This window comes from Micromonospora sp. NPDC049230, from assembly GCF_040647875.1.
Classification (GTDB): domain Bacteria; phylum Actinomycetota; class Actinomycetes; order Mycobacteriales; family Micromonosporaceae; genus Micromonospora.
In genome coordinates, this window is sequence record NZ_JBEZCZ010000047.1 from 1 (window position 1) to 52,560 (window position 52,560).

The following is a 52,560-nucleotide window of genomic DNA, read 5'->3' on the forward strand; positions in this document are numbered from 1 at the left end:
AGGTCCGCCGGGTAGCCGGGCCCCTCGCGCAGAGCGAGCAGGAGCCGGGCGCGGACCGGGTCGGACAGGGCGTGACCGAAGCGGGCCAGGACCTGCCCGTGCGTCAGAGTCTCCACCAGCCGACAGTACATCATCTGGTGAATAAACAAGATGCTGAACTATTTGGTCTTGAGTCTTGACGCGGCGCGGATCAATCATCTTAGTATGCGCATGTGAGCATGATTTCCGATCTGATCGGCCAGCGCGACGATGCCGGCACCGTGAGGGAGACCCGCTGATGGGCCACGACCACGGCCACAGCCACCAGGTGACGGCGACCGGGCGGCACCGCCGAGCCCTGGCCGGCGTACTCATGGTGTCAGTGGTGATCTTCGGGGTTGAGGTCGTCGGTGCGGTCCTCACCGACAGCCTCGCGCTCCTGGCCGACGCGGGGCATGTGCTTGCCGACGCCGGCGGTGTCGCCCTCGCGCTCGGCGCGGCCATGCTCGCCGCCCGCCCGGCGACCGGGCGGCGCACCTTCGGCTGGGCGCGGGCGGAGATCCTCGCCGCCGCCGTCAACGGCCTGATCCTCGCCGGGATGGGCGTCTACGTCTTCGTCGAGGGCGCCCGGCGTCTGTTCGAACCGGTCGACGTGCGACCCGGCGGCATGGCCGTCTTCGCCGCGATCGGTCTGGTCGGCAACCTCGTCGGGGTGGCGTTGCTCTACCGGGCCCGCGACGCGAGCCTCAACATGCGCGGCGCGTTCCTCGAGGTTGCCACCGACACCGCCACCTCCGTCGGCGTCCTCGCCGCCGCCGCGGTCATCGCGGTGACCGGCTTCACCCGCGCCGACGCGATGGTGTCCCTGCTCATCGGCCTCGTCATCGCCCCCCGTGCGCTGCGGCTGCTGCGCGACGCGGTCAACATCCTGCTCGAAGCCGCCCCCGCCGAGGCCGACCTGGAACAGATCCGCCAGCACATCACCGACGTCGACCACGTCCTTGGCGTGCACGACCTGCACGTACACACAGTGACCTCGGGACTGCCCGTCCTCACCGCGCACGTCGTCGTCGACGACTCCTGCTTCCACGACGGCCACGCCCCACAACTGCTCGACGCCCTCCAGACCTGCCTGGCCGGGCACTTCGACGTCGAACACTCCACGTTCCAACTCGAACCGGCGGGCCACGCCGAGCACGAACACCCCACCCATCCCTGAACAGGGGAATCGAGGCCCCCCGGCCTGACCGGCACGCAAGCCGCTGCCACGCAACGGAGGCTCATGCGGCTCGTGGCAGGATGCGCCGGTGCGTCCTCGGCTGTTCCTCCTGTCCGCCGTGGCGGTGTGCGCCGCCGTCCATGTCGCAGGCGTCCTGACGGCCCGTCCGATCTGGCGTTACGCTCGAATCCGGTCTCTCCCTGAGTTGGCCTTCGTTGACCGTGGTGGTGGTGCTGCTCGTCGCGTGGCGCCACGGTGGCTGGCGTTGGCGGACGGCGGTGCCGGCCGTCGTGGGGGCAGTGCTGATCATCGGGTACGCGGCCGCTCGTGTCGTCGCCACCTGGCGTACCGCTGCCGCTGGACCTCCGCGAGCGAGCGCCACCGACGTGGCCGATCTGACGATGGCCGTGAGCATGGCGGTGGCCGAACTGACCGCATGCCTGCTGCTCGTCGTGGGCCTCGACGACTCATCCCGTCCGATGGGTGCCTCGCCGGCCAGCGCGTGAGAGGCGCTGCCGGGACGACGAGGTGCTGCACGAGATCGGCGATCGAGTCGGGTGGCGATGGGTGAACCTGTGGCGCGACACCGACTGGGTTGGCGGCTGGATATTCTCCGCCCACCGGACAGGCGCACCGGTCACCGTCGCCCACCACCCGGCGGCAACTGTGGACCACCGGCTACGAGATCCCGCCGTCGAACCAGAGCGGCTGCGGCCCTGTCCGCTTCCGGCGGGTGCACCAGTGACAGCGGACCGGTCACAGGGTGGCGAATCCGTCTCGCCAGGAGGGATAGGCCGGGACCCAGCCACGGTCCGTGCGGGCGAACTGACTGCTCGCTCCCCGCGCCCAGCCGTGCCGCTCGCCCACCGTCGACGCGGGTGCCGGGACCTGGGCCGCCGCGCAGAACGCGGGCACCCACTCCGAGGCGGCCGAGGGCTCGTCGTCGCAGACGTTGACCGCGCCGGTCGGCCACCGCAGAGCCGCGACCGCGGCGGCGACGGCGTCGTCGATATGCAGCAGGCTGCTCACGTCCGCGTCGGCGGGGACCCTCCCGGCGGCGGCGAACTGAGCCATCAGGCCGTCGCGGGCGTACCAGGTGCCCGGGCCGTAGAGCGTGCCGTACCGCAGCACGACCCACTCGGGCGCTTCCTGTACGGCGGATTCGAGCGCGGCGACACCTGCCACAGTGGTCTGTCGCGGCTCGGCGGCGTCGAGGTCGAGCGGGGTCTCTTCGGTCGCAGGAACGCCGGTCGAGGTACAGGTTGCGCTTGCGGAAGCCGGGCGCGTCGGCGGCGGGGCGGCCGTCGTGGACCACTGCGGGTGGCAGGACAGCGACATAGTCGGTGCCGCTCACCCCACACCGTATCGGTTGTCGAGGTCGTACCCCCGGCAACCGGGCGGTCGGGTGCCGTCGGCGTCAAGAACGTCCAAGACCGGCGCGGCGGCCCCGGGGGATGCTCGGTCCATGTCGATTACTCCCGCTCACCTGGCCGTCGTGAATCTGTCCGAGGCGCTGGCGTCGTTCGACGACGTCTACAGCCCGCGAATCGTGACTCGGACAAACGATTATGACGTGCGGATCGCCCACACCCGAGGCGAGCACGTCTGGCACGTCCACGAGGACACCGACGAGTTCTTCCTGGTCCTGGACGGCCAGTTCAATGTCGCCTACCGCGACGCGGCCGGGCAGGAACACACTGTCGTCCTGCGTCAGGGCGACACCTTCGTGGTTCCCAAGGGCACCGAGCACAAGCCGTCCTCGCCGGGCGGGTCGATTCTGATGTTCGAGCCGACCGGGACCTCCACCACCGGCGATCGCCACGAGGGTGCGGTTCCCGACCACGTGGACAGCACGGCGGGGAAGGCTCTGGCGACCCCGGGAAGGGGGCCCACCCCCCACGGCCCTGACGGTGTCCGCTACGACCGCTGGGTATCCACGCTGATGACGGCCCGTCTGCTCCTGCGGCCCTACCGGGAGTCAGAACTGCCGGCATTTCTCCTTCTGGCCCTTGATCCGGAGGTGACGCATCTTGTGGGCGACGGCGCCCCGTGGAGCCAGCAGCGCGCGGCTGACCGGTTTCACCGGGGCCGGGCCGCTCACGAACAGGGCAGCGGAGTGTGGCTCCAGGTGGCGGATCGCCACACCGACGAGCAGGTCGGCGTGGTGGCCGTCGAGCGTCGGGCGGACGACCTCGAGATCGGGGTCTGGATCACCCCCGCGCGGTGGTCGAACGGCTACGCCCGCGAAGCGCTCAGTGCCGTGCTCGGCCAGCTCCGGATCACCCGCGGCCTCGCGGGTCTTCCGATCGTTGCCGAGATCGACAGTCAGCACGTCCGGTCCTCGCAGCTCTTCCAATCCCTGGGCTTCCGGTTGGGAGGGCCGGGCATCGGCCGGTACGGCAATCGCGTCGATAGGTACGTCCTGGACGGTCATCGACTCCGCTGAGCAGGAACGGACGAGACGCCGACCAGTCGAGGCGCCGGGCCCGCTGCCTGTTGTCGGACGACCGACTGGCGGTGGGCCCGGCACCGTCGCCGTCAGCGGCCCTGTAGGCGCTTCACGTTGTCACCGAAGGTCCAGCCCTTCGACCCGTCCCAGTTCGCCGACCAGGTCATCAGGCCCTTGAGGCCGGGCACGGAGTTCCAGGCCTGTGTGACAAGCGACGTCGACAGGTGGCCGCCGCCCGCCCCGATCTGCGCGGGCAGGCCCGGGACCTGCTTGTCGTACGGCACGCGGATGGTGGTGCCCTGGATGGTGAGGCCGTTGTTCAGGCACTGCGTCTGCACAGTGAAGCCCTGCACGGTGCCCGCCGGGTACGAGTCGCCGGCGCAGCCGTACATGCTGCCGTTGTAGTACTGCATGTTCAGCCACCAGAGGCGGCCGTTGTCCACGTACCTCTTGATGATCGGCAGGTACGAGCCCCAGATCGAACCGTAGACCACACTGCCGCCGGTGACGTACGCCGTCTCCGGTGCCATGGTCAGGCCGAAGTTCGACGGCATCCGGGCCAGCACGCCGTCGATGATCCGGATCAGGTTGGCCTGCGACGTGGACAGGGTGTTGATGTTGCCGCTGCCGGTCAGGCCGGTCTCGATGTCGATGTCGATGCCGTCGAAGTGGTAGGCGGTCAGGATCGGCACGATCGTCGCGACGAACCGGTCGGCGACCGCGGTGGAGCTCAGGTCGATGCCCGCGGCGGCCCCGCCGATCGACATCAGGATGGTGGCGCCGGCCGCCTTCGCCTGGCACATCTCGGCCGGGGTGGCCACCTTCACGCCGGCGTCCATGCCGTTCTCCCAGAGGACCGTGCCGTCCGAGCGGATCACCGGGAACGCCGCGTTGATCACGTTGTAGCCGTGCTGGTTGAGCCGGCTGTCGGTGATCGGGATCCAGCCGAGGCCGGGGTGTACGCCGTTGGAGGCCCCGTCCCAGTTCTCCCAGTAGCCCTGCAACACCTTGCCGGTCGGTCGCGACTTCACCGCGCAGGTCCCACCGGTTGGCGGTGGCGTGGTGGGGGGAGCGGTGGTCGGTGGTGGCGTGGTGGGTGGCGGGGTCGTCGGTGGTGCCGTGGTGGGCGGTGGTGCCGTGGTGGGCGGCGGCGTGCTTCCCGAGCACGCGCCGAGGTCACGCCAGAGCGACGGGGTCGCGGCGGGGTTCCAGCCGGCGCCGGGGTGCGCGGTGTGGGTGACGAGCGCCTGGTAGAGCCGGCCGCCGTAGGTGACCTGGGCGCCCGCCTGGTAGGTGGGGCCTTCGGCCCAGGTCGGGGCGGTGCAGGCGACCATCGGGACGGCGTTGGCCGAGGGCACGGCCGCCATGCTGCTGGGGACGAAGGCGACGGCGGTCGCGACGGTCATCGCCGCCCCGGCTACCACTGCGAAAATCCGACGGCTTCTCATGGCTCACTCCCCAGGCATCGACGACCCGTGACCTCCACATATTGACGTCAGTGAGACTTAATAGCAAGGGTTGTTTACAGATCTCGGCTGATGGCCGCCCGCCGTGCCGTCAGCCCGGGCGGGTGACGATGGTCAGCGTCTTGCGGACGAACTCCAGTGCCTCGTCGCGCAGCGCCGGGGTCTCCGCCGAGACGATGAGGTAGCCGGCGCGTTCGGCACTCCAGGTCGCCGCCGGCACGACGTCACCGGGGTGCTTCCACCAACCGCACGCGACGAAGGCCGGGTGTGCCTCGATCTCGGCCATGCCCCGCATCTCGACGAGGATGCCGGCCGGCGCGACGGGGAGATAGCTCGCCGCGTACGCGACGGGGCCCGTCGGTGGCTCGGGTAGGGGCATCGCCATGGCGAGCCGGACGACCATCTCGAACCAGTCCAGGCCGTAGGTGAGGCTGAGCAGATCCATCAGGTAGTCGCCAGGGGTCCGGACGGCGACCTCCATCAGGGTCGGCCCGTCGGCGGCGAGCCGGAACTCAAGGTGCACGATGCCGGTACGCATGCCGAGGGCGGCCACCACCGCTGTGCAGAATTCCGTCACCTCGGCGGCGGCCTCGTGGTCGAGCTGGATGCCGGTGCGGTGCGCGATCTCGACGAAGTGGGGCGGCTCGGCGGTCTCCTTGGCAGTGAGGTTGGCCAGCCACACCCTGCCGTCGCTGAGCAGGGCTTCCCAGCTGTATTCGGGGCCGTCGACCGCCGTCTCCACCAGGAGCGGACCCTCGTGGTTTCGGCGTGCCACAGCGTCCTGGAAGGCGTCCAGGTCTTCGACGAGCTCCACGCCCTCGCTCCCCGCGGAGGACAGTGGCTTCACCACAACCGGCAGGCGGGCGGTGGCCCAGTCGCGCGCCGACTCCAGATCGTCGGTCATCAGATACTCGGGTTGGCGGATGCCCGCCGCCGCGAACAGGCCCCTCTGTAGAGCCTTGTTGCGGGAGAGGGTCGCGGCGTGCAGGGACGGGCCGGGGATGCCGAGCCGGTCCTGGAGCAGGGCCGCGCCGAGCACGTTGTTCTCGGTGAACGCCACCACTCCGGCCGGCCTGCGGTCCGCCGCGGCGGCCCAGGCTCCTTCGGCCCACTGCTCGTCGTGGTTGCCGGGGGCCACCCGGATGTGGTCGACGAGCCCGGTCGTGTCCGCGGCTCGCAACGCGCCCTCCACGGCCGCGACCCGCAGACCCAGCCGTCGCGCGGCGGCGAGGTAGGGCCTGCCCATGAAACCGACACCGACCAGCAACAGCTCAGACATGGCTGCCCGCCTCGGAGGCGGCCGTGACCTTGATCGAGGCGAACATGTCCCGCAGGAACTGGTCGAGCACGGCCGTGGGTGCCGGGCCGACGATACCGGCGATGGGCACGTCGTACTCGGCGTAGCTGAGGACCTGACTGACCGGCTCGTCCTCGGTGCGCTGCACCCAGCGCCAGGTCAGCGGGTTGTGCCGGAACTCGTCCGAGCCCTGGATCGCGCAGAACCTCCCGCCGAGGGTGTGGCCGGGGAAGATGAACCAGCCGTACCGGGCGTCCGGGCCGGCGTCACGGGCCTCGGGGGTGGGGACGCCGGGCGTCGAGAGAGCCCGCAGTTGCACCGACGGCATGTGTACGCCGGTCGCCAGCTCGAACGTGTCGGCCACGCCGGCCCCGCCGAACCTGCTGGCCACCTCCAGGAAGACCAGACCGTCGGGTGTCTCGATGCCTTCCAGGTGGAACAGGCTCGTGGTGATGCCGACGGCCCGTAGGCAGGCGGTGGTCCACTCCACGACGGCAGGCGGAGTGTCCGTCTGCACTGAGCCGAGCGGGCTGCCCTCGGCGTACCCGAGACAGCTGCCGACGTACCGGCTGGCCTGGAGCGTGACGGGTGTGCCGTCGACGGCCAGCCCGTCGACGTGGATGATCGGGCCGCCGACGAACTCCTCGATCTCGAAGCCGTTCGGGTCCGCGGCAGCGGGCAGGCCGTCCCGGCGTACGGCCGCAAGGGCTGCCTCGGCGGTGTCGAAGACGCGGACGTCCTGGCTGGAGGCGCCGTCGAGCGGCTTGAGGACTGTCCTGCCCGACCATGGGACGGCGGCTCCGGCGAGGGCCGAGGCCAGCGGGAGATAGCGCGGCACACGCAGACCCGCCCGGGACGCGGCGGCCTTCATCAGGACCTTGTCCCGGACGGGAAGCACGTCGGCCTCGCGCGGACCGGGCACGCCCAGCGCCTCCCGGATGCGGGCCGCCGCGATCAGGTCGAACTCGGACTGGGCGATCACCAGGTCGGGTCGCGGCTGGCCGGCGAGCGCCGCCACCACCTCGGCCTCCGTGGCGCCGGTGCCGGGCCGTTCGATCCGTGTGCCGGGCAGCCGCGCGGGCAGTGTGGCCATGCGCTCGGCCGTACCGATGAACGTCACCTCGTGAGCTTCGAAGTCGAGGCCATTCGCGTAGCGGATGATGTCATCGGTGATTCGGTGCAGGACCAGGATGCGCATGGGGATACCTCAGTTGAAGGACCAGCGGGAGCAACAGAACGGCGATGAGGACGGACCCGAGCACCGAGCCGAGCAGCACGGCCTGTGGGCCGTGCGCGGTGGCGAAGACGGCGACGACGAAACCCGAGACGGGCAGGGAGACCTGGTTCAGCAGGACGATGAGGCCGATCGTCTTGCCGAGGTGTTCGCGGGGGATGCGGCGAATTCGTTCGGCGCGGATGAAGACGTTGAGGATGCCGACAGTGCCGATCAGCAACGTGTAGCCGATGGCGAACTGCGTGAACGAGGTCGCCTGGCTGATCGCGAGCCCGCCCAGGCAGATGATCACGAACGTGCCCAGGATCGCGACCAGCGGGCTGATCCGCCGGGACAGTCGCGGGATGAAGAAGAAGATCAACAAGGAGAGCACGCCTTCGGCGAAGGACAGCACCCCGAAGTAGCGGTCGGGCTTGCCGAACGTGCCGGTGGTGATGGCGGCGCTGGTCGCCATGCCGACGCCGACCATGAGGTTCACCATCATCGTCAGCCCGACCAGGCCCACCATCGCGGGGAGCTTGAACAGGGTCCGCCCGCCCTCGGCCACCGAGGCCAGCACACCGCGTACCGTCGTGGGCTCCGCGTTGGTGACCGCACTGCTCAGGCTGCCGCGCAGCGTCAGGACGTTGAGTGCGGTGAGCGCGAACAGCACCCCGGTCACCAGCAGGAGGTCTGTCGTTCCCAGCAGTGTGGCCAGCACGACCGCGATGGCCGGGCCGAGCACAGTGCTCGCCTGCTCGGTGCCCTGGATGACGGACTGGGCCCGCACCATGTGCTCGGCGGGCACGAACCGGGGGAGCGTGGTCTCCATCGCGATGTACGCCTGGGCGCTGGCCAGCGACATGGACGCGGCGAGAACGCTCAGCGTCACCACCGTCGCGCCCGGCCACGTCAGGACGGCGGCGAAGGCGGCCGCGGCGAGCAACGCCCGGACCGTGTCGGCGACCAGATAGAGCCGGTAGCCGTCGACCCGGTCGGCGAGCACCCCGGCAACGGGGACGAAGATGACCCGTGGAAGCCACTCGACCAGGAAGACGAGCCCGCTCGCGGCGACACTGCCCGTGGTCTTGAAGACCAGCAGCGGAATGGCGAACAGCAGAAACTGGTCGGCGAGCGCGGCGACCCCCCGGCCGCCGACGAAGCGCACGATCTGGTGCGGCCGGATGTCGGTGGTCTGGGATTCTCTGCCGGTGACACGCAATGGCCCAGTCACCCAGAGATCCCCCGTCCGTCCATCGAGGAGAGTAACAGCGGCCCTTCGGCAGCGACAACCCCGTGCGAGGGGTACGCGGTGAGCAGACCGTGGCCGGTGGCGGGGTTCGGGCTCGCCCCGTCGCACTCGTCCCCGGTGATGGAACGGCCCCGCGTAACCGGCACACAGTCGGCCGTCAACGACTCCACCGTGGTCGGCCGGCCCTGCTGGATCGCCAGTGCCACCACGCCGGCGGCGTACGCCGTGGCACCTGACGTGCCGCTGGACACCAGCCAGCCGTCCTCCGCACCCGTACCGTCGTAGGCGCTGTTGCGGCGGTCGAACAGGCAGCCGGGCTGGGTCGGGAAGAGGATGTAGTTGCCGTTGGGCAACATGCCGCACGGGCCGGACACGTCCGGCACGGCCCGTCCGGGAAAGACCGCCGACCGGTAGCTGGAGGCGAGGTCGGCGGCCCGTAGCGCGCCGTCGGGGCCGATGTGCACCCCGCCGACGGTGATGACGCCGGGGGTGGCGACGGACTGGAACATCGCTGTCGGCCGGTCGGTCGAGCCGTTGCCCGCGGCGAACAGCACAGTGCAGCCCCGCCGGATCGCGTTGGCGACCTCGAGATGCAGATGGGGCTCCGAGCGCAGGGTGCCCCAGCTACAGGAGATGAGGTCGGGCTCCAACTGCACCGCCCGCTGGAACGCGGCGACGGGAAACGAGAAGCCCTCGGTGGCCATCTTGACCATCGTGAGGGACACGCCGGGCGCCACCGCCAGCAGCAACGCCGACATCGCGGTGCCGTGACCGCGTTCGTCGACCGCGGGATCGAGCTGCGGCAGTGCGGCGACGACGGAGGTCCGGTAACCGTGCCGCCGGTGGTGCGGGTGGTCGTAGAGACCGGTGTCCACCATGACGACCCGGACGCCCTGGCCGCGGACGCCGGCGGCGTGCAGCGCCTCGGCTCCGGCCACCCGGACCGCGTCGCCGGGAAGGCGGAGGTGGTGCCCGCTCCCGCGCACCGCCGGCGGCGACGCGGCCACCGTCAGCTCGAAGCCGGAACGCGGCGCCGAGACCGCGCTGATCAGGTCGGTGCACACCCGGGAGCGGAGCGGACCCTCGGCGACGAGTTCGTAGCGCGGGGAGTCGCGGATGTACTTGTTGCGCACCACTGTGACGGCGCTGCCGAAGACGTCCCGGAGCAGGGCCTGCGCACCGCTGACCGTCAGGCCCACGTCGGTGCGCGCCTCGATCGCGAGGCCCTCCCGGGTGAGCGCCTCGGCGACCCGGTCGACGGTGGCCGGCGCGGGAAGGAACTCCTCGACCGGGTGGCGGAGCAACTCGGCGGGATCGTCGGCGAGGACGCGCCCGGACGCCGCCCGGGGGACCACTGTCAGCACACCCCGCCGGGTGAACGCGGCGATCTCGTCATCGATCATCGGACGCCACCAGCTCGCGCAGGCGGCCCCTGTCGAGTTTGCCGGTCGGCGTCAGGCCGACGTCCCTCTCGTCGATCATGACGATCTCGGACGGGACCATGTACGGCGGCAACACCCGCGCCAGCTCGGCCGTCAGGTCCGTCTCGGCTCCGGGCCGGTCGGCGCCGAGGACGAAGAGGGTGATCGCCCGGCCGGCGACCCGGTGCCGGGTCACCACCGCGCAGCAGTCGACCACCCAGTCCACGGCGAGCGCGGCGGCCTCGACCTCGGAGGTGTGCACGAGGTTTCCGGCGATCTTCACGGCGTCGTCGCGGCGGCCGACGAAGACGAGCTGACCGTCGCCGGTACGCCGAACGAAGTCGCCGGACCGGTAGTACCGGATCTCCGGGGAGCCGCGCGTGATCAGCACCTGCTCGGTCTTCGCCGGCTCCGCGCAGTAGCCCAGCATGACCTGCGGGCCGCCGATGAGCAGCTCACCCGTGTCGCCGTCGGGCACCGGTCGCAGGTCGTCGTCGACGATCAGGACGTCGACGGCGGGCAGCGGGGTCCCGATCGGCAGGTACTCGTCGTCGTGGCTGGCGATGTCGTCGGTCACGTAGAGGGTGGCGCTGTGCGTGGTCTCGGTCGGGCCGTAGCCGTGCACATAGGTCAGACCCGGAAGCTTCTTGTCCATCTCCCGCAGCAGCGAGGTCGGACACGACTCGCCACCGAACCACAGACGCCGCAGCGAGCTCAGGTCGCGACGGCCGATGTCGCTGAACCGCCCGAGGAGCATCCGGATGACCGAGGGCACCAGCAACACGTCGGTGATGCGCCACCGTTCGCACGCCTGCGTGACCTGGCCGGCCATCGTCAGCCGGGGCAGCAGGTGCACGCTGCCGCCGACCAGGAAGGTGGAGTACAGATCGACAACCGACGCGTCGAAGAACAGCGGCGCCACGTTCAGGTACCGCATCCGTTCCTCGAAGCCGACCACCTCCTGGACGCCTTCGAGGAGGGCGCACACACTGCGGTGGCTGATCATGACGCCCTTCGGGCCGCCGGTCGACCCCGACGTGAAGATGACGTACGCCTGGTCGTCAGGCGTCCTGTCCCCGTACGCCGAGGGCCGGTAGTCGGCCTCGGCCCGCGTGTCCCAGGACTCACCGGCGACCACCACCCGGCCGGCCTCCGCCTCGGCGACCAGCCCGAGATGCCCCGGATGCGCCACCGTCACCGTCGGGCGGCACCTGGCGAACAGCAGGGCCGTCCGGGCCGGCGGCAACGACTCGTCGACGGGGACGTACCGCGCGCCGAGCCGAAGCGCCGCCAGCATGCAGACCACCGAGTCGATGGACTTGTCCAGCACCATCGCGACGGTGTCGTGCCGCCCGACGAGGGGAGTCAGCAGGTCGGTGAGCGCCTGGGTGCGCCGGGCCAGTGTCCGATAGGACACCTGCACGTTCGTGGCCAGGTCGACCACCGCCACGGCGTCGTCGTCGTGGCGGCGGTCGAGGACCTCGTCGACGAAGCGGAGCGGGTCGCCGGTCACCGGTCGGCCGTCTCGAGTTGCTGGCACACCGCCTCCAGCAGTTCCGGGAACGTGTCCAACTTCTGGTCGTAGGACCCGAAGTGGCCCATCCCCTCCATCAGGGTCAGGCGGCTGCCGGTCAGCCGGTGCAGCTCCCGGGCCACCTCGACGGGGACCCACGGATCGTCGGTCGAGTGGAACTGGACGATGAAGCGCTGGTTGCGCCTGATCGCCGCCCAGTCCCACGGCCTGTCGAAGAACCCACTGCGCCGTTCGAGTTCGAAGCCGCAGTCGGTGTGGTGCCCGGCCACCACGAAGGTGCCCAGCAGCGGCGCCGACTCCGCGTACCGCAGCGCGGTCAGGGCTCCCGACGAGTGCCCGACGATGACCGTCCGGTCGTCCGGCCGGATGACGTCGGTCAGGTAGGGCAGCCAGTACCGCATCCGACCCTTGATCGGGTCGGGAAAGGTCTGTGCCACCACGTTGTGGCCCCGAAGCTCGAGCTCCCGTTTGAGGTACGGGAACCAGATGCCGTCGATTGTCGCTCCGGCGTTGCCGTGCACCAGGACGACGCGGACCGCATCAGACATAGGAGTCGTCGTTGAGCTGGTCCTCGAGCATCGTCGCGAGCGAGCCGAGGGTGGCGAAGTGCTCCACCGTCAGCAGTTCCGGTTCGAGTTCGATGTCGTAGTACGACTCGAAGGCCAGCGTCAGCTCGATCATCTGGGTGGAGTTGAGGGAGAGCCCGCCGTTGAACAGGGGCGTGGTCGAGGTCAGCTCGACGTCGTGGTTCGGAAAGACCTCGGCCGCGATCTTCCGCAGGTCGTCCTCGATGTCCGCGTGGGTCTTCCGGTCGGCGGTCGTCACGTCAGCCCGCCTTCGGCGCGGCGCTGGCGTCGGCTGGCCGCGTAGCCAGCTTGGACTGGAGGAAGACCGGTGTCCGGGGGATGTTCATCTCGTCCTGGTGGAACGGGTTGCGCTTGTTCTTCAGGGAGAGGTACATGGTGCGGCGGGCCCGCGCTTTCTCCTCGTCGGAGTAGAAGAGGAAGGCGATGTTGCCGGCGTTCTCCCGGCCGACCTCGGTGAGGGTGATCGCCTCGTCGGTCTCGACCGCGTACCCGCTGGCCACCATCCAGTCGATCTCCCGGCGGTACTTCTCCAGGTTGGCGACGTCGGCCTTGCGGACGGTGCCGAAGACCGGGAAGAACACCATGACCCGGTTCTCCACCTCGTCCTCACTGCAGATCCGGCCCTGCTCGATGGGGATGATGCCGTCCTCGACATCCTTGATCCAGCGGTCCACGTTCGTGTGGTTGCGGTAGCTGCGCTCACCCATGTAGTTCTCGGCGGCCGGGCCGATGCCCAGTGTGTAACTCGCCCGGTAGCCGTTGCCTCCGCAGGCGTGGTCCAGCCCGATCGGGCCGGTCTCGTCCAGGTGGGTGAAGAAGTTGATCAGAAGCTGCCTGTCGTACCCGTAGTCGGCCAGGCTGTCCTTGATCAGGCGGTACTGGACCCGCTCGATGCTGCCGGACGGCAGCACGTCACTCACCTTGCCGGCCCGGATCTGCTTGTCGAGCCGGGTGCCCTCCCACTGGTTGAACCGGTACGTCTGGACGAAGCTGGGGCGCAGCTCGGCGCAGATGCCGTGGATGTCGGAGGCGAGGATCTCGTCGGTCTGGCCGGCGAGGTTGTACATGAGGTCCAGGGCGAAGGTCCGGATCCCGGCTTTGCGGATGTTCTCCGCGGTCTGGTAGACCTGCTCGACGGTGGCCTTGATGGTCAGCTTGCGCCGGATGTCCTCGTTGAGCGTCTGCACGCCGAACGAGATGCGGGTGATACCCAGCGACTTGAGCATCTCGATGTAGCCGTCCGTGGACAGGCCGAGCGGGCTGCCCTCCAGCGAGATCCCGTCGACCTCGCTCAGGTCGAACTCGCGGTGCACGGCCTGGATGATCGTCGCCATCGACTCCTGGTCGAGCGCCGACGGCGTACCCCCGCCGAACTGGACGTACTTGATCTTCGTGCCCTGGAAGTACGCCGAACGGGCGTTGCGCTCGATCTCCTTCACCATGGCCTTGACGAACCGCACCCGCTGCTCGCCCTGGTACTTCGCCGAGGACTCCTTGAAGCAGGCACAGAAGTTGCAGAACGCCTCGCAGAAGGGGATGTGGAAGTACAGCAGGATGTCCGTCTGCTGCGGGTGCGTCTGGCGGTCGAGGAAGGAGAAGTACTCCGCCTTCTCCTGCTCGGTGCGCAGCGCGTCCTGGAAGCCGCAGATCTTCGGGTAGAACCAGGTGACGTTCGTCCGCTTCTCCGGGCTCTCGAAGTCGTCCTTGAGGTAGAAGTTCGAGTCGAGACCGAGCATGAACGAGTTTTCGATGGTGGTGGTCATGTCTGTCGATCCCATCCCTTATGAGGCGGACTTCTTGCTGACGGAATTGGCGTCGCTCTGGTAGATGACCGGGTACTGCTGGCTCAGTTCGCCGTTGATCTGGATCCACTCGAACTTGTCCTCGGGCAGTTCGACGTCGGCCCAGATCGCCTCCGGCGGGCATTCGGCAACGCAGGCGTTGCAGTCGATGCACTCCTCCGGATTGATGTAGAGCATCTCCGGGCCCTCGTGGAAGCAGTTGACCGGGCAGACGTCCACGCAGTCGGTGTACTTGCAGCCGATGCAAGCATCGGTGACGACGTAGGCCATGATCTGGATCTCCTGATGGGTTGCGCCGCCGTGGTCAGGCGTTGACTGTGGAAACCTCGGTGAGTCGCCGCATCCAGCCGAACCGGTCGATCAGGTCGCCGCGGTGGACACCCTCGACCACCTCGCGGAGGTGCGACGCCACGGCGACGGTGCCGGGCAGTCGGTATTCCTCCCCGCGGTAGCCGAGGCCGTTGACGGACACGACACCCTCGATCGTCCCGGTGCCGAAACACTCGGTGATCCGGCCGTCGCTGATGCCCCGCAGCACCTCGGCCAACGGAACCGGCCGTTCGACGACAGTGGTCCCGGCATCACGCGCCAGCTTGATGATCGAGTCGCGGGTGATCCCCGGCCGCACGGTGCCGTCCAGGGACGGCGTGGTCAGGACGCCGTCGATGACGAAGAACGCGTTCATCGCGCCGACCTGCTGGACCCTGCGCTCCGGGTCGCCGCCGACCCACAGCACGTGGTGGTAGTCGTAGTTGGCGGCGATCTCCCGGGGGACCAGCCCCGGCCCGTTGTTGCCGACGGCGTTGATGTCGCCGGTGCCGCCCGGCCACGCCCGGACGTAGTTGTCGACAACCATCGCCCGCACCGGCAGCTCGGCCGGAGCCTGCCGTGTCAGCGGGCTGGCGACGATCGTGAACAGGCACTCCTCGGCGGGGGCGAGTTCGAGCGTCGAGCCGTTGCCGGCCAGCACGGAGTGCAGCAGCAGCGCCGACCCGGCCTCCGCCGGGACCCACGCCGCGTCCAGGTCCACAAGCCGGCGGATCGCGAGCCAGACGCGGTCGAAGTCCAGTTGCGGAAGGGCCATCCGCCGGGCTCCGTTGTTGAGCCGCTTGATGTGGCTGTCCGGGCGGTACACCGCGACGGACCCGTCGGTCATCCGGTAGGCCGCGAGGTCGTCGAACACCGCCTGCCCGTAGTTGAGGGCCGAGGACGTGGGCCGCACGGACGGCAGTCGGTCGCGGTCGGCGATGGTCGGGGCCTGCCACGACCGCCGCTTGCTCCACCGCATCGAGTACGCGTGGTCGGTGAGTGCGCTGCCCGGGCGCGTCGGCACGTCGGCCTCCGGCTTCGAGCGAGGTGCGGTCGTCGTCTCGACGACCAGATCGTTGTCCTTGCTCACGCTCAGTTGCCTTCCTTGTCGGATATATCGACCCGCACGTCGCGCAGCACGGTGCCGACCAGGTCCTCGACCCGGCCTGGAGCGCCGACGAAATACACCTGGGCGACCCGGTTGTGGAAGATGTCGTCGGGATCGAGCGCCGCACCGCGCTCGGCCTCGAAGACGATCCGTTCGAACTCGTCGGCGTCGAGGAACGGCTCGAGGCCGGACAGGGTGCCGGCGAAGGCGCCCGGCCGATCGGTGGTGACGAAGGCCAGCCCGGCACTCACCGACGAGACGGGCTCGTCTTCGTAACTGCCGCCGCGGGCCGCCGCAGCCGCCGCCAGGTAGAGGTCCACCCCCGGCCCCGCCATGACCAGTTCGGGGATGCAGTCGCCGGCCAGCCGGGCACCCACCTCGATCAGCACCGGCCGGCCGTCCGCGGCGATGCGGGTCTCGATGTGGAACGGCCCGACGGCGATGTCGAAGGCGGCGACCACCTGCGCGGCGAACTCGCGCAGCAGCCGTCCGTGCGGTGAGCTGTGCGGCGGTGTGGCGACGTGGCCCATCTCGAAGAACTGCGGCGGTGCGCTGACCAGCTTCGTGGTGATGCTGGCCAGATGCAGCCCGGCCGAGTCCACCCAACCCTCCAGGGAGAACTCGGGGCCGTCGACGTACTCCTCGACCAGGGCGACCCGCCGCGGATCGTTGTGGAACTTGACCTCGCCGTACCCGTGGATCTCCGCGCAGGCGCGTCGGTATTCGTCGGCGTCCCGGACGAGGCGCACCATCAGGCTGCCGCCCCAGTCGACGGGCTTGACGACCGCCGGGAACGCGAAGGGGCATTCGCCCACCTCGTCGGCCCGGATCGTGATCGATGCGGGGACGGCGATGCCGTGCTTGACGCAGCGCTCCCGCATGACGTCCTTCTGCCGGACGGCCTCGGCCGTGTCCTGGCTCAGCGCCGGCAGCCCGAGGGTGCGGGCCAGCTCGGCCGCCGCGCCGACGGCGTACTCGAAGCCCGCGATGACGCCGGTCGGCGTCACCCCCAGCCGGTCGACGACGTCGAGCAGAGCGGGCACGCCGTGATCCGGATGCCAGTCGACGACGCGCGCACCGGAGTGGACCTCCGCCGGCAGCAGGTCGGGGAACTGCGTCGGGATCAGGCACGGGACGCCGGCCGCCACCAGTCGGCTCGATAGCTGGATTCCGGCCGACAGCGGCTGGACGATGATCAACACGCCGGACCGGCCTTTCCCACGTGCAGGGTGAACACCATCGGCACCGGACCGAAGTTCTCCAGCGTGCGCAGCCCTTCGGCCCGTGCCGCCCGGTCGGTGGTCACGCAGGCGTCGAATTCCCCGGCCGCGCAGACGGCGGCGGCCACGGAGTTGCTGCTCGCGTACGAGATCGTGCCCCGATTCGTGACCAGGCAGCTGGGGGCGGGATGGGTGACGATGGTGCGGACGGACTCCTGGCCCGGACGCGCGGCGAGCACCATCTCGTACGTGTCCAGGATGAAGCTGTCGGCCATGGTGAGCCGATGCAGGTTGCCGAACACCAGGTCGTGCAGACGCGGGTAGACGGCACAGGCGAGGATCGCCTCGGTGCCGTCGAACGTCATGACGTCGAGCCCATCCTCGACCTCGGCGTGCAGGACCACCCGACCCGGGCGCTGTCGGTCGGCGAACCAGCGGTGCGCGGCCTTCTCCAGGTTCGTCCCCGTCGGCCCGAGGGTGTGGATGGTGGTGACGTGCGGCAGTGTGGTCGAGCCGGAACCCGCTGTGGAACGGCCGTTGGCGTCAGGCATCCGCCATCTCCCTTACTGTCGGTCGGTCGAGCTGTGCACGGATGCGAGGTCTTTGCGTACGCTCCGCAGCCATCCGTGGGTGTCCGGACGGATGCCGTGTTGGATCTCCATGAGCGTGTGCCGCACCCGGGCGGTCACCGCGCCTTCCTGGCCGCCGCCGATCAGCGCGTCGCCGTCTCCGTCGGCGATCCGGCCGACCGCCACGACCACCGCGGCCGTTCCGCAGGCGAACATCTCGACGAGTTGTCCGGAGCGGGCACCGGTCAGGACGGCGTCGATCGGGGTCGGCTCCTCCGCGACCGGAATGCCGAGATCGTCGGCCAGGGTGATGACGCAGTCGCGGGTCACGCCCCGCATGATCGTCCCCTGGCACGGCGGGGTGGTCAGTCGCACGCCGTGCGGCTCGTCGTCAGCGCGCCAGACGAAGAAGACGTTCATGCCGCTGAGCTCCTCGACCCAGCGAAACTCCAGGCCGTCGAGCCACAGCACTTCGTCGTACCCGCGCGCGTTGGCCTGCTTGCGGGTCAGCAGGCTGGCGGCGTAGTTGCCGGAACACTTCGCCTCGCCCACGCCGCCGCGTACCGCACGGACGGTGTCCGTCGAGGTCAGCACGGAGATCGGCGCGAAGGCCCGCCCGAAACACGGGTCGGCCGGATAGGCCAGGAAGGTGCACCGGTAGCGCCGGGAGTCACGCAGGCCGAGCGCGGACTCGGTCGCGATCATCAGCGGGCGCAGATAGAGGCCCTGCCCCGGCTCCCCGGGAAGCCACCTGTCGTCGGCGCGGACGAGGTCGGCGCAGGCGGCCAGGAACACAGAGGCCGGCATCTCGGCCATCGCCAGCCGCCGTGCCGATCGGGCCAAGCGGTGGGCATGGTCCGCGGGGCGGAACAGCGCGGCGGATCCGTCGGGCTGACGGAAAGCCTTCAGACCCTCGAAGACGCTCTGTCCATAGTGCAGCACGAGGGTGCCGGGATCCATGGTGATCGGGGCGTACGGTTCGAGGGAATGGTCGGACCAGCCGTGGTCGGACGACCAGTGGACGACGGCGGTGTGGTCGGTGTGGAAACGGCAGAAACCGGGATCGCGGAGGGCGGCGGCACTGTCGGTGGTGGTCACGGCCCCGTCAGACATGGACCTCACTGCCCCAGAGGCTCAGGGATGCCCGGGGGCCGCCGCACCTGTCCGTCTTGCTCGTCGGCTCCAGAAGCAGTCTCTCGTACAGGAAACTGGTGATCTTCTCGCGATAGGTCTCGTCGTCGGTGATCGCCTCGACGTCCTCGATCGTCCGGACGAGCTCCTTGGCCGAGGCGACGATCTCCGCCTTGCCGGCCAGCCTGCGCCGGCCGTCGTCGCCGACAGTGAACAGGCCGTGCTCGGCAAGCCAGGTGCCGAGGGCGAAGCCGGTGCCGGAGTCGAAGTTGCGCAACGGGCGCGGCTCGGCCGGGTAGCGGAAGAGCCGTTCCAGAATGATGTACTCGAAGATGACGTCGCCGTACGGCACCGACTCCTCGTGGCAGGCGATCGCCGATTTCAGATCGACCTTGAGCTCCTCGGCGAGACCGGTGCGCCACTTGGTCTTCAACGCCAGGTGCTGATCGAGGGGACGGGGGCCGGTGTGGTGGTAGTAGTCGTGCAGGTAGCCCCAGACGCAGCGAGCCTGATAGACGTCCTCCGGGTCGACGTCGGCCGACGTCAGCACCTTGGAATCGGCGAACGGGGAGTCGGCGCCACAGAGCCGGGCCACAATTTCCAACGTGCGGGCGTAGATGGTCGTGTGTCGGTTGAAGAAAAACCACGCGAACGACTGGTCCACTGTCGGCGTGGCCGTCGGAATGTTTTCCGGGAAGAAGACGACGCAGTTTCCGTCGCGCAGCCCAGGAGAAGCGGAAAGGAGTCGAGTCGACTGGAAAACCGCTTTGTCGTGCGGATAGCGGGATTGCAGCTCGGCGGTGCAGTCCGGGTCCTGGCGAACGACGGTGAATGCCTCGAGGAAGGCGCCGCGGGAGCCGTCGCCGTTCGGGAGGGTGACCGGCCCGACGAAGGCGGCGGCCTCCCCGTCGCGGGGTGCGGGAACGGTGTCACGTGTCGCATCGAAGGCCGGCTTCTCCAGGAAACCGGAGTCTGACCAGGCCCGCAGGTCGTGGACGGTGGCTTCGATCTGGCTCGCCGGCATCAGCGGGTCGAGCTGCTCGACGTCGCGGCAGAGCTGGTCGAGCTGCGCGGTCGCCTGGTCGCCGTCGCCGCGGATCTGGGCTGCGCGGATCAGGCCGACCACCGGCACTATGCGACGCTCGAATTCCAGGATCTGAGAGAGCGTGCGTGGCTCCACATTATCCTCTCGGTAGCATCGATGCCGTCTCGGCACCCACCCGTGATGCACCCCGAAGTTTGTGCGAAAGTAGCCCATCCCCCCGAGGAACCGCTTGATCAGAATCTTCCGGCGCGGCCCCGGCTCGGTCAAACGGCTCTCGCTATCTGGGATATAGATGGCAATGTCTCGCCAGAATTGCTGATCTTGACTGCCTCTTGTTTTGCCCGATTGTGCTGCAATTATCTGTTCATGGTCACGATCGAACCTTCGTGCCGATTAGCCAAAAGTCATTAATGCGGCATCGGCCGTCAATCAAATGATATGAGGCCGTATGTCCAACTTGGACGGGCAGATAAATGGAGGCGGCTCAGGACGGACGGCCGACACCCGCGACGAAGGCATAGGCCAAATGCCGGCTGTGCGTCAGGGTGATCAGCCAGGAATGGACACCTGCCGCTTCGGCGAGCGTCGCCGCACGCCCGGCCAGGGCCAGTGCCGGCTGCCCGGACTGACGGCGGACCACCTCGATCTCCCGCAGGCCCGCCCCGCTGAGGCCGGTCCCGAAGGCCTTCAACACCGCCTCCTTGGCGGCGAAACGGACGGCGAAACGTTCCGCCGGGTCGCGCACGAGCAGGCAGTAGGCGCGTTCTGCCGGGGTGAAGTGCCGCTCCGCGAAGCGGGGCTGCCGGGCCAGCAGCGCCCGGACGTCGTCGACGTCGACGAGGTCGGTGCCCGCACACACGACCACCCGGCCCAGCACCTGACGGGCGGCGTCGGCGGCGGCCGCGGCGATCCGCTCGTCACCCTGGCTCACTGCCGCGCCGCCCCTCCGGGTCGCTGAGGTCTGTCTACGATCGGCGACAATACGATCGGTATTCTCCACCTGTCATCTGACAAATTTTCCCCTGCGTGTTCGTTCTCGGTGACCTGAGCGCTCAGGGACGCGGACAGTGAGAGGACCCGGCCATGACTCTGTCGTTCCCGTTGCAGCAGAACCCGAGCCCGGCGAGCGCCCAGCAGCGAGCCGAGATCATGGCGAATCCGGGGTTCGGCAGGTACTTCACCGACCACATGGCACGGGCGGTGTGGAGGCCGGAGGGCGGCTGGCAGGACTCCGAGGTCATCCCCTTCGGCCCGATCCTCATGCACCCCGCGGCGGCCGTGCTGCACTACGCGCAGGAGATCTTCGAGGGGATGAAGGCGTACCGGCACCGGGACGGCTCGATCTGGTCGTTCCGGCCGCACGCCAACGGCGAGCGCTTCGCCCGTTCCGCCCGGCGGCTGGCACTGCCCGAGTTGCCGGTGCCGGACTTCATGGCCTCGGTCGAGGCACTGGTCCGCGCCGACCAGGTGTGGGTGCCGGATCAGGACGAGTACAGCGTCTACCTGCGGCCGTTCATGTTCGCGTCCGAGCCGTTCCTGGGGGTCCGCCCGGCGCAGGAGATCACCTACATGGTGCTCGCCTGCCCGGTCGGCGCGTACTTCTCCGGTGGCGTCAAGCCGGTCTCCATCTGGCTCTCCACCCACTACACCCGGGCGGCGCGGGGCGGCACGGGCGAGGCGAAGTGCGGCGGCAACTACGCCTCCAGCCTGGCGCCCATGGTCGAGGCCGCCGAGCACGGCTGTGAGCAGGTCTGTTTCCTGGACGCCGCCGAGGGCCGCTACGTGGAGGAACTCGGCGGCATGAACCTCTACTTCATCACCGCCGACGGCAAGATCATCACTCCGGCACTCGGCACGATCCTCGAGGGCGTCACCCGGGGGTCGATCCTCGTCCTCGCCAAGGATCTCGGCCTGGAGGTCGAGGAGCGCCCGGTGGAGATCAGGGAATGGCAGGAGGGCGTCGCGTCCGGCGCGATCACCGAGGTCTTCGCGTGTGGCACCGGCGCCGTGGTCACGCCGGTCGGGCGCCTGGTCTGGGAGGGCGGCGAGGTGACGGCCCCGAAGGCCGGCGCCGAGGACTCGGTGACCATGCGGGTGCGCCGCCATCTGCTCGACATCCAGTACGGCCGGGCCGCCGACCCGTACGGCTGGATGACCCGCCTCGTGTGACGACGAACGTCCGCGGCTGGCTCGTCCGCACCGCCCGACCCCGGCCGCCGAAATTCCCGGAGAACATTTCCGGGTGGGCGGCAACCTCCGGGCAGCGGATCGCGTGTACCCGGATGTAAGCGACGATCGCCACGATCCACAGGGGTCCGGATTATGTCTGCGCGTCCTCTTCCGGCTGCTGCCCCCGCTGGGGATACCAAGGCGGCCACAAGTGCCGCCCACCGTCGACCGAGCCGCCACACTCGCCCGACTGCTCCGGCTCCACCAACCCGTACCGCCACGCGCCGCATGACCTGCGCCCGCCTCTCATGGGGCGGGCGCAGCCCTCTAGGCTTCCGATCCCGTCCCGCTCAGCTCGTGACCGTCGCTGTCGGTCGGCAACGCGAACCACGAGATCGGGCAGCATCCACCGTGGGTTGCGCGGCACACCCGGAAGCACCCGGTCGACGGCTTGATGAACGTGGTGCCGGCCTCCTGGCGTCCGGAGCACGGTTCGACCTGACCACACGTCACGCACTCTCCGGTCGGTCGGACTGTCAGGTGGCGTTCAAGTTCCGCCTGGGCTCGTTCGACCTCTTCCAGTGCCACACTTGCGAGGTAGGTCGTGCTCACATCGACCTCGACGTTGGCGTGACGCGCCATGAAGTCAGATTAATGTTTCCGTTCACGTAATCCTGCTTCCCGGCCTCGATCTCGTCGCCCAGCTATTACGGATCCGGCCAGGTCGAGCGCTACGGAAAGTTGATCACTCGCCGTTGCTGGCAGGTAGCCCTGGTCTAACCCGCTCGCCTTCAACAAGGGACGTAGCGTCCCGTGGCTATCGGCCGCGACAGCCGAGTGATTGATGAGGTCGCGCGCCGCGTTCGCGTCCTCGTCGTGAACAGCATCTGCCACCAGTTGTTTGGTGAGGCCATCTACGACGTCGATTGGCAGGTCCACCGAGAGGTCCAGGGCCGCCAGTCCGAGGCGAACGCGAAAGACGGTTAACCCGGTGGTTCGTGGTACGACTGACACTCGCTCGATGAGGTCAGCGTGGTTGACGTGGGTGCGACCCGCAGCCAGTTCCTGCCAGCTCTTGAGGAGCCCATGCACCGCTTGCTCCCACGGCGTTTCGACCTTGGTGGCCGTGAGGAGAGCCGCTGCTGACGGCCCTTCGTCCCGCAGGAGGTGAGCAACGACCGCGACCTGTCGTCCGTCAAGGAGGGTAGGCCCGATTCCGTCGTATCGGCGCACATGGGTCGCAGCGTCGTCCCACCGTCCGGCGAGGGCGAGGGCGCGAGTTCCGTCGGAGAGCAGTGTGTCGCGCAGCCAACTCCTGATCTGATTTAGTTCTTCGTGGTCGGTGGGAAGGTGGCGAGGATGGATCTCCAGATCGTCCAGAAGAGCGTGAGTGCCGCCGACGATGGCCGCGTGCAGGTGGGTGAGTAGGCGGTACGCGCCCTCGCCGTCGCCTTCACGAATGCGGAGGCGAGCGAGGTTGACGACTGGTTCGAGAGCGAAGCGGGCCGTGTAGCCGTTCAGCGGGGCTTGGTTGAGGTAGAGGCGTGCGTGGCGGCGGCACCAGGTGCGGGCAAGGTGGGGGTCTCCGCAGTCGGAGGCGATGAGGGCGGCCCCGTTGAAGACCATGGACGCCTTGTCCGGATCGCTCTCGCGGTGTGCGGTCTCGGTGAGCCTGACGAGCCGGTCTACCCGAGCGTCCAGAGGTTTGGCGGGCGGTCGTTTGCGGGCGACAAGAGGGAAGCGGCCGGCGATGGTGGCGGCAAGAGACGGAGTCATGGTGTCCTCATCTGCTGCGTAAGGGCCGCATGGTGGCAACAAGGTGCTGCGCTCGTCCCTGGAACGCCGGAGCGGGACAGGGCCCCACCGCCCCGGCGTGGATGCGGTCAGAAGGAGATGGTGAGGATGGTGTCGGATCGCCTGATGTCGTCACTTCCGGCTGGCCGGGTTCCTGCGCGATGGGCGGTGACTGTGGGCTGGTTGGGGCGGCCTGCGGCGTCCCATTGGTCGAGCAGCCCGGTCAGGTCGGTGGCGAGCGCCTTGGCGTCCGGTCCGTGGGCGATCGCGCCGAGTTCGTGGTGGCCGTTGCCCGCGTCCTGGAAGGCGAGGTAGGCGATGGTGCCGCCGTGGTAGATGGCGGCACCGGCCCATCGGTAGGCGGGGGTGACCAGTCTGCTGGTGCGGGCGGTGTCGCCGACGCCGAGGCGGCCGAACGGCTTGTTGGCGTGGACGAGAAGCCACAGGTCGAGGTGGCCGATGGGGTCGGCGTCGTTGACCTGGATGCCGGTCCAGCGTTCGAGCCGGGGGTGGCTCAGGGCGTTGGCGAGGGCGGTGCGATCGGGCTGGTCGGTGGCGTCGAGTTTGAGGGCCACGTCGGTGTCGAGGCGTACGTGGTGGCCGGCGTGTTCGGTGCTGCCGCGCATGGGGACGAATCCACAGACCAGCGGTGTCGTGGTGCTGACGAGCTGGTGGGGGCCGGTGCGGTCGAAGGCGAAGCAGCGGGTCAGGCCGCTTTCGTGTACGCGCAGGGGTACGACGATGCGGCCGTGGTCGGCGAGTTGTTCCCACCAGGCGGCGGAGATGTCCCACGCTCCGGCGGTGACGATGATCCGGTCGTAGGGCGCGTGATCGGGGTGGCCGAGGGCACCGTCACCGCAGATCACCTTTACGGTGTCGTAGCCGGCGCGGTCGAGGCCGGCGCGGGCGCCGTCGGCGAGGTCCTGGTCGAGTTCGATGGTGACGACCGTGCCGCCGGGGCTGGTCAGCTCGGCGAGCAGGGCGGCGTTGATGCCGGTGGCCGCGCCGATCTCCAGGACGCGGTGGCCGGCTTGTGGGGCGAGTTGTTCGAGCATGTCCGCGACAAGGCTGGGGCTTGACGCGGACGACAACGCGGCACCGCTGGGGTCTCGTTTGGTGACGATCTGGCGGCGGGTGTAGACGGTTTCCAGGTCGACGCCGGGGAGGAACTGCTCGCGGGAGACCGTACGGAACGCGTGCGCGACGGCGGCGGATCGGATGTGGCCGCGCTGTTCGAGCGTGCTGGCGAGTTGTTCGCGCAGCGTCGCGGCACTCGACGTTCCCGGTGCGGTGGGGGAATTGTTCACTGCGTTGACCCTACTTCCGATCTTGGCGGCAGGTTGACAGCCGGATGGGGTGTCGAAGGGGTGGTGGAAGGTGAGGTTCACGGCCGCCGTCGCGAGTAGCCAGGTGTCAGCGGCGGAGATGCCGAGCCGGTTGAACAGGAACACAAGGTGGTGGGTCAGCACCTCGCGTAGGTCGCGGGTCAGCGCGCCGTGTCGGTCGAGGAAGCCGAGGTCACTGCCCGCCTGCTCGTGGGCTCTCGGCCATTGCGGGGTGATGACGAGCGGGCTTCTGGCCGTGTCGTCGGCTGCGGTGAGTAGGCGCTGCACTGCCGCGATGAGCCGTGGGCTCGGCGCGTGGGCGTTCGGCTGGTGCCGGCGCGAGGCGAGGAGCCGCCAGACGTCGCCCTGCTCGGAGAACTCCAGTCCGGCGGCGCGCAGGAGGCGAGTGGCGAGCAGGACGCCGAGTTCTCGCCGATGGGTGCCGCCGCCGGCGGTGGCGAGATGGCCGAGGATGTGGCGGCTGTCGGCGTGGAAGAGGGTGTGGGCGATCGTCATGGCCTGTTCCCCGCCGAAGGCGTACGCCTCAGGCCGGTAGACGGGCTCGGTGACACCGCGGATGCGGTCGTCGTCGGTGATGGCGGCGAGGAGGGCGTAGACCTGGGCGAGCCGGTCGCCGGGCAGTAGCCGCAGCCGCCACGTCGCGCTCTTGCGGATGAACCAGAAGGCGACGATCGCGCGGTGGTCTTCCGCAGCGGTGAGCTCGGGGGCGAGCCGCGTGGCGGCGAAGTCCTCAGCGGTCTGCCAGTCCGAGAAGGTCAGGTTGAGCTGGCGCCATCGGCTTACCGCCGCTACGCCTGGTGGCTCGGTGTCGGGTTCGTGATCGAGATCCACAACGCTCTCCGTGTCTAGTTGATCAGCAGGCTGGTGGCCCAGCGGACGTCGGTGCCGGTCGCGACGGTGTGCAGGGTGAGGGCGATTCCGGCGGGGCCTGCGATCAAGCCGGATCGGGCCGGGGTGGTGTCCGTGGCGTGCTGGATCAGCAGGCGCACGATCTGGGGCAGCTGGTTCTTCAGGCGGGTGGTGGGGGCGTCGGCGGCGGCGTACCAGGCCGTAGCGGCGACCCCTGCCCAGCCGTGACACAGCGACGGATCGACGATCCGGCTGAGTTGGCGGGGATCGGCCAGGCAGAAGGCCAGGGCTTCTTCCGCCGCCTCCTGTCGGGCGGCGTCGTCGAGAGCGATCCCGGCCAGCTGCTGGGCGCGGGCGACGCCGGGGGTGCCGTAGCACCAGGACGGGCGCGCCGGTCCGCCCATGGAGGGCTTCCCAAGGCGTAAATCCGCGACGGTGATCTTCTCTGGCCACCACGGTCCCGCAGGGCTTGCCTGCTGCCAGCAGTCGAGCCACGTGCAGATCCGGCGAATCGCCTCCGCGTGCTCCGGCACCCGGATGTTCTGCCGCATGGCCAGGGCCAAGAGAGCCAAAGGGCCGGCGATGCCGTGCGCCATGCCGACGTTGGCATGTCCGCCCTGCTCTGAACCTTCGCGGTCGGCGGGGTCTGCGCTCCACCACCCCGGCGCGAGCCGGCCCGCCTCATCGTCGGTGTGCACCGGCTCGGTGAGTCGGACCAGGTACGCCAGCACCCGCCGAAGCAGATGTCCGTCCGGGGCGCGGCGCAGCAGGTGGGCTCCCAGGCCGGTCAGCCCACGTACAAGATCGAACTCTGACAGCGAGGGCCGGGCACGCGCCGTGAGGCGTGCCGTGGCAGCGGCCAGGCGGCGTTCCACCAGGTCATCGAGGGCATGATCGAGCGCGTCCAGCGCTGCCGGGCGGGAGTGCGGCATGGCCATGGTCAGCGCGTGGGTGACAGCGGGTGCGCCGAACCAGAGTCCGGCTCCGCTGCCGTTGTTCAGCGGGTCAGCGGTCGCGCGTCGCAGCCAGGCATGGACCGGTTCCCACCCACCGTGTCCTGTCTGCGCTCGCACCCCGTGCAGGAGTGCCACCCCGGCGGCACCCCGGGACAGCGACTGGGCGTACCAGCGGGTACTGCGTGGCCCGTGGTCGTCCGCCGCGAAGTCCGGGGGCGGCGGCTCGGTCAGGGTGTCGGTGATGCACGCGGCCATCGCCTCGGTCGCCGGTAGCAACGGTGTCCTCAGCGGTGTTCCGGTCATCGGGATGCTCCTACGGCGCGAACCCGGCGGCGCACCGCCGCCAGCGCGACATGGCGTGCCAACCGATACGTGAGCTGCTCGGCGTCTTCGTCGGGGCCGAGAGCGCGAACGACGTGCAGGTGCATCAGCGACGCAAGCACCGAGGCGGGGGTGAGCGGGCCGGCGACGGCGGACAGTTCGGCGGCGTACCGATTTGCGGCTCTGGAGCGTTCCTGCCATGCATGCTGGATGGGCTCGGGAAGTTCGCTTGGGTCGAGGGTGATCGCTTGACGCAGCACGTCTCGCTGGACCGGTGCCTGCCCAGGCTGCTCGGGGCGCGCCACCAGCCACTCGCATCCGTCCGTGCGGCTGCCGAGCAATGAGGCGGCAAGGTCGACCAAGCTCAGGGCGGTCAGTGCCAACCGATCGATCCCAGACCCGGGCTGTGCTACGAGTTGCGCCGTGGCTGCGCTGGAGTCGGCGGCGAACAACTTCTCGGCCGCTGCCAGCGCGGTGCCGCAGCCGTAGCGACCGGACTCGGGATGGTAGGTGTCCAGGCTCCAGTCGCCGGCAAGGCGCTGCTGTCGGAGCCCGGCGACCCACCGCCCGACCCGTACTGCCGCGTCGCCGTAGTCGTCGGTGTGCAGTCGTAGTCGAAGCTGCGGGGTGGGGCGTTGCAGGCGCACGAACCACCACAGCGGCGGCTCGGGCCAGTCGGCGAACAGCGCGGGCAGCCCTCGGGCCACGACCAGTTCCATCGTCGAAGGCTCGACGGCCACCGAAGCGGACAGCAGGCCACTGGCACCAGGTAGGAGCGGCTCGGCGGGAGTTGGTGGCGGCCACGCGTCCCGCGCGGTAACCGCAGCCGGCGCGGCAGCGGGCGCAACCGTCGAGGCGACGGGCACGACGATCTCGTGGGCGCGGCTGGAGAGCCAACCGAAGTCCTCCGGGCTCGCCGCGTCCACCACGGTTTCCGGTCCGGCGCTGGCGTCCAGGTGGGCACGCAGCAGGGCACGATCCATGGACTGACCGAGGTGGAGCCGTAGCCGCTGGTCACCGTTGCCGACCTGCACCCATGCTGGCAGCCGCAGCCTGGTCCGCAGCGCCTCCCAGGCGGTCGACCATTCGCCATCGCTTGCGTCCGCATCGGGCAGGGCCGTCGGATCGACGCGCCACCGGGCCGCCGTCAGAAGGACGCGGCCGTACTTCAGCGCGGGTCGAAACGGCAAGCAGGAAGCCGCACCCCAGTCGAACGGTTTCAGCCGGGCATCCGTGGCTCGCGGCAGTTCCAGGAGGAACCGGCCGAGCAGCGGCATCGTGTGTACGGCGGCGGCATGCGCCACTGTCGGCTCCACCACCCGCCGCCGCGACATCGACACCAGCACCAGCCGATCGCGCCCGGCGGTCACACCGAGGTCGTCGAGGCCGATCACGTTCTCGGCCACGGGCCGGTGCTCGGCCAGGCTGACCAGCCACGGAAGTACCTGCCGAGAGTTGAGCACGTTCTGGGTGTGCAGCTTGCGCGGCGGGAAGCTCAGCTGCGCCGGAATGGCCCCGTCCACCGACACAGGAAGGCGGGCGAACTCCCGGCACATCAACTCCCGATCGGCGTAGGGCAGCCCGTCGAGGAAACGCCCGCTCGTCGCCATCGCCGAGCGGCCCATGCCGGTCAGCGCGACAAGGAACCGGCCCTGTGTCAGCGCCTCCAGCGAGATCGCGCGGACCTCTGCCGAAACGTCGACGTGCGGGCTGACGGGCCCCGTGACTCGGCTGGGGCCGGCGAGCCATTCGACGGCCGTGTCATCGAGAACCACCTCACGAGCACCGTCGATCACCGCCTGCTGAGCCATCGCGAGCAGGCGCTCGTCACGGCCGGACAGTGGTGCCGCAGGCGCTTCGGCTACGGTGCCGAAGTGTTCGGGGAAGCCCAACCCCACGAGTGGATCTACCAGCCGAGCGAGCGGCACCACGGCCGTCATCCCGTAGCGGTCGACGAACCGGGCACGGTACGCACGCCACTCGGGCCGCCCCGCCGGATCTGGCGTCAGCCGTCGTAATACCTCCGCTGATGCGGCGATCTCGGCGGCGACCTGCTTCGGCAGGGTGACCTGATCCGCGAGCTGAAGATCCACCGCGAGCGGCTGGGTGGCCGGTGCCAAGGTGCGCATGTGGTCGGCGAGCCCACGAAGGTACGTCGCGCTCCCCGCGCTGGTGACACCGAGACGACCATGCAGAGAGCCCAGCTCGCCCCGGAGGGCTCGCTGTCCCTCAGGACCACCGTCGAACACCGCATCGAGGGTGTCCAGGACATGCCTGATCGAGTCTGTGCACGTCGATGGTGGTCGGAGCGCGGAGATCAAGACGCCGTGGTCCACCAGGCCGGCAACCATCGCGTCAGCGGACGCGCGTGGGAAGCCGGGAAACGCAGCAGCGACCGTGTCGACCAGTTCAGCCCACGGCAAGGGGGTACGGGCGAGTGACACCGCCAGCCGTACCGCTTCGGTGTTTCTCACCGAGGTCGACTCCGCACTTGCAGAGGCGTGCGGCCGGCGCGCCACAACGATCCGAGGCCCGTTCACCAGCGCCAGGTTGTTTGCCTGCACGGGCAGACGGCGGCGCACGTCGGGCTCAGTTTCAAGGCGCGCAATCAGGGACGCGAGCCAGCTCGCGTCCGGCTGTACCCGGATCGCCGGCTGCCCTGCCGGCACCACCGTAGCCACCCCGTCGAACCGCAGGGCCGCAACCCCTGAGAACAACCCGAAGGGCGTCGCACGCCGCTGCGCACGGACCAGGTACCGCGCCAGCGCCAGCGCCATCCGCCACCCTCGGTGCGAAGCAGCGCCTCCTGTGGCGAGGACCGCTTCTACGCGAGCAGCGAACTCAGGGCTGGCGGCCCAGACAGCCTCGGCCAGGCCGACCTTCCGCCACGTTGTTTGCAGCCAGTCCGCGATGCCGGAGGCGTCGCTCCGGTCCGTCCAGGGCGCTGGGCCGTCGGGCCATGAGTGAGCGGCAATGCGGATCGTCGCGGCATCGACCGACCGAAACATGAACAGTCCTCCTTCCGACACGGGCGCTCCTCCGGGGACGGGGCTGGATGTGGGGTGCCGGTTCCGGCAGGCATCGGGGATCGCCTGCCGAAACCAGCGGGGGGTGTTCGGGTCAGCAGTCGCTGCCCTTCACGGTGTCGCAGCCGTCGTCCGTGTCGGCCAGCAGAGCGGCGGCGACCGGACCCTCCGTGACGATCTGCACGTCGAGTTCGAACGGGTCGTTGCTGACGGCGAGCAGGCTGTTCATGGCAACCTCCAATGGGCTGGGATGATGGGTGGGCAGGTAGCCCCCGCAGCTACCGGCACGTGGGCCGGCGGATCGATCCGCCTTTCCTGGAAGGGCGTCCAAAAGAACTCGCGACGGTCGGCCTGCCGCCGCGACGTCCTCCCCGGCAGTCACAGCGAGCAGGAGCCAGGGATGCCGGACGGCGATCAGTGTTGCGCTCGTGGCGTCCATGCCGCTCTTCCCGCATCTCGGACCGTCGGGACTCCGCCGAATCTGTCGCTGCGTGACCCCCACTCCAAGCCGTAGACACATCGCTTGTGGTGCTTCCACGATCGCGTTCTTGCGTATCTCCGGGAACACCGGCCAATGGGGAGAGTTATGGGGAGACTTACTGGTCGCCGTGCGTCCGGTGGTCGTTGCGGTCGGCACCATCACCGGCGACCTCGTACTCACCGACCCGGACGAGGTTGCCAACTACGCCTACCTGTACGAGCGCCTGCGTTCCGCGGCCATCAGTCCCGCCGAGAGCCTCGACTCCTTCGCCAGCGTGGCGGATGGACTGCCCGCCTACACCAGGAGATGACCATGCCCCCGAGACGTTCACCAACTGGTGGGAGTCCAGCCGCTCCGGCGGTGGCGACAACTGCATCGAGGGCGCCTTCGCGCTCGACGGCACCGTGGGAATGCGAGACTCTAAGGACCGGACGGGGCCAGTGCTGGGGTTCACCCCGAGTGAGTGGACGGCGTTCACCGACGGCATCCGTGACGGTAAGTTTGACGCACACTGAGCTGCTACCTCGTCGGCGCGCCCGGCTTCCCGGGCGCGCCGTGCAGACCTTGGCGGCAGTGAGTTCCCTGCGTGCAGGCGCAGCTCATGCTGGTCGGCGTAGTGCCCTGCCCGCCAATCTCACGCCGGCTCAGCAGGCAGCCGGACGTTGACGCGAGCATCAAGTGGGAGTTGCGTGCTCCTGTCGACTGTCTCCCGCTCAGCGCGTCGAGACGAGTGTCTGCTCGATGTATTCGAAGATGTCCGAGTCCGTCTCTCGGTGCCACTCCGGCATGTCTGACCAGTCGGCCACGTAGGAAGCCTTCGGGTTCGGAAAATGCTTGAATATCTGCGCAATCCAGCACAGGGCAACGAAGCGTCCTTTTTGTTCACGGGTCAGCTTCGCCGTTGCGCCGTCGGTCGCCTCGATGAACTGACGGACCTGCTCATACACTGCGGCGGCACTCTCTCGTTCCCATCCGGGCGTATCCTCCCAGGGCGTGACGTAGCCCGGTTTCGGTTCGCCAGGGTAGTGCTTACGGACTCCCGCGATCCACGCCTCGCGGAACACGCGCCCCGGTCCTTCGACCTGCACGCTGGTCCTCCCTCTGGTCATGTCAGTCCCCTGCACTTATCAGAGCACTGATCTGGCTGTTGAGATGCCGCACGTGAGTGTCGGCAAGGAACGGCTGCAGGTGGTGGTGTAGTCGGTTTAGTTTGGAGCCGACCACGCCGGAGCCGCTTTGACGGGCAGCATCGAGGGCGGCGCTGCCGTAGAGCACGATCTGGTGTACGTCGCTGCGGTGAACTCCGACCAAGGCGAGGTCCGTCAGGACGGTTCCGCGTCGTCGTGTGGAGAGGCTTTGCGACAGGGCACCGGACAGCACCGGCTCGGCCAGGTCTGGGCGCCTCAACTCGACGTAGCAGGCTCCGCGTTCTTCGGCGAGCCGGGAGCCGTCGAAGCGCAACCAGCCGCCGTTGTGCACCTGCCCGGGCAGGTGGTTGACCTCTTCGGCTTGGTCGAGCGCCCGCTGGCATCCGCTGAGGTCGCCGAGGCCGGCGAGAGCCTGTGCCTGCACAGTGTGTGCCCAGTGTCGGGTCGACAGGGCTCTGTCCCCGTTTTGGGCCAGGCCGGCGGCAACGTCCAGCATCGGTGCGGCGTGCCGGAAGTCGCGCTCGTAGACGCTGATGAACGCGTGACGGATCATCGCGCACGCCCAGAGGTCGTAGGCAGCGGCTTCCCGGGCGGCGGTCGCTGCCAGGGTGTAGCAGTGTGCGGCCTCACTGTACGCGTTCGCGTCGAAGGCGACCTCGCCGGCAAGCTGGAGTAGGTCGGCGGTGACCCCGCAGAGCCTGCGGTGCACGGGTGTGGCGTGGGAGCGACGTAGGTTGGCCGTGAGCGCGGTCAGCTGGCGGTTAACCAGCGGTGATACGGCCGCCTTGGACTCGGCCGCGCCGAAGGCTGCCCACAGCTGGGCATTAAGCCCCTCGTACTCGTCGAGGGTCGCTGGATCTAGTTGCCTGTTCCCGTCACTGGAGGACTCGATGCGCGCCCAGTCGAGCTGGCTGCCCGAGACGGGCGCGGCCAACAGCGCACCTGTCAGGCTCAGCAGGCGTAGCAACTCGCGGCGGTTCATGTCGCCAGTGTCCGTGATCTCCCTGCCGGTCCGCGACTCGCCAGCGTGATCATCACCAGCGGTGCGCATCTCGCCAGGGGGCATCTGGTGCGCAACGGGATCAGAATGGCGTTGGCCACGGGTGATGTAGAAGCCCAGATCGGCGTCCCGCGATGCCCTTAGCACCGCCCGGAATGCCTCTCGGGTTGTGGGCTTGGGCCAGCGATGTTCTCCTCGCTCAAGCTTCCCGACGTGGTTGGCGTCCATGCTGGTTCTCGTGCCGTAGGTGTCCCACAGGTAGTTGTTGACCGCCTCGGCGACCTCCTGCCGGGACATCCGTCGGCCCGAACCGCTCGGGGACAAAAGCCGTCGGCGGGCGTCGCTGAGCAGGGTGTTGGGCCTATCTGACGCACCCGGCTTCGGTGCCAACCCATCACCGCCCGTCGAAACTCGCTGGTAGTCCTGTCGGGTGGCCCTGCGGGATCGCTGCCACCCTCGTCCCGGGTCCGCCGGACCTCGGCCTCTGTCCTGACGAGGCGACCCGACGGTCCGGTTTGCCGGTGTGCGACGCAGCACGCCAACGGGGTTACCTGATCTCACGACAAACTACCAATGGTGACCAGGACCTGGAAGACTCCGGGCGCGGTTTCACCAGGGTTGCGAAGCTTGGGCTGAACCCCGATGGGCCTGTCGTCTGATCAAGCCCCGTCTAGATCGAGCGCGGTTAATTAGCTGAGTTCCGACAGCAAAGCGTCAGTGTTTGCGAGGATGAATTCCTTCAGCGCCTCAGGCTTCATCTACCTGTTCCATTACTCGGCCGGCACGGGCTGGCGATACCACGATCAGGGCAGCGGGTGGAACTGCACGGACCTCGACCTCATTAGGCCGGCGCCGTTCTGCACGTTCTGACCGTACGGGAGAGCCGCGGTCACCGACGGCGTCGGTCCTCCGGTGCCTTCCGGTCCGGTGCTGCGGGTGCCTCGTCGGTCCGCCCGCCTACCATCTTCGGGGTTTCCCGGTCGCCGGTAGAAGCCGCCCCTGCGGTCACCCGCTACGGGCGGGGTCTTCGGCATTCTTTGACTATCGCCTCGACGAGCTGCCCGGCGTGGTACCAATACCCGGACAGGCGAAGCCGGTAGAAATGGGCGGCCCATGTCGACAAGGGCAGCAACGCTGCTGCGAAGGCCGGGACAACCGCAACGGCCGAGCCTTCTGGAGCTCTTCTTCGACCTGGTGTTCGTCTTCGCGCTCAATCGGGTCGCACAGCGCCTGGTCGAGGAGCTGACCGAGCGGCGGGTCGTCCTCGTCGAAGCCGCCGAGACGCTGCTGTTGCTGTTGGCGTTCGTGGTGCTGTGGTTCGTCACGGCGTGGGTCACCGACCTCTACGACCCGCAGCGGCCGCCGCTCCAGTTCGTGGTCTACGTGGCCATGCTCGGTGCGCTGGTGATGGCGGTGGCGGTGCCGCAGGCGTTCGGCGACCGGGGCCTGGCCTTCGCCGGCGCCTACGTCGCGGTCCACATCATTCGTGGTCTGATCATCGTGCCGATACTGCGCGGCCACGACGCCCAGCGCCGAGCAGCCGGGGTGTTCTTCTGGTTCACGGTGTCGGCAGTGCCGTGGATCGCGGGAGCGATCGTGACGGATCTGGCCCGCGGGCTGTTGTGGACGCTCGCGATCGCCATCGACGGCGCGGCACTGCTGCTGTTCTATCCCGCGCCGTGGTCCCGCTCCACCCAACGGCAGTGGCCCGTCCTGGCCGAGTACCTGTCGGAGCGCTACCGACAGTTCTTCATCATCGCGCTCGGTGAGCTGATCCTGACGACCGGATCGGCCTACAGCGACACGTCCTTCCGACGCGGCGGATCCGCGGCAGCCTTCGCCGTCGCCTTCATCACGACGGTGCTGCTGTTTCGCGTCTACCTCTTCCGGGCGGGCCAACTGCTGCCCGAAGCGATCATCGCCGCCGCTGCGCCCGCGCATCTCATCCGCGAGGCTTTCCTCGCGCACGTCCTCATGGTGACGGGGACCGTCGCCGTCGCCGTCGGCTACGAAATCGTTATCGAACATCCGTTCGGGCACACGCAGGCGGCGTGGATCGTCGTCGTCCTCGGCGGGCCGATGTTGTTCCTGATCGGGCGAGCCCTTGTGGAGCATGCCGTGTTCGACAGGGTGTCGCACTCTCGGATCATCGGCGCGCTGGCGCTCGCCGGCGCCTCGCCGTTCATGATCCTTATGCCGCCGCTGGCCGTGGCCGGCACCGCTGTCGCCGTCCTCGCCGGCATCGCCGCGTCCGACGCCGCTCATGCGATCGGGAAACCGCCGGAGCGGCCGCACCCGGCCCATTCCCGGCACTGAGCGGCAGGCGCAGCCCCACGGGGATGCGTGCGGCGTCCGGTGCTCCGGTCGTCGTCGCCGAGGTGGGCGGCGGGACCCGTCTCCAATCCGGCGGCTCAGCCGACCAGCCGGTCGACGTATGACTGGATGTCGGCGTCGGTGACGACACCGCGGGCGGCGAGAATGTCGAGGCACCGAATGACGAGTTCGAAGGAGAAGAAGACCGCGTCGGCGAAGATCGCGAGATTCTTCAACTGCCCGGTGGTCATCTCCGGCGCGGCCGGATTCCTGATGTAGACGGCATCGCCGTCGACCGCCTGGTTCACCGTCAGCTCCTTCGGCAGCCTGCCGAATCGGGAGTGGTTGATGAGGGTCGACTTGATGAACAGGAACTTGTGGAGCATGAACCCCTGTGCGCGCAGGTATCCGTCCAGGCCGCAGAGGTTCGGCTCGTTGTCGTACAGCTGAAGGAACCGGACTTCCGGGATGATCGTGACCGCGCCCGCGAGCCGCTTCTCCGCGCCCCGCATCGCCTCGACCTCGTAACCCTGGCAGTCGATCTTGAGTAGGTCGATGTCGACGATTCCCGGCAGGTCATCGATCCGATGGGTTTCCATGTCGATCGTCTCCACCAGCGTGGTCTCGTCGCGCCACCTGTCGAGAAAGTCGATCGAGGGTGGATGGATCGGGTACATGCTGCTGAATGCGCCGTTCCGGAAGACGTGCAGGGTCGCCGGGCCGCCCCGGCCGATGGCGTACGGCAGGTAGTGCTCGTTGTCCCGCTTGGTCCTCAGCAGCTCCCGGTACGCCTTCTCCTGCGGCTCGAAACCCCACACCTCGCACAGGCCCTGCTCGACGAGGGTCTCGTACGGGGGCCGGTCCAGGGGGTTGGCGAGCGGGTTGGCGCCGACGTCGAGAATGTGCGGCCGCCGCTCGGGCCGCAGGATCTCCACAAGCGCCGACGATCGTGTCGGGTCGATGTGGTCAGCCATGATCGGGTCACCTCCGGACGTGCGACGGATCTGGTCGGGTGCGACGGTTTCGACGAGGTGTCACCGCGCACCGGTCAGGAGTTCCGCGGCCAGCGCGGTGACCACCTCCGTGGGCGATGGCATGGCGGCGATCTGGTCGGCGATCCTGCCGGCGTTGTCGCGGTAGCTGGGTGTGTCGAGCACCGTGTCCACGGCCCGGGCGACAGCTTCCGGGGTGACGTCGTCCGCCCGGAGTTGCACGGCGGCGCCCGCGTTGGCCGCCCGGCCGGCATGCATGGACTGGTCCGCTCCCTGTGGTACGACCACCATGGGCAGCCCGGCGGCCAGCACGCCGAGCACTGTTCCGGCACCGCCGTGACAGACCACAAGGTCGATGTCGGCAAGCAGGTCGTGCAGCGGTACGAACGGCTCGAAGACGACCGCCGCGGGGTCCACGTCGAAGTCGTCGGCCGAGGCGGTGAGCCCGACGGGCACCCGCAGCGCCGCGCCGGTGGAGACGAGCGCTCGCAGGATGGGGTCGAGTCGCCGGGCGTCGGTGAAGAGGGTGCCGAAGGTGACGAGGATCCGGGGCTGCCCGACAAGTGCGCGGAGCACGGGGGTGCGTTGGCCGGGTGGGGCGCGGTGGGCCTCGGGGCGCAGTGGCCGCCACCGTTCGGGGGCCTGCCAGTCGTCGCGGCGCATCGCCGGAGGGCAGACGTCCAGCACCCAGCGGGCCGGCCGAGGCGTCAGTCCGCGGCTCTCGTACTGCCCCGACACCTGTTGCCGCAACCTCTGCTGGAACTCCGGCGAGCCCTCCGGCCCGACCGTCAGCGTGGCGGTGGGCACGTCCAGGGCGGTGGCGACGAGCGGTCCGAGAACGTCCGTCGGATCGGTGACGATGAGATCCGGCCGCCAGGCCCGCGCCGCGGCGAGGCTGTCCGCCATGGAGAGGTCGATGCGGGTGTTGCCGAACGCCTCGAGCTGTGCGGCGAGCGTCGCCCCCGCCATGACGTCCTCGCCGGTACGGCGGAGAACTTCGGCACGGAGGACACCCGCATCCGCGCCGGCGGGAAGCATCTCGAACTCCTCGCCGCCGAAGACCGTCGTGACCGACTCCGGCACCAGCACCGACACCGCGTGCCCCTGGTCGGTGAAGGCTCGTGCGGTCGGCACCTGGTGCAGGAGGTGGCCGAGCAGCGGAACCCCGGTGAAGATGACCCTCAGGTGTCGACGCCTCGGTGTGTTCATCAGTACCGCTCAGACGAACGCGTGGTCGAGTGACGGGCCGAACGACACGATCCTGGTCTGCGAGAGCAGGTCGAGGTCTGCCGGCTGGTAGGTGTGTCGAGAGGTGTCGGTGTGGCGCACGTACACGTAGTTGAAGCGATCGGTCGCGTAGGTGGCGAACCCCTGTCGCGCCGCGTCGATGACGAACCTGATGTCCTCGCCCCTGGTCTGGTCGGCGAACTTCACCACGTCGCACAACTCCCTGCGCATCAGGAGTGTCCCGCCGCACAGGGGTGTGCCGTAGACGTGCTCGGTGCCGGGGAAGATCACGCCGAGGGCGGGAAGCCTCTCGAGGAAGATGAATCTGGTCCATTTCCCGACGATGTCCGCCTCGGTGTAGTCGAAGGCGCGCAGTTGGTCTTCCAGATAGTTCGGGCCGTAGAGGTCGTCGTCGTCGAACCGGGCGACGTACGGCGCGGACGCTGCCCCGATCAGCTCGTTGCAGACCGACCCGAGGGACAGCTCACTCGGTAGGCGCACCACGGTGAGGTGCTGGATCGACTGGGCGGCCGCGGCGTCGCGGATGCGGGACTCCGGTTCGTCGACGCCGTGCAGGCCGAGGATCAGCTCGACGTCCGCGTAGGTTTGTCGACCGACGTTCCTGATGATGCTCTCGTATCCGCCGCGTCGATGGGTCGGTGCCACGATCGAGACACGGGGCCGAGGCTTCGGGCTGACGTGGAGGCCGACGGTCCGCAGGAGATCGTCGACGCGGTCCGCGTACGTGTGTTCCCGCATGACCCACCGGACCCCCCGCACGGCCTGACGGTCTCTCAGCTCGGTGCTCGCCAGGAGGGCCTTGACCAGCAGCCGCGGCGATGACCCGTCCGAGTCGACCTCCACCGCCCCGGGGCCCACCAGCGCGACGCCCGCCGGTGACGAGCCGCTGATCACCGGAGTGCCGCAGGCCAGTGGTTCCAGGAGGTCGGGTGGGAGCGTCGCCGTGGAGTCCGACACCGGGTCCACCTGAAGGAAGACCCGGTAGCGCCGGTACGCGCTCAGTAGTTGGTCGTACGTCACGTGACTGACGACGTGGTCCTTGAGGTCGGGGGAGAGCGCGGGGCGCGACCCGGGCTCGCCGAGCAGGAGGACGTGCGGCCCGAGACCGGCGGCGACGCTCAGGAACCCGGTGTCGACATCGTGACGTGGTGCGACGTACGCGATGTCGCCGACGCTGTCCGAGAAGGCCCCCACCGGATTGTGGATACGCGGTTGGATCGCGAACGGCAGGACGCCGACCCGCTCGTGCCCGAGGTCTGCCCGGTACCGGCGCGCGCAGCTCGCGTCCACGGTGAAAACCCAGTCGAAGTGACGGGCGACGGGCAGGAACGACTCGTAGCCCGACGGGTCGTCGTTGTTCCAGAAGAGAGTGGGAACCCCGTGTTGCCGGCAGTGGTCCAGCAGGTCCACGACCCACGGGCGGAGCAGGCCGTCGGTGGTGAACGGCCCATCCGCACCATCGGCCGGGCAGCTGGACTCGATCAGGAGGAGGTGCGGCGGGGCCGACCGAACGGCCGCGCGCCACGAGTCCCGCGAGACCGGTTGCACACCGAACTCGTACCGCAGCGCGGACCGGGACCGCTCGCCGAGGACGGCCGCGACGCGCAGCTCGGGCCGACGCGGTGGCGTGGTCGGAAGGCTTGCCGACTCGAACCGGACCGCGTGCGCCGGTGCGCTGTCGCCGGCCGACACCTCGATGCGCCAGGGCCGGTCGGTCGTCGACGAGCCGTCGCCGTCGGCGGGAGGCGTCGCGCCGGGCGGGCCCGGCGTTCCTGACCGTTCGATGTCGCGGTCACGCATCATGCGCAGGAGCGCGGCCGCGGCATCGGCTGCCGAGTCGGCGCTCCCGGTGGTGACGTCGCCGGGTCGTCTCGCGGAGTCGTTCCGTGTGCCGATGACGAGGAGACCGTCGTCCGACGCGACGGCGGAGACGTCGAACGCCCGCAGGACCGCCGCGATCAGGTCGGGAAAGCGCATCTTCAGACCGTCGACGGGTTCGTCGTCCCGCACCACGAACTCGATCGCGCCCCCGTCGACCACCACGCGACCCAGTTCGTCGAACAAGCGGGGGAGCCGCGCGGCCTGGAGCGCGTCCAGCCCGACGACGGCACGATCGAAGGTGTCCGCCTGGAACGGCAGGACGTCTGGCGTGACACGGGCCGGCCAGAGGCCATTCGGCGGCGGGAGCCGGGAAAGGTCGAGCGTGCGGCTGGACGTCGAGGGCTCACCGGGCATCTCGTGCCTCCGGTGCGTAGCCCCAGCGAGCGCATCGTTCTCCGAGGTAGTCGGGAACGGGTTGGGCGGTCGTCGTCTCCGGCCGGGGCTGCACCTGACCGGAGCGGATGGCGTCGCCGAAGTCGCCGATCCCCGGCTCGAACGGGCCGTGGTCCGCCTGGCCGTACTCCAGCATCGTCGGTTCCCAGTCGACATCGAGGTAGGCGCAGACGGCCTTCGTCGACGCGACAGGATCGGACAGCAGGTCCTCGTAGCGAATCGTGAGGCCCGACAGCTCGCGCCGCGCGTCCTCGACCCCATCGATCATGTCGAGCACGATCGGAATGACGGTGGACTCCGGATCAGGCCCGACCCGCAGCGCGGACCGCACGATGTCTGCCGGGTCGCGCAGCAGGAAGATGTACCTGGCACGCGGCCAGCACTGGCTGAGCCGGCGCCAGGACAGCGAGTTGCCGGGTGTCTTCTCGACGAGCACCGACTTCTTGCTGGCCTCCAGCAGGCGATGCAGGATCCGGTCCCACAGGAGGAAGTTGAGCTCCTCGTCGGGGAATCCCGCGGTGCGAAGCGCCAGCTCGGTGTACCAGGTCGTGGTGTCGACTCTCGTGTGCGGCAGGTGAAGTTCGTGGGGGGCGCAGATCTGTGAGTGGGTGTTGAGAATGCATCGCAGCAGGGTTGATCCGGACCGGATGGCCGACAGGATGAAGGCTGGCTCCTCGACGAGCCGAGCTCCCGGGTCAGCGTGCACACGTCCTCCGTCTGTTGTTCACCTGGGCTCGTGCGTACTCAGTTGCCGACCAGGTGGTCCACCGCGACGACGGTCGCCGCCCGGGCGGCCGGTGTCGTGGACCCGGTGACCTCGCGGAGCCAGTCGGGCAGCTTCCCCTCGTCGAGCAGGTCCAGTGCGGCAGCCTTGCCCATGGGATTGGAGAAATGGATGTGCGCGGCCTGGCTGGGGGTCTTCAGCACCTCTTCGAGACGCGCACGCTCCTGCCCGTAGCTGGCCGCCTTCCGGTCCTGTGTGTAGAACTCGTAGTGGCCGAGCAGGATCTGTAGGTCCCACACATCCGGTATCGGCGGGCCGAGGTTTTCGAAGAGCAGGGCGGTGTGGTCCAGTGCCACGGTCTCGCCTTCGAGAAGCTGCACCAATGTCCAGTAGTACTGGTCACTGAAGGCGTACCGCTCGTTGGTGTCGTAGCCGAACTTCCGCAACTTCCGCAGGAGCCCGAACCGGTCACTCGGTGGCTGCGGGTATCTGTCGAGCAGGTCGAGCAGAACGCCGGCCGGGCCGATGTACCCGCCGCTGTTGAGGAAGGGGTACGGCGGGGTGGGGGGAGCGTCCAGGATGGCGAATCCGAGGGAACCCAGCGGCCAGCTGCCGACTTCCGCGCTGAAGACGACCGGCTGCGCAAAGGTTTTGTAGGCCTCTTCGATGTGCTGCTGGCCGCGAACGAACAACGTGTCGTACGCGTCGGTGAACACGATGAGTTCATCGGCCTCGACGTGCCGCGCGAGGTAGCCCGTGATGATGGACCGCTTGTCGCTGTGGCGGAAGCCGTCCTTGGTGGAGTGCAGGATGACCAGGTCGAGTCCGAGAATACCGCAGGACGGGATCAGGAGTCGTTGGAGGAACGGCTGGTCGAGGTCGGATGCTATGGTGACAATCTTCATGTCGCCCCTCGGGTTCAGACCGTGAATGACGGCCGTGCGCGGCCGATTCCGATTCCGCCGGCCAGGATCTGTCGTTCGAAACCGATGTCGAGATCCTGCTCCCAGCGCTTCATGATGTCCTGCTCGCCGGGCCGGTCGATGTCGTCGAGAATGATTGCGTAGTCGTCCGCGAGCAGCGGAGCGAGAAACGGGATCGCGGGGTACCGGGAGTGTTGCCGGGTGGCGTCGCTCGCCGGCGGGCCGTCAATGATGAGCAGGTCGATCGGCTGGTCGCCGATCCCGCGGCGAATGGCGTCCGCTTCGTACCACGCGTTCTCCTCGTGGGGCCACGCGGACGCCGTCGGCGCCAGGGGTGCGCGCACGACGGTCACCACGTCGTCCAGCGACTCGTCCGCGAGCTGTTGTTCTATGGTGTCGGCCCACTGTTCGTCGTGCTCCACCGTCCAGACCTGCCCCCCTCGCTGCCGCGCCAGGCGTCCCAGGTAGATGGACGAGATGCCACTGCCGAGCTCCACGATGCGACGCCGGCGGTTGATGACGACCTCGTTGAGCACGGCGACGACACCGCTGGGACGCATTGCGGCAACATTCCAGGGCAGATAGTTCGATGACAGCGGGGCTAAAACCTGTAGTGCCAGCAGGTCGTGCCAGACTTGATCATTCATAAAGTCTCCGCCCGGGGTAGGGATTGCGCCACCTGGGGATCGCTCCGGCGCGGCCTGGAGTAAACAATCGACGGCCGACGATGGCAGTCATTGTGCCATTGCTTGGGCGAGTGCGGTAGATGCCGGCCCGCCGAGTTGCGTTGGCGGCAGGCGGCTGATTCTCCCGCGATTTCGTCGTGGTGTGGCTTTGTCCGGTTCGATAATGGAATCGCCTGTGTTGTGGGCTGGGTGGTCAATGGGTACGGCTTCTGCTGGTCTTCGGTTGTCTGGGCCCAAAACATGGTGTTCAAATCCGCTGGTTACGGCGTCGTGGCTGGTGGGGCGTTTCTCCAGGCCGCTGCCGCTGTGGCCGCCGCCGCCACAACGACGTCTTCGCCGTTCGAAATACGTTACCAAGCCGGACAAACGCTAACTGCGACGGAACCCTGTGCGGGTTTCCCCTGCCTTGACCACCCGCTGGATCGTGGCTAACATATCAACGCCCATCGCTAGGCGGAACGAGTATTCGATGGATCGGATGCAGTTCGGGCGACGTTGCCTGCGATTTTCTTCTTCTGATTTCTCGTTTCTCGGCTCCCCTGCGGTTGGGTGCCTGGCGGACACTGCTTCGGCATAATCAGCACGAGGAGGGTCGAGTGTCGAAAAGGGGCGGTGAGTCGACCGTGGAATCGTCCTTCGCCGGCGGCGACACGGCACCGCGGGTTTCCGTTGTCGTGCCCACCCACAATCGCGCCCACGACCTGCGCCGCACGCTCGAGAGCCTCTGCGAGCAGACGCTTGGAGTCGACGAGTACGACGTGATCGTCGCCGACGACGGCTCGAACGACGACACTCGGTCCGTCGTCCACTCCTTCGCCGACAGACTGCGGCTCAAATACCTCTTCCAGGAGGATCTCGGGGCCCGGGCCGCGCAGGTGCGCGACAACGGCGTCACGCGGCTGCGCAACGCCGGCGCGCGCCTGGCCACGGCACCACTGCTGGTGTTCCTGGACTGTGCCACGTTGGCGGGCCCGGACCTGCTCACGGCGCATCTGCGCGCGCACACACCACCCAGCGTGCCCGGTCGGGCGATCGCCGGGTACGTGTACGCCTACCCTCCACGCAAGGTCGACGACCCGAGCTACGTGCCCCCGGCCGGGCTGGCCGAGGCCGTCCGGACGCTGACACCACAGCAGGTGGCTGACCGCTATCGGAACGAGCCGAGGTTTCTCGACCCGCGGCACGGGGAGTTCGAGAAGGTCGGGTTCGACCTGGGTGAGCGCATCTTCCCGGAGGAGTTGTTCTGGAGTTCGAACTGCTCGATACCCGCCGTCGACTTCTGGGCGGTCGGCGGCTTCGACGAGGACTTCCGCGGTTGGGGCCTCGACGACGTCGACCTGGGCTACCGGCTGGCACGTAACGGCACGGCGATCCAGGTGAGCCTGGACGCGTGGGCGATCGAGTCGCCACACGAGCGGGACGGGGCGGTGAACTTCGCGGGCCTCCTGCGCAACGCGGAGAGCTTCTTCGCCAAGTACCGGTTCGCCGAACCCTCACTCGAACTCGGCTGGCTGGTCCTACAGTCGCCCACCGAGCCCGCCCTGTGCACAGTGGAGACGCTCAGCCGCCGGGTCGCGGACTGGACCCGCCAATGCGCCGGGCGCACCGTCACCGCCGAGTTGGAGAAGGCGTTCGGGTCGATCGCGCCGGACGCACGCGTCGCGGTGCTCGGGGCGGGGGCCGTCGTACCCGCTGTCCGGCAATCGTGCGTACTCGCCGACTTCGACAGGCAGGTCGTGGACCGGCTCGTCGCGGACGGGAGCCGCCACGACGTGCGCCACAACGTGGGCATCCGCACCGCGCTGCCGGACAAGGCGGTGGACACCGTCGTGATCACCTCAAGGCTCGACGGGCTGTGGAGTGACTTCGGCCCGGCGATTCTGGCCGAAGCGCGCCGAATCGGCACTGGGGAACCCGTCCGCACGGTGGATCGCTAGCATGACGCGCCTCCGGGGATCCGCGATGCGAAGCGACGACGACGCCCAGGGGATCGACGCGGTGGAGCGGGTCACCCCGCACACGGCGAGGCCCGTGCCCGCCCGCAAGGTCCCGCCGCTGAACGTGCGGGACGCGGGCGTCCTGGAGGGCGTCGCCTCGGGCGCGTCGAGCGTGCAACTGGCGGCCAGCCTCTTTCTCAGCCGACAGGGCGTCGAATACCGCATCGGGCGATTGCTGCGCAAGTTCCGGGTGACGAACCGGACGGCGCTGGTCGGCAGGGCGTACTCCCTGGGCATCTTCGAGAGCGGATCCTGGCCGCCCAAGGTGCGGCGGGAGTTCGTGGCCGGTGAGTAGGGTCCGTCGGCTCAGCTCGCCCTCCAACTCATGGAAAGACTCCGGATGAACGAGACGGTGAAGTTCTCCTGCGTCGTCGACGGCTCCCCGAGATACCGGCACGAGGCCTGGATCTGGAGTACGACGCTCCTGCGCATCGCCCGGCGCCAGCCTTCCGAGGTGGTCATGCACCTTGTCGAAGGGGTGGACGGCCGAGAGTTCGACTTCCTCCGTGACCTGGGCGTGGAGATCCGCACCGTCCCACGGTTCGACGAACGCCACCCGTACTCGAACAAGCTGAGCCAGCTGCACAGCGAAGCGCTGCGGGATGCCGACCTGGTCGTCCTCACGGACTGCGACATCGCCTTCGCCGACGACGTCGACGGGCTGTTCTCCGGTCTGAAGATGGTCGCCGCCAAGACCGTCGACCTCGCGCGGCCGTCCTACGACCACTGGCGGCGAATCTTCGCGGCGGCGGGCTTCGACTCCGAACCGGGGCTCGCCCTCGCCACCCACTCCCGCGAGCCGACCTTCGCGCGCAACTTCAACGGCGGAGTCTACGTGCTGACCCGCGAGGCGTTCGCGGCGATCGGGAGCGCCTGGCCGCGATGGAACCGGTGGCTGCTGGACCGCCCGGAGGTTCTCGGCGATCTGACGTTCCACACCGACCAGGTCGCGTTCGGGCTGGCGACACACGAGCTGGGTCTGGCCGTGTACGAACTGCCGCCGCGGTTCAACTACCCGACGCACCTTGTCGACCCGCTGCCCTCGGATCCGGTGATGCTGCACTATCACCAGCACCTCGACGATGCCGGCTACCTCAGAACCATCGGCCAGGATGCCGTGGACGCCAAGATCCGCCGGGTCAACCGGGTCCTGGCAGCCGAGCGGCACGCGGCGTCCTAGGGCACGTCTCGTCGTACCGTGGCGGGTGTGTGCCGCCCTCAGGCCGCGTCACGGCGGCGCGCGGTCGCGGCATCCAACACCACCCGGGTCGCCGCTCGCGCACCGTCCGGGAAGCGCCAGTAGGCGGCCATCAGTTCGCGGGCGCGCTCGCGGTACGCCGGCCGGGTCAGCACCGTGTGCACGGCCTCGCGCATCTGCTCGGCCGTCTGCCGTTCCTTCCGCAGCCAGAGGCCCGCGCCGGACCACCGCACCCGGGCGTTGTTCTCCATGTGGTCCTCCGAGTCGCCGACCGCGACAAGCGGCACCCCCTGCGCCAGGGCGGTCTGCACGCCTCCGAAACCGCCGTTGGTGACCATCAGGTCCACGTGCGGCAGCACCTCGGTGAACGGGATGTACGGCTCCAGCACCAGGTTCGGCGGACGGCGGTCCGTGGGCAGCACCTCCTGCGGGTCGCGCCCACCCGACGTGGCGATCACCAGCACGTCCTCGTCGGCCAGACCGTTGACCGTCGGCAGCAGGAGGTCGAGCGGATCGGTGGCGGCGGTGCCCTGGGTGACGAACACCACCGGCCGGCCGGCGGCCCGTGCCTGCGCGATCCGGCCCCACCACGGGGGCTGCTCCCAGTCGTCCAACCCCTCCAACCGCATCGGTCCGCAGAACACCACAGAGTCGGGCAGGTCGCGCCGGGGATACTCGAGTTCGGGGATGCTCGACTGGATGTAGCGGTCGACGATCTGCTGCGGCCAGGAGAAGAAGAAGCCCGGCAGCGGCGGCAGGCCGAGCGCGGCCCGGATCCGGGTCGCCTCCCGCTGCGGCTCGCGCATGACGACCCGGCGGACCAACTGGTAGAGAACGCGGTTGCGCACCCGGCCGAGCGGCCCGCGCGCCGGCGGCAGGCCGGTGCCGTACGGCGCGGTGTCCACGCTCGACACGTGCAGTGCGCCGGTCGAGAAGACCACCAGGGGGATGTCCCGTCGTTCGGCCGCGAACATCCCGGCCAGGAAACTGTGGTCGGACACCACCACCTCGGGCGCGAAGGAGTCGATCAGCTCGTCGATGTCCGCGACGAAGGCCTCGACCGGGCGAACGAACACCTCCAGCACAGTGGTGCCGTAACCGCCGAGCCCGCCGGCGCGGTCCGGCGCGTTCCGCAACGCGTCCCCCGCCACGGCGTCGGCCCCGGCGCGCGCGGTCATCGGGGCGAACCTCGCGCCGGTCCCGACGACCAGGGGTTCGAACGCCCTGCCGGTGTACCAGAGCACGTCGTGGCCCGCGGCGACCAACTCCCGGACCAGGGGTGTCGCGTAGCGCAGGTGCCCGGTGATGGCGTGCGTGGTTACCAGAATCGAGGTCACGTGGGGGTCACCCTCCTGCCATAGTGGCGAACGTTGCCGCGCCGGTGACACACCGGCGCGGTCACTCGGCGGTGCGTGCGAAGAGCCGTCCGGTGTAGGTGAGCGACACGACCGCTCCGACGACCGCCAGGCCGTACGCCCACGCGACTCCGCTGTTCCAGGCGTGTCCGGCGTACAGCTCGCGGGCGCCCTCCACCACTGTGGTGAGCGGGTTGGCCAGCGACAGCCAGCGCAGCCAGTCCGGCGCGTACGTCATCGGCACGAAGATGCCCGACAGCAGCGTGAGCGGCATGGTGATCAGGCTGATCCCCGGGCCGAGCACCTCGTTGGTCTTGAAGATCAACGCGAGCGCGTACGACAGGGGTGCGATGCCCAGGGCGAGCAGCAGGAGCAGACCCGCCATCTGCAACACCTGGAGGGGGTACAGGTGCAGCCCGAACGCCACCGCCGGCAGGGTGATCATCACGCACTGCATGAGCAGCACCGACGCGTCGCGCATGGTGCGCCCGAGCAGCAGGGCGAATCTGCTGACCGGGGTCACCTGGAACCGCTCCAGCACACCGAAGTGCGTCTCGGCGACGAGCGAGAAGCAGGCGTAGAGGCAGGTGAAGATGGCCAACTGCACGAGCAGGCCCGGGACGTACAGGTTGAGGACCCGGTCCGGGTCCGCCCCGCGCAGGCTGCTCTTGAGCAGGGGGGCGAACAGGATCAGGAAGAACAGGGGCTGGACCGTCATCACCACCACCCCCCGGAAGCTCTGGAAGGTGCGGATCATGGCGCGCTGGTAGACCAGCCAGGTCTCGGTGAGCAGCTTCACTGTGCACTCCTTGGTTGTCCGGGGAAGGCGTCACTTCGCATCGCGAAGCGACCTGCCGGTCTTGCGGAGGAACACGTCGTCGAGCGACGGCCGCTCCAGGGCGATCGATCTGAGCTCCGCCCCGTGGGCGTCGAGCAGGCGCATCACGTGCGGCAGCGCGGTCTCGCCCTTCTCCACGAACAGGCGGACGGTCTGCGGATCGGGTTCGTCAGCGTCCCGAACGAACGGCTGCTCGGCCAGCACCTTGCGGATGGTCTTCGCGTCGCCCTCCACCCCGACCACGATGATGTCGCCCGCGATCTCCCGCTTGAGGTCCTGCGGGGTGCCCTCGGCGGCGATCTGGCCGCGGTCGATGATGACCAACCTGTCGCACAACGCGTCCGCCTCGTCGAGGTAGTGCGTCGTCAGGAAGACTGTCATCCCCTCGTCGCGCAGCCTGCGCACCTGGACCCACAGGTTCGCCCGACTCGGCGGGTCGAGGCCGGCGGTCGGCTCGTCGAGGAACAGCAGCTTGGGCGAGTGCATCATGCCGAGCGCCAGGTCGAGACGCCGACGCTGACCGCCCGAGTAGGTGCCCGTGCGCCGGTCGGCGCACTCGCCCAGCTCGAAGGCGTCGATCGCCCACTGGGCGCGGGCCAGCGCCGCGGACTTGTTCATCCCGTGGAACCGGCACTGGATGATCAGCTCCTGCCAGGCTGTCATGGACGGGTCGGTGCCGCCCCGCTGGCCGACGTAGCCGATGTGCTTGCGGACCTCGCGGGGCTGCCCGACGAGGTCGGCGCCGCAGACGGTGGCCCGACCGAAGGAGGGACGCAGCAGGGTCGCGAGCATCCGTACCGTTGTCGTCTTGCCCGCGCCGTTGGGCCCGAGGAAGCCGAAGACCTCCCCGGCCTTCACGACGAGGTCCACGCCGCTCACCGCCTCGACCTTGCTGCGACGACCGCGGAAGGTCTTGCCCAGCCCGATACTCTCGATCATGTCTCCCGCTCTCAGGGTTGTGGCGGTCTCCGCGCACTCACGCCACGTCGGCCCGCGACGCCGGTGCGATGAGCACGCCCATGTGCTCGATTCCGTAGGTGCCGGGCCGTGATCGCAGACGCGGCGGACGCTCCGGGTCGATCGACATCCGGTCCAGATGCGGGTAGAGAGCGCGGAATGCCCTGCCCGCGAACATCTTGCCGAGCACGGCGCCGGGGCAGAAGTGCGGCCCGGCGCCGAAGGCCATGTGGTCTTCCTTGTTCGGGCGGTCCAGGTCGAACACGTCTGGTTCGGGAAACTTGCGCGGATCGCGATTGGCCGCGGCGAGCAGCGCGTGCACGAGGGCGCCGCGGGGGATCACCGTGCCGTGCAGATCGACGTCCACCTCTGCCCGGCGCAGCAACCATGGCGTCGGAGTATATAGACGAAGGTATTCGTCGATAAAGTCGTCGGTGCGGTCCGGATCGGCGGCCAGCACCCGGCCCAACTCCCGGTCCTCCAACAGCATCCGCACTCCGCCGCCGAGCAGGTTCATCGTGGTCTCCATGCCGGCGGCCACGTAGGACCAGCCGAGGCCGACCATCTCGTCGTGGTCGACGTCCCCGGACTCCTTCCGACTGACCAGATCGCTGAGGATGTCGCCGCGGTGCGGGCAGCCCACGCGCTCGGCGGCCAACTCGTCGATGTACCCCACCAGGCCCATGAAGTCCTCGAAGAAACCCGGCACCTGTTCGGGGTCCAGGCCGCCCATCACGGAGAAGACCTCGATGACGGCCTGGGACCAGCGCTGCATCTCGGCCTTGCGTTCCATCGGAAAGCCGAGCATGCCGCCGACGACCCGCAGTGGCAGCGCGGTGCTGAACTGGTCGACGAACTCCACCGAGCGCTGGGCGAGCAGGTCGTCGACGAGTTCCTCGACGGTCTGCTGGATCCATCCGTTCAGGGTGCTCAGGGCGCGCGGGCCGAAGGCACGGTTTGTCACCCGGCGCAGCCTGGTGTGGTCCGGGGCGTCCCGGTTCACCATGATCGGCAGATCGAGGAAGTCGCCCCGCCGCACGTGCGACGAGAACTGCCTGCGGTCGCGCAGCGCCATCGCCACGTCCTCGTACCGGCTCAGGAGGTAGAAGTCCTCGCCGTCCGGGGTCGTGGCTGTCGTACGGTGGACCGGAGCCTCCTCAAGCAGCCGGCGGTACATCGGCCAGGGCAGGACACGATGCGTGGGATCGGCCGGGTCATAGTTGATCGGCTCGTGCGTCACGGAGTGCACGGACTGCTCCCTTCGGAGGGTCGACGAACCGGGCGGAGACGAACCGTCGCAGGTAGGTGTGCAGGAGCCCGCTGGTCATCGGCGGGCAGGTCAGCCCAAGCCCGGCCAGGGCCTGCCGGGTCGACGCCGACTCGAACCGTGGCACCCGCGCGTCGTCGATGGTGTCCACGAGGAAGGGCACCAGGCCGAGCAGAGCCATCGTCCCGGAACGCGACCCGGTGATCCGTTCGCGCCAGTCGTCCCACGTGGTCAGGTCGATCGGATACCCGAACGCGCGGACCATGTCGAACAGCCGCGGCCAGGTCAGCTCGCTGTCGTTGACAAGGTGGAAGGTGGAGCCGTTCAGTTCGGGGCGGCGGGACGCCTCCACCACGGCCGCCGCCACGTAGTCGATCGGCGCGGGTTGCAGGTGGATGTTGACCTCGCGCGGTCCCACTCCGGCCTCGATGCAGCCCTTGAGCATCATGTTGAGGTGGTCGTGCCGGTTGAACGCCCCGGTGCGGCTGTCCCCGCCGGCATTGACCCGGTGGATCGTGATGGGTACGCCCCGCTCGTGCGCGGTGCGGACCATCTGCTCGGCGACCCACTTCGACTGCGCGTACCCCACCGACAGCGGACCGCTCTCGATCGGCAGCTGCCACTCGTGGACGCTGTCCGGCTCGTACTCCACCGAGGAGAACACCCCGACTGTGGAGATGAGGTGCACCGGGAGTGCCGGGCCGGCCAACGTGGCGAGGCGCAGCACCTCCAGGGTGCCGTGCACGTTCGCCCGCTCCAGCGCCCGGTACGGATATGTCCACTTGACCTGGGCGCCGCAGTGCACGATGTCGCCGCAACGCGCGTGCAGGTCGGCGAACGCCTCGTCGCCCAGGCCGAAGCGCGGCTCCGTCAGGTCACCGGGCACCGCGACGATCCGGGCCCGGTGCCGGTCGACGTCGATGCCGTAGGTGTCGAGGTTGGTGAGGATCCGCTCCAACGCGCGGTGCGCGTTGCTGGCCCGGGCCAGGCAGTAGACGTCGCCGTCGCGCCGTTCGAGCAGTTCGGCAAGCAGGAAGGCGCCGACGAAACCTGTCGCGCCGGTCAGCAGGGTGCCACGCGGGGCGCTGTCGGGATGCCGCGCGGACGCGTCGGCGGCGATCGACGGCGGGAGCGCGGCACGCGCGGCCATCTCGTCCACGCTCATCCGGGTGAGCTTGCCGGTCTTCAGTATCGACAGCGGGCGGGGTTGGGCGGCGAGGACGGGATCCAGCGCGGGCGGCGCCGGGGCCACGACTGGGCCTCCGTCCGGCGCGGGCCCGGGGCCGGCGGCGCGGATCTCGTCGGCGAGCATCGTGGCGAGCGTGGCCGGCGAGGCGCTGTCGAAGAGGACGTCCATCGGAACCCGTACGTGCAGATCGCGTTCGACAGCGCTGCGGAACTCGGCGATCATCAGCGAGTCGGCCCGTGCGGTGACCGGTCCGGCCGGGTCGATGTCCTCCGCTTCGCATCCCTCCACCGAGGCCAGCAGCGCGCGAAGGTAGCGCTCCAGGCGTTCGCGTGCCTGCCGCGGGCTCGTCCGGCGCAGTCGCGACACGTCGGGTCGGGCAACCTTCGGACCGGTCTGGGCCCGGCTCGACGAGCCGTTCGACATCGAGGACGGCCGGGCGGTCAGCCGCTCGACCGTCGCCCCGGTGAGTGCGCTGAACGACACCCCACTGATGAGGGCGTGGAGCAGGCCGTCCTCGTCGGTGATCGACACGTCGCCGACCAGGCCGTCGTCCCGGCCGGCAGCGTCGTGTAGAACCGCAGTGCAGCGTATCTCGCTGTCGGTGAGGGCTCGGTGGACTGTCAGGCCCTCGAACCCGGTGCCGACGTACACCTGTCGTTCGGGTCCGGCGTCCGCCCCGGCCGCCACCGCGATCAGTTGCACGCAGGTGTCCAGCAGGAGCAGGTCGGGCCGTACGCCGGCGGTCAGCGCCGCGCACGACGGGTCCGGCGCGGCGACGTACCCGACCGCGGCGGCCCGGCCGCGCAGCGCCGACTGCACCAGCCGGAAGCTCGCGCCCAGGGCGAAGGACGGATGCCAGGCTCGCTTGTAGAACTCGTCGTGGTCGATGTCGTCGAGGCACCGGCCGCGGGCCCGCTCGAACCCCTCCGGTTCCAGCTCGTCGGCATCGCCCGAGTCGGCGGCGACGATGTCGGCCTCGAGCAGTTGCTGCCAACCGCTGTCCGGGTCGTGCGCGAAGACACGGACGCGGGCGCCACCAGCGTCGTCCGGGTCCAGGATGGTCTGCACCGTGCGCGCGGCGTCGTCGGCGAGGATCAACGGTCGGCTGAACGCCAGGCGCGCGACGGTGAACGGCCCGTCGAGGGCGCGTTGCGCGCAGCGGTGCATCAGTTCGAGGAAGACGACGGCGGGGACCAGGATGCGGTCGTGCACGCGGTGCTCGTCGAGCAGCGGCAGTGCCGCCAGCGACAGGTGCGTCTCGGCGATGAGCTGCCCGGACGCCGTGTCGGTGAAGTGCGGGCGCAGCCCGGTGCCCGCGTCGGCCGGTGCCGTCTGGTGCGGCGACGTCGGCACCGGGGTCATCTCGTGCCGCAACGTCGGCACCCAGTAGTCGCGGTGTTCGAACGGGTAACGCGGAAGCTGCGGGATCCGCTCCGGACGCTGGCAGACCGCGGACCAGTCGACCGGTACTCCCCGGGTCCAGAGCACACCCAGCGACTCGTGCATCAGACGCCGGTGTTCCGGGTCCGGGTCGTCGGGGGCGTAGGTCGGCAGGTAGAGGGCGGTGTCCCCGCCGGGGGAGTCCCGGACGAGATGCTCGAGAGCACGGGGTCCGAGCTCGATGAGCAGCGCGGTGCCGCTGGCCGTGGCCGCTTTGACAGCGGTGCGGAACTCCTCGGGATCGTGCTCGGTCAGCACAGTGTCCGCGACGACCCCGTGCGTGCGCCACCAGGTGACAAGGGGTTCGGGGTCCGGCGACGCGGCGGGCACGAGGAAGGTGATGTGGGGGGTGGTGGTGGGTGGGGTGTGGTTGTGGGTGAGGTGGGGGTGTGGGGTGTTGGTGGTGAGGGCGGTGAGGGCGTGGGTGAGGTGGGTGGGGTTGGTGGTGGTGATGGCGGCGCGGTGGGG

At 69.1% G+C, this 52,560-nt stretch carries 47 protein-coding genes and 1 pseudogene; 11 read left to right on the top strand and 37 right to left on the bottom strand.

Translation table 11 applies throughout. From position 1 onward, the window contains the following. A pseudogene (locus AB0A95_RS29240) lies at nt 1-131 on the bottom strand (transcriptional regulator); the annotation flags it as partial. Between the two features lie 146 nt (nt 132-277). Here AB0A95_RS29240 and AB0A95_RS29245 point away from each other — a divergent pair. Together AB0A95_RS29245 and AB0A95_RS29250 are read left to right on the top strand one after the other, a co-directional pair. Next, nucleotides 278-1,198: a cation diffusion facilitator family transporter gene (locus tag AB0A95_RS29245; RefSeq protein ID WP_357558953.1), complete on the top strand. Its 921-nt coding sequence runs from the start codon at nt 278-280 to the stop codon at nt 1,196-1,198. A gap of 215 nt (nt 1,199-1,413) precedes the next feature. Then, complete coding sequence (locus AB0A95_RS29250; RefSeq protein WP_357558954.1) at nt 1,414-1,704, top strand: hypothetical protein; 291 nt, start codon at nt 1,414-1,416, stop codon at nt 1,702-1,704. A gap of 250 nt (nt 1,705-1,954) precedes the next feature. On the opposite strand, the gene AB0A95_RS29255 is transcribed toward AB0A95_RS29250, so the two are convergent. Continuing rightward, entirely contained in the window at nt 1,955-2,383 is a 429-nt protein-coding gene (locus tag AB0A95_RS29255; RefSeq protein WP_357558955.1) for a hypothetical protein, read from the bottom strand. Nucleotides 2,384-2,663: 280 nt separating this feature from the next. Between AB0A95_RS29255 and AB0A95_RS29260 the strand changes: the two genes are divergently transcribed. Beyond that, nucleotides 2,664-3,644, top strand: a complete 981-nt coding sequence (locus AB0A95_RS29260) for a GNAT family N-acetyltransferase (protein WP_357558956.1) — start codon at nt 2,664-2,666, stop codon at nt 3,642-3,644. A gap of 92 nt (nt 3,645-3,736) precedes the next feature. Here AB0A95_RS29260 and AB0A95_RS29265 read toward each other — a convergent pair whose 3' ends face one another. The 16 genes from AB0A95_RS29265 to acpS all read right to left on the bottom strand — a co-directional run bounded on the left by AB0A95_RS29265 (nt 3,737) and on the right by acpS (nt 20,532). Further along, the gene (locus tag AB0A95_RS29265) at nt 3,737-5,095 is read right to left on the bottom strand and encodes a glycosyl hydrolase family 18 protein (protein WP_357558957.1); all 1,359 of its coding nucleotides are present in this window, start codon (nt 5,093-5,095) and stop codon (nt 3,737-3,739) included. 109 nt (nt 5,096-5,204) lie between these two features. Beyond that, on the bottom strand, nt 5,205-6,392 hold the full coding sequence (locus AB0A95_RS29270) for an ATP-grasp domain-containing protein (RefSeq protein WP_357558958.1): 1,188 nt from the start codon (nt 6,390-6,392) through the stop codon (nt 5,205-5,207). Beyond that, nucleotides 6,385-7,608 (bottom strand): hypothetical protein, encoded by a 1,224-nt coding sequence (locus AB0A95_RS29275; protein WP_357558959.1) that lies wholly within the window; start codon nt 7,606-7,608, stop codon nt 6,385-6,387. The genes AB0A95_RS29270 and AB0A95_RS29275 overlap by 8 nt, the downstream gene beginning before the upstream one ends. Further along, entirely contained in the window at nt 7,574-8,857 is a 1,284-nt protein-coding gene (locus AB0A95_RS29280) for an MFS transporter (protein ID WP_357558960.1), read from the bottom strand. Before AB0A95_RS29280 ends, AB0A95_RS29275 begins: the two co-directional genes overlap by 35 nt. Continuing rightward, nucleotides 8,854-10,278 (bottom strand): S8 family serine peptidase, encoded by a 1,425-nt coding sequence (locus AB0A95_RS29285; RefSeq protein ID WP_357558961.1) that lies wholly within the window; start codon nt 10,276-10,278, stop codon nt 8,854-8,856. The genes AB0A95_RS29280 and AB0A95_RS29285 overlap by 4 nt, the downstream gene beginning before the upstream one ends. Beyond that, nucleotides 10,268-11,836, bottom strand: a complete 1,569-nt coding sequence (locus AB0A95_RS29290; RefSeq protein WP_357558962.1) for an amino acid adenylation domain-containing protein — start codon at nt 11,834-11,836, stop codon at nt 10,268-10,270. The genes AB0A95_RS29285 and AB0A95_RS29290 overlap by 11 nt, the downstream gene beginning before the upstream one ends. After that, nucleotides 11,806-12,378: an alpha/beta hydrolase gene (locus tag AB0A95_RS29295; RefSeq protein ID WP_357558963.1), complete on the bottom strand. Its 573-nt coding sequence runs from the start codon at nt 12,376-12,378 to the stop codon at nt 11,806-11,808. Before AB0A95_RS29295 ends, AB0A95_RS29290 begins: the two co-directional genes overlap by 31 nt. Next, complete coding sequence (locus tag AB0A95_RS29300; protein ID WP_357558964.1) at nt 12,371-12,655, bottom strand: acyl carrier protein; 285 nt, start codon at nt 12,653-12,655, stop codon at nt 12,371-12,373. The genes AB0A95_RS29295 and AB0A95_RS29300 overlap by 8 nt, the downstream gene beginning before the upstream one ends. 1 nt (nt 12,656) lies before the next feature. After that, nucleotides 12,657-14,180, bottom strand: a complete 1,524-nt coding sequence (locus tag AB0A95_RS29305; RefSeq protein ID WP_357558965.1) for a radical SAM protein — start codon at nt 14,178-14,180, stop codon at nt 12,657-12,659. A gap of 18 nt (nt 14,181-14,198) precedes the next feature. Next, complete coding sequence (locus AB0A95_RS29310; RefSeq protein ID WP_357558966.1) at nt 14,199-14,489, bottom strand: ferredoxin family protein; 291 nt, start codon at nt 14,487-14,489, stop codon at nt 14,199-14,201. 34 nt (nt 14,490-14,523) lie between these two features. Further along, entirely contained in the window at nt 14,524-15,618 is a 1,095-nt protein-coding gene (locus AB0A95_RS29315) for an aminotransferase class IV (RefSeq protein WP_357558967.1), read from the bottom strand. Nucleotides 15,619-15,620: 2 nt separating this feature from the next. Further along, nucleotides 15,621-16,838 (bottom strand): ATP-grasp domain-containing protein, encoded by a 1,218-nt coding sequence (locus tag AB0A95_RS29320; protein WP_357558968.1) that lies wholly within the window; start codon nt 16,836-16,838, stop codon nt 15,621-15,623. Beyond that, nucleotides 16,832-17,407 (bottom strand): hypothetical protein, encoded by a 576-nt coding sequence (locus tag AB0A95_RS29325; RefSeq protein WP_357558969.1) that lies wholly within the window; start codon nt 17,405-17,407, stop codon nt 16,832-16,834. The genes AB0A95_RS29320 and AB0A95_RS29325 overlap by 7 nt, the downstream gene beginning before the upstream one ends. A 12-nt stretch (nt 17,408-17,419) precedes the next feature. Beyond that, the gene (locus AB0A95_RS29330) at nt 17,420-18,538 is read right to left on the bottom strand and encodes a branched-chain amino acid aminotransferase (protein WP_357558970.1); all 1,119 of its coding nucleotides are present in this window, start codon (nt 18,536-18,538) and stop codon (nt 17,420-17,422) included. After that, the gene (locus AB0A95_RS29335; RefSeq protein ID WP_357558971.1) at nt 18,531-19,868 is read right to left on the bottom strand and encodes a DUF6421 family protein; all 1,338 of its coding nucleotides are present in this window, start codon (nt 19,866-19,868) and stop codon (nt 18,531-18,533) included. Before AB0A95_RS29335 ends, AB0A95_RS29330 begins: the two co-directional genes overlap by 8 nt. A gap of 217 nt (nt 19,869-20,085) precedes the next feature. Next, on the bottom strand, nt 20,086-20,532 hold the full coding sequence (gene acpS / locus AB0A95_RS29340; protein ID WP_357558972.1) for a holo-ACP synthase: 447 nt from the start codon (nt 20,530-20,532) through the stop codon (nt 20,086-20,088). 152 nt (nt 20,533-20,684) lie between these two features. Here acpS and AB0A95_RS29345 point away from each other — a divergent pair, with 152 nt between their 5' ends. Then, entirely contained in the window at nt 20,685-21,770 is a 1,086-nt protein-coding gene (locus tag AB0A95_RS29345) for a branched-chain amino acid aminotransferase (protein ID WP_357558973.1), read from the top strand. A 327-nt stretch (nt 21,771-22,097) separates the two neighbouring features. Here AB0A95_RS29345 and AB0A95_RS29350 read toward each other — a convergent pair whose 3' ends face one another. The 6 genes from AB0A95_RS29350 to AB0A95_RS29375 form a co-directional block, all read right to left on the bottom strand. After that, nucleotides 22,098-22,412: a hypothetical protein gene (locus tag AB0A95_RS29350; RefSeq protein ID WP_357558974.1), complete on the bottom strand. Its 315-nt coding sequence runs from the start codon at nt 22,410-22,412 to the stop codon at nt 22,098-22,100. Nucleotides 22,413-22,421: 9 nt separating this feature from the next. Beyond that, the gene (locus AB0A95_RS29355) at nt 22,422-23,546 is read right to left on the bottom strand and encodes a hypothetical protein (RefSeq protein ID WP_357558975.1); all 1,125 of its coding nucleotides are present in this window, start codon (nt 23,544-23,546) and stop codon (nt 22,422-22,424) included. Nucleotides 23,547-23,653: 107 nt separating this feature from the next. Next, the gene (gene fxlM / locus AB0A95_RS29360) at nt 23,654-25,741 is read right to left on the bottom strand and encodes a methyltransferase, FxLD system (protein WP_357558976.1); all 2,088 of its coding nucleotides are present in this window, start codon (nt 25,739-25,741) and stop codon (nt 23,654-23,656) included. A 14-nt stretch (nt 25,742-25,755) separates the two neighbouring features. After that, complete coding sequence (locus AB0A95_RS29365) at nt 25,756-27,018, bottom strand: lanthionine synthetase C family protein (RefSeq protein ID WP_357558977.1); 1,263 nt, start codon at nt 27,016-27,018, stop codon at nt 25,756-25,758. Beyond that, nucleotides 27,015-30,044: a lantibiotic dehydratase gene (locus tag AB0A95_RS29370; protein ID WP_357558998.1), complete on the bottom strand. Its 3,030-nt coding sequence runs from the start codon at nt 30,042-30,044 to the stop codon at nt 27,015-27,017. Before AB0A95_RS29370 ends, AB0A95_RS29365 begins: the two co-directional genes overlap by 4 nt. A 112-nt stretch (nt 30,045-30,156) precedes the next feature. Continuing rightward, nucleotides 30,157-30,291 (bottom strand): FxLD family lanthipeptide, encoded by a 135-nt coding sequence (locus tag AB0A95_RS29375; RefSeq protein WP_016815038.1) that lies wholly within the window; start codon nt 30,289-30,291, stop codon nt 30,157-30,159. A 388-nt stretch (nt 30,292-30,679) separates the two neighbouring features. Here AB0A95_RS29375 and AB0A95_RS29380 point away from each other — a divergent pair, with 388 nt between their 5' ends. Beyond that, complete coding sequence (locus AB0A95_RS29380) at nt 30,680-30,853, top strand: Scr1 family TA system antitoxin-like transcriptional regulator (protein ID WP_357558978.1); 174 nt, start codon at nt 30,680-30,682, stop codon at nt 30,851-30,853. Then, entirely contained in the window at nt 30,825-31,058 is a 234-nt protein-coding gene (locus AB0A95_RS29385) for a DUF397 domain-containing protein (protein WP_357558979.1), read from the top strand. Before AB0A95_RS29380 ends, AB0A95_RS29385 begins: the two co-directional genes overlap by 29 nt. A 198-nt stretch (nt 31,059-31,256) precedes the next feature. Here the strand turns inward: AB0A95_RS29385 and AB0A95_RS29390 are convergent, their stop codons facing one another. Beyond that, a complete protein-coding gene (locus AB0A95_RS29390; protein WP_357558980.1) occupies nt 31,257-31,652 on the bottom strand; it encodes a hypothetical protein in 396 nt (131 codons plus the stop codon). A gap of 1 nt (nt 31,653) precedes the next feature. Next, nucleotides 31,654-32,988 carry a transcriptional regulator gene (locus tag AB0A95_RS29395; protein WP_357558981.1) on the bottom strand — a complete coding sequence of 445 codons (1,335 nt, stop codon included), beginning with the start codon at nt 32,986-32,988 and terminating at the stop codon, nt 31,654-31,656. Between the two features lie 432 nt (nt 32,989-33,420). Here AB0A95_RS29395 and AB0A95_RS29400 point away from each other — a divergent pair, with 432 nt between their 5' ends. Together AB0A95_RS29400 and AB0A95_RS29405 are read left to right on the top strand one after the other, a co-directional pair. Beyond that, nucleotides 33,421-33,561 carry a hypothetical protein gene (locus AB0A95_RS29400; protein ID WP_357558982.1) on the top strand — a complete coding sequence of 47 codons (141 nt, stop codon included), beginning with the start codon at nt 33,421-33,423 and terminating at the stop codon, nt 33,559-33,561. A gap of 243 nt (nt 33,562-33,804) precedes the next feature. Continuing rightward, on the top strand, nt 33,805-35,007 hold the full coding sequence (locus AB0A95_RS29405) for a low temperature requirement protein A (RefSeq protein WP_357558983.1): 1,203 nt from the start codon (nt 33,805-33,807) through the stop codon (nt 35,005-35,007). Between the two features lie 95 nt (nt 35,008-35,102). Here the strand turns inward: AB0A95_RS29405 and AB0A95_RS29410 are convergent, their stop codons facing one another. From AB0A95_RS29410 to AB0A95_RS29435, 6 genes are read right to left on the bottom strand one after another with little or no spacing between them, the layout of a single operon-like run. Continuing rightward, nucleotides 35,103-35,978, bottom strand: coding sequence for an FkbM family methyltransferase (locus AB0A95_RS29410; protein WP_357558984.1), 876 nt, complete (start codon nt 35,976-35,978; stop codon nt 35,103-35,105). A 60-nt stretch (nt 35,979-36,038) separates the two neighbouring features. Beyond that, nucleotides 36,039-37,205 carry a glycosyltransferase gene (locus tag AB0A95_RS29415; protein ID WP_357558985.1) on the bottom strand — a complete coding sequence of 389 codons (1,167 nt, stop codon included), beginning with the start codon at nt 37,203-37,205 and terminating at the stop codon, nt 36,039-36,041. A 9-nt stretch (nt 37,206-37,214) separates the two neighbouring features. Continuing rightward, a complete protein-coding gene (locus AB0A95_RS29420) occupies nt 37,215-39,479 on the bottom strand; it encodes a glycosyltransferase (RefSeq protein ID WP_357558986.1) in 2,265 nt (754 codons plus the stop codon). Then, entirely contained in the window at nt 39,469-40,224 is a 756-nt protein-coding gene (locus AB0A95_RS29425) for a sulfotransferase (protein WP_357558987.1), read from the bottom strand. Before AB0A95_RS29425 ends, AB0A95_RS29420 begins: the two co-directional genes overlap by 11 nt. Nucleotides 40,225-40,262: 38 nt before the next feature. Next, a complete protein-coding gene (locus tag AB0A95_RS29430; protein WP_357558988.1) occupies nt 40,263-41,147 on the bottom strand; it encodes a glycosyltransferase domain-containing protein in 885 nt (294 codons plus the stop codon). Between the two features lie 14 nt (nt 41,148-41,161). Continuing rightward, the gene (locus AB0A95_RS29435) at nt 41,162-41,812 is read right to left on the bottom strand and encodes a class I SAM-dependent methyltransferase (protein WP_357558989.1); all 651 of its coding nucleotides are present in this window, start codon (nt 41,810-41,812) and stop codon (nt 41,162-41,164) included. Nucleotides 41,813-42,447: 635 nt separating this feature from the next. On the opposite strand from AB0A95_RS29435, the gene AB0A95_RS29440 reads away from it, so the two are divergent. Genes AB0A95_RS29440 through AB0A95_RS29450 form a run of 3 tightly spaced genes read left to right on the top strand, consistent with a single transcriptional unit; the run spans nt 42,448 to nt 45,028 of the window. Then, nucleotides 42,448-43,788 (top strand): glycosyltransferase, encoded by a 1,341-nt coding sequence (locus AB0A95_RS29440; RefSeq protein ID WP_357558990.1) that lies wholly within the window; start codon nt 42,448-42,450, stop codon nt 43,786-43,788. A 25-nt stretch (nt 43,789-43,813) separates the two neighbouring features. Continuing rightward, nucleotides 43,814-44,143 carry a LuxR C-terminal-related transcriptional regulator gene (locus tag AB0A95_RS29445; RefSeq protein ID WP_357558991.1) on the top strand — a complete coding sequence of 110 codons (330 nt, stop codon included), beginning with the start codon at nt 43,814-43,816 and terminating at the stop codon, nt 44,141-44,143. 45 nt (nt 44,144-44,188) lie between these two features. After that, complete coding sequence (locus tag AB0A95_RS29450; RefSeq protein ID WP_357558992.1) at nt 44,189-45,028, top strand: hypothetical protein; 840 nt, start codon at nt 44,189-44,191, stop codon at nt 45,026-45,028. A gap of 38 nt (nt 45,029-45,066) precedes the next feature. Here AB0A95_RS29450 and AB0A95_RS29455 read toward each other — a convergent pair whose 3' ends face one another. The 5 genes from AB0A95_RS29455 to AB0A95_RS29475 form a co-directional block, all read right to left on the bottom strand. Next, complete coding sequence (locus AB0A95_RS29455; RefSeq protein ID WP_357558993.1) at nt 45,067-46,383, bottom strand: glycosyltransferase; 1,317 nt, start codon at nt 46,381-46,383, stop codon at nt 45,067-45,069. Nucleotides 46,384-46,444: 61 nt separating this feature from the next. Next, on the bottom strand, nt 46,445-47,200 hold the full coding sequence (locus AB0A95_RS29460) for an ABC transporter permease (protein WP_357558994.1): 756 nt from the start codon (nt 47,198-47,200) through the stop codon (nt 46,445-46,447). Nucleotides 47,201-47,230: 30 nt separating this feature from the next. Continuing rightward, the gene (locus AB0A95_RS29465) at nt 47,231-48,178 is read right to left on the bottom strand and encodes an ATP-binding cassette domain-containing protein (protein WP_357558995.1); all 948 of its coding nucleotides are present in this window, start codon (nt 48,176-48,178) and stop codon (nt 47,231-47,233) included. Between the two features lie 37 nt (nt 48,179-48,215). After that, a complete protein-coding gene (locus AB0A95_RS29470) occupies nt 48,216-49,445 on the bottom strand; it encodes a cytochrome P450 (RefSeq protein ID WP_357558996.1) in 1,230 nt (409 codons plus the stop codon). Further along, nucleotides 49,411-52,560: thioester reductase domain-containing protein (locus AB0A95_RS29475; protein WP_357558997.1), on the bottom strand; the 3,150-nt coding region annotated here is incomplete at its 5' end. The genes AB0A95_RS29475 and AB0A95_RS29470, both read right to left, overlap by 35 nt.

What these genes read in the sequence shown, in the direction of transcription:
- AB0A95_RS29405 (WP_357558983.1), top strand. Translation starts at nt 33,805, where the DNA reads ATGTCGACAAGGGCAGCAACGCTGCTGCGAAGGCCGGGACAACCGCAA.
- AB0A95_RS29400 (WP_357558982.1), top strand. Translation starts at nt 33,421, where the DNA reads ATGAATTCCTTCAGCGCCTCAGGCTTCATCTACCTGTTCCATTACTCG.
- AB0A95_RS29305 (WP_357558965.1), bottom strand. Translation starts at nt 14,180, where the DNA reads ATGACCACCACCATCGAAAACTCGTTCATGCTCGGTCTCGACTCGAAC.
- AB0A95_RS29285 (WP_357558961.1), bottom strand. Translation starts at nt 10,278, where the DNA reads ATGATCGATGACGAGATCGCCGCGTTCACCCGGCGGGGTGTGCTGACA.
- AB0A95_RS29265 (WP_357558957.1), bottom strand. Translation starts at nt 5,095, where the DNA reads ATGAGAAGCCGTCGGATTTTCGCAGTGGTAGCCGGGGCGGCGATGACC.
- AB0A95_RS29415 (WP_357558985.1), bottom strand. Translation starts at nt 37,205, where the DNA reads ATGAACACACCGAGGCGTCGACACCTGAGGGTCATCTTCACCGGGGTT.
- AB0A95_RS29260 (WP_357558956.1), top strand. Translation starts at nt 2,664, where the DNA reads ATGTCGATTACTCCCGCTCACCTGGCCGTCGTGAATCTGTCCGAGGCG.
- AB0A95_RS29245 (WP_357558953.1), top strand. Translation starts at nt 278, where the DNA reads ATGGGCCACGACCACGGCCACAGCCACCAGGTGACGGCGACCGGGCGG.
- AB0A95_RS29355 (WP_357558975.1), bottom strand. Translation starts at nt 23,546, where the DNA reads ATGACTCCGTCTCTTGCCGCCACCATCGCCGGCCGCTTCCCTCTTGTC.
- AB0A95_RS29365 (WP_357558977.1), bottom strand. Translation starts at nt 27,018, where the DNA reads ATGACCGGAACACCGCTGAGGACACCGTTGCTACCGGCGACCGAGGCG.
- AB0A95_RS29465 (WP_357558995.1), bottom strand. Translation starts at nt 48,178, where the DNA reads ATGATCGAGAGTATCGGGCTGGGCAAGACCTTCCGCGGTCGTCGCAGC.
- AB0A95_RS29445 (WP_357558991.1), top strand. Translation starts at nt 43,814, where the DNA reads ATGCGAAGCGACGACGACGCCCAGGGGATCGACGCGGTGGAGCGGGTC.
- AB0A95_RS29435 (WP_357558989.1), bottom strand. Translation starts at nt 41,812, where the DNA reads ATGAATGATCAAGTCTGGCACGACCTGCTGGCACTACAGGTTTTAGCC.
- AB0A95_RS29370 (WP_357558998.1), bottom strand. Translation starts at nt 30,044, where the DNA reads ATGTTTCGGTCGGTCGATGCCGCGACGATCCGCATTGCCGCTCACTCA.
- AB0A95_RS29310 (WP_357558966.1), bottom strand. Translation starts at nt 14,489, where the DNA reads ATGGCCTACGTCGTCACCGATGCTTGCATCGGCTGCAAGTACACCGAC.
- AB0A95_RS29430 (WP_357558988.1), bottom strand. Translation starts at nt 41,147, where the DNA reads ATGAAGATTGTCACCATAGCATCCGACCTCGACCAGCCGTTCCTCCAA.
- AB0A95_RS29390 (WP_357558980.1), bottom strand. Translation starts at nt 31,652, where the DNA reads ATGACCAGAGGGAGGACCAGCGTGCAGGTCGAAGGACCGGGGCGCGTG.
- AB0A95_RS29325 (WP_357558969.1), bottom strand. Translation starts at nt 17,407, where the DNA reads ATGCCTGACGCCAACGGCCGTTCCACAGCGGGTTCCGGCTCGACCACA.
- AB0A95_RS29420 (WP_357558986.1), bottom strand. Translation starts at nt 39,479, where the DNA reads ATGCCCGGTGAGCCCTCGACGTCCAGCCGCACGCTCGACCTTTCCCGG.
- AB0A95_RS29385 (WP_357558979.1), top strand. Translation starts at nt 30,825, where the DNA reads ATGGACTGCCCGCCTACACCAGGAGATGACCATGCCCCCGAGACGTTC.
- AB0A95_RS29395 (WP_357558981.1), bottom strand. Translation starts at nt 32,988, where the DNA reads ATGTCCCGGCAGGAGGTCGCCGAGGCGGTCAACAACTACCTGTGGGAC.
- AB0A95_RS29275 (WP_357558959.1), bottom strand. Translation starts at nt 7,608, where the DNA reads ATGCGCATCCTGGTCCTGCACCGAATCACCGATGACATCATCCGCTAC.
- AB0A95_RS29330 (WP_357558970.1), bottom strand. Translation starts at nt 18,538, where the DNA reads ATGTCTGACGGGGCCGTGACCACCACCGACAGTGCCGCCGCCCTCCGC.
- AB0A95_RS29450 (WP_357558992.1), top strand. Translation starts at nt 44,189, where the DNA reads ATGAACGAGACGGTGAAGTTCTCCTGCGTCGTCGACGGCTCCCCGAGA.
- AB0A95_RS29375 (WP_016815038.1), bottom strand. Translation starts at nt 30,291, where the DNA reads ATGAACAGCCTGCTCGCCGTCAGCAACGACCCGTTCGAACTCGACGTG.
- AB0A95_RS29410 (WP_357558984.1), bottom strand. Translation starts at nt 35,978, where the DNA reads ATGGCTGACCACATCGACCCGACACGATCGTCGGCGCTTGTGGAGATC.
- AB0A95_RS29350 (WP_357558974.1), bottom strand. Translation starts at nt 22,412, where the DNA reads ATGGCGCGTCACGCCAACGTCGAGGTCGATGTGAGCACGACCTACCTC.
- AB0A95_RS29295 (WP_357558963.1), bottom strand. Translation starts at nt 12,378, where the DNA reads ATGTCTGATGCGGTCCGCGTCGTCCTGGTGCACGGCAACGCCGGAGCG.
- AB0A95_RS29345 (WP_357558973.1), top strand. Translation starts at nt 20,685, where the DNA reads ATGACTCTGTCGTTCCCGTTGCAGCAGAACCCGAGCCCGGCGAGCGCC.
- AB0A95_RS29270 (WP_357558958.1), bottom strand. Translation starts at nt 6,392, where the DNA reads ATGTCTGAGCTGTTGCTGGTCGGTGTCGGTTTCATGGGCAGGCCCTAC.